Annotated in this window: 53 protein-coding genes and 1 pseudogene (1 of these 54 running past the window's edge); 31 read left to right on the top strand and 23 right to left on the bottom strand. The window is 69.6% G+C overall.

The features are described 5' to 3' along the window. A protein-coding gene (locus tag ACIBK0_RS44045; protein ID WP_399093556.1) for a hypothetical protein crosses the window boundary here: on the top strand, positions 1 to 168 show its 3' portion. The gene continues 48 nt to the left of window position 1, outside the view; 168 of the gene's 216 nt are visible here — the last part of the coding sequence; its start codon lies off the left edge, out of view; the stop codon is at positions 166 to 168. A 13-nt stretch (positions 169 to 181) separates the two neighbouring features. Next, the gene (locus tag ACIBK0_RS44040; protein ID WP_399093553.1) at positions 182 to 946 is read left to right on the top strand and encodes a helix-turn-helix domain-containing protein; all 765 of its coding nucleotides are present in this window, start codon (positions 182 to 184) and stop codon (positions 944 to 946) included. A 268-nt stretch (positions 947 to 1,214) separates the two neighbouring features. On the opposite strand, the gene ACIBK0_RS44035 is transcribed toward ACIBK0_RS44040, so the two are convergent. After that, a complete protein-coding gene (locus ACIBK0_RS44035; protein ID WP_399093550.1) occupies positions 1,215 to 1,652 on the bottom strand; it encodes an ATP-binding protein in 438 nt (145 codons plus the stop codon). Further along, complete coding sequence (locus tag ACIBK0_RS44030) at positions 1,649 to 2,083, bottom strand: DUF6415 family natural product biosynthesis protein (protein ID WP_399093547.1); 435 nt, start codon at positions 2,081 to 2,083, stop codon at positions 1,649 to 1,651. The genes ACIBK0_RS44035 and ACIBK0_RS44030 overlap by 4 nt, the downstream gene beginning before the upstream one ends. Before the next feature lie 194 nt (positions 2,084 to 2,277). Here ACIBK0_RS44030 and ACIBK0_RS44025 point away from each other — a divergent pair, with 194 nt between their 5' ends. Continuing rightward, positions 2,278 to 3,591 carry a hypothetical protein gene (locus ACIBK0_RS44025; RefSeq protein WP_399093544.1) on the top strand — a complete coding sequence of 438 codons (1,314 nt, stop codon included), beginning with the start codon at positions 2,278 to 2,280 and terminating at the stop codon, positions 3,589 to 3,591. 9 nt (positions 3,592 to 3,600) lie between these two features. Further along, entirely contained in the window at positions 3,601 to 4,176 is a 576-nt protein-coding gene (locus ACIBK0_RS44020; protein WP_399093541.1) for a GNAT family N-acetyltransferase, read from the top strand. Positions 4,177 to 4,709: 533 nt separating this feature from the next. On the opposite strand, the gene ACIBK0_RS44015 is transcribed toward ACIBK0_RS44020, so the two are convergent. From ACIBK0_RS44015 to ACIBK0_RS43975, 9 genes are all read right to left on the bottom strand, one after another. Next, positions 4,710 to 5,159: a DUF6336 family protein gene (locus ACIBK0_RS44015; protein ID WP_399093538.1), complete on the bottom strand. Its 450-nt coding sequence runs from the start codon at positions 5,157 to 5,159 to the stop codon at positions 4,710 to 4,712. Positions 5,160 to 5,207: 48 nt separating this feature from the next. Further along, positions 5,208 to 5,435 (bottom strand): hypothetical protein, encoded by a 228-nt coding sequence (locus tag ACIBK0_RS44010; protein WP_399093535.1) that lies wholly within the window; start codon positions 5,433 to 5,435, stop codon positions 5,208 to 5,210. Then, entirely contained in the window at positions 5,432 to 5,698 is a 267-nt protein-coding gene (locus tag ACIBK0_RS44005; RefSeq protein WP_399093532.1) for a hypothetical protein, read from the bottom strand. The genes ACIBK0_RS44010 and ACIBK0_RS44005 overlap by 4 nt, the downstream gene beginning before the upstream one ends. Further along, entirely contained in the window at positions 5,695 to 5,898 is a 204-nt protein-coding gene (locus ACIBK0_RS44000) for a hypothetical protein (RefSeq protein WP_399093529.1), read from the bottom strand. The genes ACIBK0_RS44005 and ACIBK0_RS44000 overlap by 4 nt, the downstream gene beginning before the upstream one ends. A gap of 93 nt (positions 5,899 to 5,991) precedes the next feature. Next, positions 5,992 to 6,837 carry a helix-turn-helix domain-containing protein gene (locus ACIBK0_RS43995; RefSeq protein ID WP_399093526.1) on the bottom strand — a complete coding sequence of 282 codons (846 nt, stop codon included), beginning with the start codon at positions 6,835 to 6,837 and terminating at the stop codon, positions 5,992 to 5,994. Between the two features lie 14 nt (positions 6,838 to 6,851). Continuing rightward, positions 6,852 to 7,295: a DUF6879 family protein gene (locus ACIBK0_RS43990; RefSeq protein WP_399093523.1), complete on the bottom strand. Its 444-nt coding sequence runs from the start codon at positions 7,293 to 7,295 to the stop codon at positions 6,852 to 6,854. 43 nt (positions 7,296 to 7,338) lie between these two features. Next, the gene (locus ACIBK0_RS43985) at positions 7,339 to 7,566 is read right to left on the bottom strand and encodes a hypothetical protein (protein WP_399093520.1); all 228 of its coding nucleotides are present in this window, start codon (positions 7,564 to 7,566) and stop codon (positions 7,339 to 7,341) included. A gap of 243 nt (positions 7,567 to 7,809) precedes the next feature. Next, on the bottom strand, positions 7,810 to 9,264 hold the full coding sequence (locus ACIBK0_RS43980; RefSeq protein WP_399093517.1) for a hypothetical protein: 1,455 nt from the start codon (positions 9,262 to 9,264) through the stop codon (positions 7,810 to 7,812). After that, on the bottom strand, positions 9,261 to 10,694 hold the full coding sequence (locus ACIBK0_RS43975) for a hypothetical protein (protein WP_399093514.1): 1,434 nt from the start codon (positions 10,692 to 10,694) through the stop codon (positions 9,261 to 9,263). Before ACIBK0_RS43975 ends, ACIBK0_RS43980 begins: the two co-directional genes overlap by 4 nt. 681 nt (positions 10,695 to 11,375) lie before the next feature. Between ACIBK0_RS43975 and ACIBK0_RS43970 the strand changes: the two genes are divergently transcribed. The 23 genes from ACIBK0_RS43970 (at position 11,376) to ACIBK0_RS43860 (ending at position 37,614) form a co-directional block, all read left to right on the top strand. Beyond that, positions 11,376 to 12,308, top strand: coding sequence for a conjugal transfer protein (locus tag ACIBK0_RS43970; protein ID WP_399093511.1), 933 nt, complete (start codon positions 11,376 to 11,378; stop codon positions 12,306 to 12,308). Next, the gene (locus ACIBK0_RS43965; RefSeq protein WP_399093508.1) at positions 12,305 to 12,646 is read left to right on the top strand and encodes a hypothetical protein; all 342 of its coding nucleotides are present in this window, start codon (positions 12,305 to 12,307) and stop codon (positions 12,644 to 12,646) included. The genes ACIBK0_RS43970 and ACIBK0_RS43965 overlap by 4 nt, the downstream gene beginning before the upstream one ends. Continuing rightward, positions 12,643 to 13,212: a hypothetical protein gene (locus ACIBK0_RS43960; RefSeq protein ID WP_399093505.1), complete on the top strand. Its 570-nt coding sequence runs from the start codon at positions 12,643 to 12,645 to the stop codon at positions 13,210 to 13,212. Before ACIBK0_RS43965 ends, ACIBK0_RS43960 begins: the two co-directional genes overlap by 4 nt. After that, a complete protein-coding gene (locus ACIBK0_RS43955) occupies positions 13,209 to 15,902 on the top strand; it encodes an ATP-binding protein (protein ID WP_399093502.1) in 2,694 nt (897 codons plus the stop codon). The genes ACIBK0_RS43960 and ACIBK0_RS43955 overlap by 4 nt, the downstream gene beginning before the upstream one ends. Continuing rightward, entirely contained in the window at positions 15,902 to 16,258 is a 357-nt protein-coding gene (locus tag ACIBK0_RS43950) for a hypothetical protein (protein WP_399093499.1), read from the top strand. The genes ACIBK0_RS43955 and ACIBK0_RS43950 overlap by 1 nt, the downstream gene beginning before the upstream one ends. Beyond that, the gene (locus ACIBK0_RS43945; RefSeq protein WP_399093497.1) at positions 16,259 to 18,988 is read left to right on the top strand and encodes a hypothetical protein; all 2,730 of its coding nucleotides are present in this window, start codon (positions 16,259 to 16,261) and stop codon (positions 18,986 to 18,988) included. Further along, positions 18,985 to 20,133: an NlpC/P60 family protein gene (locus ACIBK0_RS43940; protein WP_399093494.1), complete on the top strand. Its 1,149-nt coding sequence runs from the start codon at positions 18,985 to 18,987 to the stop codon at positions 20,131 to 20,133. Before ACIBK0_RS43945 ends, ACIBK0_RS43940 begins: the two co-directional genes overlap by 4 nt. Further along, positions 20,130 to 20,768 carry a hypothetical protein gene (locus ACIBK0_RS43935; protein ID WP_399093491.1) on the top strand — a complete coding sequence of 213 codons (639 nt, stop codon included), beginning with the start codon at positions 20,130 to 20,132 and terminating at the stop codon, positions 20,766 to 20,768. The genes ACIBK0_RS43940 and ACIBK0_RS43935 overlap by 4 nt, the downstream gene beginning before the upstream one ends. After that, positions 20,744 to 23,356, top strand: a complete 2,613-nt coding sequence (locus ACIBK0_RS43930; RefSeq protein WP_399093488.1) for an ATP/GTP-binding protein — start codon at positions 20,744 to 20,746, stop codon at positions 23,354 to 23,356. Before ACIBK0_RS43935 ends, ACIBK0_RS43930 begins: the two co-directional genes overlap by 25 nt. Continuing rightward, positions 23,353 to 24,264: a replication-relaxation family protein gene (locus tag ACIBK0_RS43925; protein WP_399093485.1), complete on the top strand. Its 912-nt coding sequence runs from the start codon at positions 23,353 to 23,355 to the stop codon at positions 24,262 to 24,264. The genes ACIBK0_RS43930 and ACIBK0_RS43925 overlap by 4 nt, the downstream gene beginning before the upstream one ends. 769 nt (positions 24,265 to 25,033) lie before the next feature. Further along, the gene (locus ACIBK0_RS43920; RefSeq protein WP_399093482.1) at positions 25,034 to 25,561 is read left to right on the top strand and encodes a hypothetical protein; all 528 of its coding nucleotides are present in this window, start codon (positions 25,034 to 25,036) and stop codon (positions 25,559 to 25,561) included. Next, positions 25,555 to 26,448, top strand: coding sequence for an ATP/GTP-binding protein (locus ACIBK0_RS43915; RefSeq protein WP_399093479.1), 894 nt, complete (start codon positions 25,555 to 25,557; stop codon positions 26,446 to 26,448). The genes ACIBK0_RS43920 and ACIBK0_RS43915 overlap by 7 nt, the downstream gene beginning before the upstream one ends. A 21-nt stretch (positions 26,449 to 26,469) precedes the next feature. Beyond that, positions 26,470 to 27,171 carry an SAF domain-containing protein gene (locus ACIBK0_RS43910; protein ID WP_399093476.1) on the top strand — a complete coding sequence of 234 codons (702 nt, stop codon included), beginning with the start codon at positions 26,470 to 26,472 and terminating at the stop codon, positions 27,169 to 27,171. Then, positions 27,171 to 28,013, top strand: a complete 843-nt coding sequence (locus ACIBK0_RS43905; RefSeq protein WP_399093473.1) for a hypothetical protein — start codon at positions 27,171 to 27,173, stop codon at positions 28,011 to 28,013. Before ACIBK0_RS43910 ends, ACIBK0_RS43905 begins: the two co-directional genes overlap by 1 nt. Further along, a complete protein-coding gene (locus ACIBK0_RS43900; RefSeq protein ID WP_399093470.1) occupies positions 28,003 to 29,523 on the top strand; it encodes a CpaF family protein in 1,521 nt (506 codons plus the stop codon). The genes ACIBK0_RS43905 and ACIBK0_RS43900 overlap by 11 nt, the downstream gene beginning before the upstream one ends. Further along, on the top strand, positions 29,520 to 30,467 hold the full coding sequence (locus tag ACIBK0_RS43895; protein ID WP_399093467.1) for a type II secretion system F family protein: 948 nt from the start codon (positions 29,520 to 29,522) through the stop codon (positions 30,465 to 30,467). Before ACIBK0_RS43900 ends, ACIBK0_RS43895 begins: the two co-directional genes overlap by 4 nt. Further along, positions 30,467 to 31,351, top strand: coding sequence for a type II secretion system F family protein (locus ACIBK0_RS43890; RefSeq protein WP_399093464.1), 885 nt, complete (start codon positions 30,467 to 30,469; stop codon positions 31,349 to 31,351). Before ACIBK0_RS43895 ends, ACIBK0_RS43890 begins: the two co-directional genes overlap by 1 nt. A gap of 39 nt (positions 31,352 to 31,390) precedes the next feature. Beyond that, positions 31,391 to 31,606: a hypothetical protein gene (locus ACIBK0_RS43885; RefSeq protein ID WP_399093461.1), complete on the top strand. Its 216-nt coding sequence runs from the start codon at positions 31,391 to 31,393 to the stop codon at positions 31,604 to 31,606. Continuing rightward, complete coding sequence (locus tag ACIBK0_RS43880; protein ID WP_399093458.1) at positions 31,606 to 32,037, top strand: TadE family protein; 432 nt, start codon at positions 31,606 to 31,608, stop codon at positions 32,035 to 32,037. The genes ACIBK0_RS43885 and ACIBK0_RS43880 overlap by 1 nt, the downstream gene beginning before the upstream one ends. Continuing rightward, positions 32,034 to 32,486: a TadE family protein gene (locus tag ACIBK0_RS43875; RefSeq protein WP_399093456.1), complete on the top strand. Its 453-nt coding sequence runs from the start codon at positions 32,034 to 32,036 to the stop codon at positions 32,484 to 32,486. The genes ACIBK0_RS43880 and ACIBK0_RS43875 overlap by 4 nt, the downstream gene beginning before the upstream one ends. Beyond that, positions 32,486 to 32,932 (top strand): pilus assembly protein TadG-related protein, encoded by a 447-nt coding sequence (locus tag ACIBK0_RS43870; protein ID WP_399093453.1) that lies wholly within the window; start codon positions 32,486 to 32,488, stop codon positions 32,930 to 32,932. The genes ACIBK0_RS43875 and ACIBK0_RS43870 overlap by 1 nt, the downstream gene beginning before the upstream one ends. A gap of 2 nt (positions 32,933 to 32,934) precedes the next feature. Then, positions 32,935 to 36,357, top strand: a complete 3,423-nt coding sequence (locus tag ACIBK0_RS43865; protein WP_399093450.1) for a hypothetical protein — start codon at positions 32,935 to 32,937, stop codon at positions 36,355 to 36,357. 234 nt (positions 36,358 to 36,591) lie between these two features. Then, the gene (locus tag ACIBK0_RS43860) at positions 36,592 to 37,614 is read left to right on the top strand and encodes a hypothetical protein (RefSeq protein ID WP_399093447.1); all 1,023 of its coding nucleotides are present in this window, start codon (positions 36,592 to 36,594) and stop codon (positions 37,612 to 37,614) included. A 325-nt stretch (positions 37,615 to 37,939) separates the two neighbouring features. On the opposite strand, the gene ACIBK0_RS43855 is transcribed toward ACIBK0_RS43860, so the two are convergent. Next, positions 37,940 to 39,841 carry a DUF2637 domain-containing protein gene (locus ACIBK0_RS43855; RefSeq protein ID WP_399093444.1) on the bottom strand — a complete coding sequence of 634 codons (1,902 nt, stop codon included), beginning with the start codon at positions 39,839 to 39,841 and terminating at the stop codon, positions 37,940 to 37,942. A gap of 139 nt (positions 39,842 to 39,980) precedes the next feature. After that, positions 39,981 to 40,895, bottom strand: a complete 915-nt coding sequence (locus tag ACIBK0_RS43850; RefSeq protein ID WP_399093441.1) for a ParA family protein — start codon at positions 40,893 to 40,895, stop codon at positions 39,981 to 39,983. On the opposite strand from ACIBK0_RS43850, the gene ACIBK0_RS43845 reads away from it, so the two are divergent. Next, on the top strand, positions 40,777 to 41,034 hold the full coding sequence (locus ACIBK0_RS43845; protein ID WP_399093438.1) for a DUF6207 family protein: 258 nt from the start codon (positions 40,777 to 40,779) through the stop codon (positions 41,032 to 41,034). The two genes, ACIBK0_RS43850 and ACIBK0_RS43845, sit on opposite strands and share 119 nt — an antisense overlap. 168 nt (positions 41,035 to 41,202) lie before the next feature. Here ACIBK0_RS43845 and ACIBK0_RS43840 read toward each other — a convergent pair whose 3' ends face one another. The 3 genes from ACIBK0_RS43840 to ACIBK0_RS43830 all read right to left on the bottom strand — a co-directional run bounded on the left by ACIBK0_RS43840 (position 41,203) and on the right by ACIBK0_RS43830 (position 43,066). After that, positions 41,203 to 41,967 (bottom strand): hypothetical protein, encoded by a 765-nt coding sequence (locus ACIBK0_RS43840; protein WP_399093435.1) that lies wholly within the window; start codon positions 41,965 to 41,967, stop codon positions 41,203 to 41,205. A gap of 198 nt (positions 41,968 to 42,165) precedes the next feature. Further along, positions 42,166 to 42,507 carry a hypothetical protein gene (locus ACIBK0_RS43835; RefSeq protein WP_399093432.1) on the bottom strand — a complete coding sequence of 114 codons (342 nt, stop codon included), beginning with the start codon at positions 42,505 to 42,507 and terminating at the stop codon, positions 42,166 to 42,168. Continuing rightward, entirely contained in the window at positions 42,500 to 43,066 is a 567-nt protein-coding gene (locus ACIBK0_RS43830; RefSeq protein WP_399093429.1) for an RNA polymerase sigma factor, read from the bottom strand. The genes ACIBK0_RS43835 and ACIBK0_RS43830 overlap by 8 nt, the downstream gene beginning before the upstream one ends. 816 nt (positions 43,067 to 43,882) lie before the next feature. Here ACIBK0_RS43830 and ACIBK0_RS43825 point away from each other — a divergent pair. The 3 genes from ACIBK0_RS43825 (at position 43,883) to ACIBK0_RS43815 (ending at position 45,679) form a co-directional block, all read left to right on the top strand. Beyond that, complete coding sequence (locus ACIBK0_RS43825; RefSeq protein WP_399093426.1) at positions 43,883 to 44,509, top strand: hypothetical protein; 627 nt, start codon at positions 43,883 to 43,885, stop codon at positions 44,507 to 44,509. Further along, entirely contained in the window at positions 44,510 to 45,100 is a 591-nt protein-coding gene (locus ACIBK0_RS43820) for a hypothetical protein (RefSeq protein ID WP_399093423.1), read from the top strand. 93 nt (positions 45,101 to 45,193) lie between these two features. Beyond that, positions 45,194 to 45,679, top strand: coding sequence for a hypothetical protein (locus tag ACIBK0_RS43815; RefSeq protein WP_399093420.1), 486 nt, complete (start codon positions 45,194 to 45,196; stop codon positions 45,677 to 45,679). 232 nt (positions 45,680 to 45,911) lie between these two features. Here ACIBK0_RS43815 and tpg read toward each other — a convergent pair whose 3' ends face one another. The 7 genes and pseudogenes from tpg to ACIBK0_RS43780 form a co-directional block, all read right to left on the bottom strand. After that, on the bottom strand, positions 45,912 to 46,469 hold the full coding sequence (gene tpg, locus ACIBK0_RS43810) for a telomere-protecting terminal protein Tpg (protein WP_399093417.1): 558 nt from the start codon (positions 46,467 to 46,469) through the stop codon (positions 45,912 to 45,914). 3 nt (positions 46,470 to 46,472) lie between these two features. Continuing rightward, complete coding sequence (tap, locus tag ACIBK0_RS43805; RefSeq protein ID WP_399093414.1) at positions 46,473 to 48,749, bottom strand: telomere-associated protein Tap; 2,277 nt, start codon at positions 48,747 to 48,749, stop codon at positions 46,473 to 46,475. Positions 48,750 to 48,894: 145 nt separating this feature from the next. Beyond that, positions 48,895 to 51,903 (bottom strand): AAA family ATPase, encoded by a 3,009-nt coding sequence (locus tag ACIBK0_RS43800; RefSeq protein ID WP_399093411.1) that lies wholly within the window; start codon positions 51,901 to 51,903, stop codon positions 48,895 to 48,897. Between the two features lies 1 nt (position 51,904). Continuing rightward, positions 51,905 to 53,104 carry an exonuclease SbcCD subunit D gene (locus ACIBK0_RS43795; RefSeq protein ID WP_399093408.1) on the bottom strand — a complete coding sequence of 400 codons (1,200 nt, stop codon included), beginning with the start codon at positions 53,102 to 53,104 and terminating at the stop codon, positions 51,905 to 51,907. Positions 53,105 to 53,527: 423 nt separating this feature from the next. Then, positions 53,528 to 54,124, bottom strand: coding sequence for a hypothetical protein (locus tag ACIBK0_RS43790; RefSeq protein ID WP_399093405.1), 597 nt, complete (start codon positions 54,122 to 54,124; stop codon positions 53,528 to 53,530). A 138-nt stretch (positions 54,125 to 54,262) separates the two neighbouring features. Next, positions 54,263 to 55,279 (bottom strand): hypothetical protein, encoded by a 1,017-nt coding sequence (locus ACIBK0_RS43785; RefSeq protein ID WP_399093402.1) that lies wholly within the window; start codon positions 55,277 to 55,279, stop codon positions 54,263 to 54,265. 579 nt (positions 55,280 to 55,858) lie between these two features. After that, positions 55,859 to 56,339, bottom strand: a pseudogene (locus ACIBK0_RS43780) (ISL3 family transposase); the annotation flags it as partial.

The raw sequence follows: 56,339 nt of genomic DNA, 5'->3' as shown, positions 1-56,339 counted from the left end.
GAACGGCTCAATGGGCCGGAGGCCGCCGTCGTCATCATCGTGATAACCCTGTGTGCGGTACTCGTGTATGCGGGGATGCCCGTCACCGCGATCATGGAAATCCTGGCCAGCGGTGGTCTGATCGGGATTCACGTGGCCCGCCGCGCTCCCCTTGCCCCCGGTATGTGAGGGGGCGGCGCTTGTGGGACGCCCGGAGAAGCCGATCACTACCCCTAACCGGAGCCTGGGGCGACTCGCCGTCTGGCTGCGGATCCATCACAGCAAGGCGGGTCTGTCGTACCGGCAGCTGGCCGAGCGGACGGTCTACAGCTCGACGACCTTGTCCCGCGCGACAACCGGGGAGAAGATCCCCAGACTGCCCGTGGTGGAGGCTTTCACGCGCGCGTGCGGGGGCAACGTCGCCCACGCGCGGCAGCTATGGCGGGAAGCCCGGTGGGAGGAGCACCGTACGAGCGAGGTGGTCCGCACCATTCCGCCGAAGCCGAGCGCGGTCAAAGATCCTGCAGACATGATCGCGGCACTGCAATACCTGTACTACAGAAGTGGCGCCATGCCGATCGAGGAAATCGAGCGGCGAGCCGGAGGGGACGGCCTACTTCCCCACACCACCCTGCACCGCATGGTTCTCGGGGAGACCATGCTGCAGCTCGAACAGCTCGTAGCTTTCCTCAACGTCTGCGACGTGCCCGAGGGTGACCGTGGTGCATGGCTCAAGGCGTGGACACGAGCGTGGAGGCGCCGGGAGTCGGAGAAGGAGATGCGGGTTCCCGCCCATCGCGCCGCTCCCGACGACTTGCCCATCTACGATCCCCGTCGCATTGAGGAAGCCCTCAACCCTCCCCTCCTTGAGCAACTCCTTGAGCCGGTTCGTTCCCTCAAGAAGGAGGTGTCTGGGCTGTGGCGCGGGAGGGATCGCGGCGAAATCGAATTCGAGGCGGCCAGCTGAGCGTCCTATCGACCCGTCTGGACTCCGGATATCGAGCTTATCCGGAGTCCAGTCCGGGAGCCCCGGTGTGGCTGCGGGTGGAGGTGCAGCCACCGGGGGCTCCGCGTCGCTCGCGCCCACGAGGGAGAGCGTCGAGCGAGTCTGTGCGTGCCATCCCAACGGCACTGCCGGGACGAGGCCTACGTCATCGCGAGCACCAGCACGGAGACGAGCGAGCCGGCGACGAGTACCAGGACCACGGTCTCGACGACCTCGGTCCTGCAGAATCTCACGGGGTCACCGTCAACTCGGCCCATACGCGCTTGCCCCATGGCTGCGAGCCGGCGCCCATGAAGTCGTAGCCCCACCGGTCGGCAACCGCGTCCACGAGGAATAGGCCCCGGCCCTGCACGGCGTCATGGTCGGTCGCACGCATCTGTGGCAGTTGGTGGGGCGCGCGGTCGACCACGGCCAGGTAGATCCGGTTGTCCGCCGGGCGGTTCACCGTGACGCGGATCTTGGGGCCGCGCGCGTGGCGGGCCGCGTTCGCGACGAGTTCGGACATGATCAGTGCCGCCGTCTCCGCGTCGTCGTCCAGGCCCCACGCAGCCAGTGCCACGCGGGTCAGACGCCGGGCTTCCTCCGCTGCCTCCAGGACACGGTTTTGCGTCAGCGTGTAGCCGGGGTGCCCGGTGCTGCGGGGTTGCGCTGCGGACGTGCGGGTCATGATCGACGCTCGTCGAGGTCCCCGACGGCCCGTTCGTTCAGCGGGCCGGGATGCAGGTAGAGGGTGAGCAGTGCTCGGCACTGCGTCGCGAGATTCCAGATGCGGGACGTCTCTTCCTGCGGCGAGGCGCCGGGCCCGTCCTCAAGCAGGTGACGTGTGCGGGTGATGACGTGCAGGGCGGTGCTCTGTTGCGCGCCTCGCATGCGGGGCACGTACTCGGAGACCTCCGGCAATAGGAGCTGGACGTGCCCGACTAAGAGGTCCCCGAGCTGTTCCTGTTCATCGCCCGGGGCGCCCGTCCATAGGACGGCCTCGTACGTCTGGCGGATCGTATCGGCGTCGACTTCAGCCGGACCGTCGGAGCACGCCGCTCTGCAGGGTGCTGTGCTCGCACGGATCATCGCCGTACCGCTGCTCGAAGCGTTCGCCACGGCGGCCTCCCTGATCAGGTGTTACGTCACGGTCCACGCAATCAGCAGCGGTGCAGCAGGCGCGACGCCAGCGCGATGCAAGAACGATGTAAGTCGGCCCCGGCGGGGTGAACTGTGGCCAAGACCAGGGCAGGAGAAGAGTGGGGGCGGTACGGTCGCCGCACCCGTCATCGTGGATGCCGCCCGGAGCCGGAATGGCTGACCGCCGCCCGAACCCCAACGCCCCGCTACGTGCCGTACGCGAGGGCGAGTTCCAGATGTCGCGGCACGAGTTCGCGCGGTTCATCATCGCGACCGGCGAGGAGATGGGCGAGTCGGTCGGCTGCACCGCGCGCCTGATCGCCGCATGGGAGGACGGGGAGGTCCAGCTGCCCCGCGGGGTCTATCGGCGCATCCTCACCAAGCTGACCGGACGCACCATGGCCCAACTCGGCTTCCGGACCAGCCTCCCGACAGCATCGGCTGCACCGGCCGCCGCGGTGAGCGGGCCGGAACCGCGGGAGGAACCGGTGGACCGTCGCGCCTTCCTGGTCGACGGCGCGGGCGCCGCCGTGACCCTGCTCCCCCGCCGGTCCTCACGGGACCAGGCCCCGGGCCGGATCGGCGCCACCAACGTGCGCGCCGTCCACCGGGCCGTCAGCACGATCTACGCGCACGACCACGACCACGGCTCCGCTGCACTGCGCCAGAGGGCGTCCGAGGCCCTCCACACCGCGTACGGCTGGCTGCAGGAGGGACGCCTTACCGACCGGACGGAGCGCCAGCTGCGCTCAGCCACCGGGCACCTGGGCATCGCGGCCGGGTGGCTCTCGTACGACTCCGGCCGCGCCGCCGACGCCCGGTCCCTGTACAACGAAGCCCTTGCCGCCGCCAGGGTGGCCGATGACCGCGGACTCGAAGCACACGCGTTCGGTTGCCTGTCCTTACTGGCCAAGGCATCCGGCCGCCCCCGCGAGGCGATCGCCGCAGCCCAGGGTGCACAGAGCGCGGTCCGCACCTACGGCTCGCCAAGGATGCTCTCCCTCTTCGCGATGCGCGAGGCCGGCGGCTGGGCCCTGATGGGCGATGCCGGCGCCACCGACCAGGCGATCGTCCGCGCCCACCACCTCTACGTCAAGGGCCCGGCGGAGGCGGACCCGGACTGGCTGGAGTTCTTCAGCCCCGGCGAACTCGCCGGACTCGAAGCCCTCGCTCGCGCCGACCTTGCCCAGCACGAACGCGCCGCCGCAGGCGCCGAGCAGGCCGTCCTGCTCCACGGCGATCAGTTCGCCCGCAACCGTGCCTTGTACCAGGCCGACGTTGCCGTCCAACATGCGGTGAGGGAACGCCCGGAGCCGGAAGCCGCGGCCGAGGCCGCCGGGCGCGCCCTCACGTACCTACCCGAGGTGCGCTCCGACCGTCTGCTGCAGCAGCTGCACAACGTCGGGAGCGCGCTCCAGCGGCACGCCGCGGTCCCCGCGGTCGCCGACTGGCTGGAGGAGTACCGCACCATCGCCGGCGTCAGCTAGGAGGAGACGGTGACCACCCCGAGCACCCGCACCGATGTGGCAGTCCGCGCCTACGGGCCAGGCGAGGTCCCACCGCTGATGGACGTCGTCGCCGACATCTGGGCAGACTCCCACCCCGAGTTGGTTGCCAACCCCGGTGCCGAGGCGATGGGCCTGTCCGTGCCCGCGCTCCACCGCCAGATCAACGGCCACCTCAAGTACCCCGGGTTCACCCTGGTCGTCGCCTACGCCGACGGCAACGCCGTGGGCTTCGGCTACGCCTTCCCCTGCTCCTCGAAGTATTGGTTCGGCCCGGGGCTGGTCGACCAGGTCCCCGAAGCGGCCCGGACCGAGCGCCTGATGGGGCTGTGCGAGCTGGCGGTCCGCCCACCGTGGCAGTCACGGGGCATTGGCTCCCGACTTCACGCCGAACTGATCAAGGCCATTGCCCCACAGTGGTCATCGCTGCTCGCACTTCCTTCCAACCGACACGGCCAGGACCTCTACGCCCGACTCGGCTACGAGTACGCCGGTCCGTATCGCAACGAGCCCGGTGGGCCGGAGTTCGACCTGCTGCTCCTTCGTGTCGTCGAAAGCGCAGCCTGACGCTGCCCTGCCTGCCGACGGAACGCCGAGTCGGCTCCTGGGCCGGCATGTGGGACCGGGCTCCGAGTTGCGAGGACTCGTGTCCCCCGCAGGTGCAATGATTTTGGGGCCGATCCGTCATCCCCATCCTGCCGCTGCCGTTCGGAACCCCGTCCATCGCCACCAATCCGAACGCCGCTGTGCGGGAGGTGGGAGCCGGCCCGGACCGAGGAGGAACTCCTGGACACGGGGCGAGCCCTCGGCCTCGCACCTCCCCGCCTGGACGAGCTCGGCTTCGCGCACACCAAGTGGAGGAACCTGCGTTCGAGCCGGGCAACGCCAGTGGAAGCACCTCCTGGAGACCCTGCCCGAGCGGTACGCGTACGCCGAAGCCCAGGAGGAGCAGCTGCGCGAGATGCTCGGCGACGTCAGCATCCTCCGTGACCGCCGCGGCGGCGGCAGCCGGCCGTTCCCGCTGAGCCGTCCTGCGCGCAGGGTAGGCGGCAACCACCAGGACGCCCCGGGCAGTTGTCCGGGGCGTCCCGCGTTCTGGCTCAACTCCCGTACAGCCAGCTGTCGTAGGCGGCGTTGTCGACCAGGTGGTAGAGCCCGAGGGCACCGGGGAAGAACACCAGGGCGAGGACGCCCGACCGTACGAGTACCGGCGCCATGATCATGACGCCGCCTGTCTGGCCGGTGATCGTGCGCCAGTCGCGCCAGCGCCTGATGTCACCCGCGCAGGCCGTCCAGAAGAAGCCCCCGATCACGATCCCCGTCCCCGCGAGCACCGCGGCGAACCCTGCCACCACGGCGAGGAAGGTTTCGCGGTCCTGATGGCCGGCGACGAACGGCGTGCCGGCACAGAGCAGGGCGACGGCGGCAATCCCCTGGACCGCACCTCGCACCACCACGTCCTTCAAGCGCAGCCGCGGCAGACGTACACCGTCCTCGTCCGTGGCCCCTGGAGAGGCAGGCTCTGCTTCGGTGCGCCTCGTGCCCGTCATGCAGGGCACGCTATCCGAGCGCAGGGCGTCCTCACCGGGCCGGAGTCCCTACTCCTCGCGGGTCACGCGGGCATGGTCAGTGACGACACGACGGAAGAGATCATGACCGGTGCGCCCGGTATGGCGCAGACACCAGTCCTGAGCCGCTTCCTGCTCTTCCAGAGGGCCGGATCCCTCGCCACAGTCCGCCGTGACGCAGGACGCTTCGAACGTGGCTCCGCTGCCGGGCTCATGCCGGATGCTGTGGCGCACGTAGCGCAGGACCGCGCGGCTCATCCGAACGCCTCAGCGGGCAGCATGGGGCTATCGTCGGTGCCGCCCTGGGGCAGGGCCAAGGGCAGCGCGTTGAGCAGCTTCACCGCTGAGTCGAGCGGGAGCGCTCCGACTTCCACATACGCGCGGCCCTTGCCGGTTACCAGGGCCCGAACGCGTCCGGCTGCCTCTTCGGGGATTCCGGCGCGTGTGAGGGCTGCACGCAAGAGAGCTGCGGTGTGCTCGGCCTCAGCGCGAGAGCTCTTGTACTGCTCCATGGGGATCACGAGCGGCGCCCCTTGTGCGGGTGGCTGCCGATCTCCACATTGCAGTCAGAGACCTTGGACCCGTCGCCCTTGACCCGTGCCGCGCTGCGCTCTCTGTCCAGCGCAGCGCACACATCGCAGTCGGCAACCGGAGGAGGATCGGCGTCGAGCGTCAGCGGCAGTTCAACAGGCGGACTGGGATAGGTCGTTGGGTGAGTCATGGGGCCGTCCCCTCGCGGGCGTCGTCCTGATGACGACAAAGCTAGGAATGGCGGAGAGCCGGCCTCAATGAACTTGCACGAGCTTGCGCACCGTCACCCGAGAGAGTCGATTGCCGACGTGATCAGGGCGCGTGCGGCGCCCCCGTAGACAGCCAGGTCGGCCAAGTCGGCGAAGGTTTGGGCGTACATGCCGACCTCGTGCGGCTGAGTGATCGTCAGAAAGGCAGACACCAACTCGACATTGACATGGGCGTCATCGAAGATCCAGAAATCTTCAACAGGCCACAGCGCCGTGCGGTCCGCGCTGAGGGGGATCACGCCAAGGCTGACGTTCGGCAACGTGGCCAGCGAGAGCAGATGGCCGAGCTGACCGGCCATGGTCGCAGCGCCGCCGATCCGGTGCCGTAGCGCGCTCTCCTCCAGGATCACAGCGAAACGGCGGGGCCCCTCGTGCAAGATCCGCTGCTTGTCCACGCGGACCTGAACGGCTTCCTCCAGGTCGTCAGGCAGCGCGCGCCTGTCGCGAATCGCTGTGAGTAGAGCCTCGATGTAGGCATGGGTCTGGAGCGGCCCGGGGATGAGCCACGACGAGTAGGCACGGAAATGCCTCGTTCGCTCCCACAGCGGGATGACCGACTCTTGCGCACGGCGCAGCCCGGACCGCTCCATGCGCCGCCACTCGACGTAGGCGCCCTCGATGTTGCGCGCCGTGGCGATCAGGTCGGCCGTCTGGTCCGCCATGCCGCAGTGCAGCGTGTACACGCGTAGGTCGTCGTCCGACGGCGCTGTACGGCCGTTCTCGATGCGGCTGCACTTGCTTTCATGCCAGCCGGCCCGGGAGGCGAGCTCCCGCGCTGTCAGTCCGGAGTCCTTCCGGATCTCACGCAGGCGCTTACCGAGAGCCTCTCGGGCTTGCTGGACGCTGGACGATGAAGTCACGTTCGACTGCTCTGTCAGACCGGCCGGTACTCCTCGTGGGGAGTCGCGCGCTCCCACACGGCAGCGAACGCGGACGCGCACAGCTCCACCACCGCGGGGTCAGTGACCAGCTCCTCGCCGGTCATCGTCCCGTCACCAGCGAAGTGGTTGAACAGGACCGACGTGCCGTCGAACAGCCAGAAATCATTACCAGGCAACGCCAGCCCCGAGGCTTGCCGACGAGGCAGCCAGCGCACGAGCTCACCGGCCTTGACGTTGTGCCCGCTGGTCAGCTCGTACTCATACCGCACGTACGGCGAGACCGGCTCGGAGACGACGCGCGCACGGCGCACGGCCACGCCACGGGCCACCGAGGCGGAGACGAGCTCGATCCACCAGGGCCAGCGCTCCGCAGGATCAAAGCGGCTGCCCGCAGCCCACTCCCGGTAGTCGTCATCGAGCCCGTATGCGTCCCTCATCTCCAGGTGATACGCGCTGTGTTGAACGGAGCGGAACAGATCCTCAAACGTCGGCTCCGTCGCCACCGCTCACCTCCGGGAAGAACTGCACCATGCGCCTCGGGAACTCGATCACCGTTTCATGATCCGGGACGTCCATCTGCGCCAGGCGCTCAGCGTCCGTGACGCGCCATCCTTGCAGGATGTAGTTCCCGGTCTTGTCGTCCAGGTACACAGTCGGAGAGCCGTTGTTCGGGCTCTCCGGGTCCTTGCCCAGCCGGTGCAACGCCATGGTGTCCTCCGGTGCCCTCGGTGACGATCGACATGACCGAGCTTGCGCCGGGTCACCCCCGCGCGCCAGCAACTTGCACGAACTTGCACGCACTCCAGAGCGACGAAAGCCTCCATTTGTCACGCCAGTTGGGGGGGTGAGGCGGGGGCTTGCATCAGGTTGTGGAGCGGCAGGCTCGGCACGTCGAGCGACGACCACCAGGACGACGACGATCGCGCACGAACCCTGAGCGAGGACGGGTGATTATGGGTGGCGGGTGAACGGGGGCAGCAGGCCGTCGCCTGGCCAGAGGGCCTGCTCGGCCACGAGACAGGCGAGGAACATGTCGATCTCGGCCAGGACGGCGGCGCGCTCCGTCGGCCCGTAAGCGATGAACTGGTCGGCCGCCGCGTCGTAGGAGCGCACGTGGCTGTGCGGGCCGCTACAGATGAGGGCCCGCGCGATCTCGGGCAGGCCGAGGCTCAGGGCATCGCACTCTCCTTCGCGGACGAGCTGCAGCAGGTCGGCGGTGACGCCTTCCCAGTCGCCGACCGTCGGCCAGGCGGCGCCGCCGTCCAGTTCGTGGGTGAGGGTGGCCAGCGGGATGATCTCTCCCGGCTGGCGCCCTTGGGTGAGGCGGTCGTGGATCTGGGCGCCGTCGGGCTGCCGTACCCGCGGGTGGAGCAGAGAGGCAGCGGCCACCAGGGTGGTATTGAACTCCTGGGCTCCGGGGCCGGGGTAGTAGGGCTCGTGAGCGTAGAGCAGGTATACGTCCGCGGTGCGAACGTGGTCGGGTTCGGGCTGGGCCATGGGGTGGTGTCCCTTCATCGGTGAAGTGCGGCGCGTGTGCTGAGGCGTTGGCCGTCTCGTCTGCTCGGAGCCGGGTGGGTACGGGCCCAACGGCCGCTCTCGCCTGCGGGGCTGGCTCGTATCGGCTGGGCTGTCCTCGGTGTGGGTGCGCTTCAGGGTCTGGGCGACCTGGTCGGCGAGCTGGACCATCAGCCGCTCGCGGGCGATGAGTTCGGCCGAGGCCGAGCGGGTGTTCTGGGTCTGGAGCAGGCCGGCGGCGTCCCACAGCATGTGCCGGCTCATTTCGGCCGAGCGGCGCAGCTCGTAGCGGTCGCTGCCAGCGGCGGCCTGGACGAGGTAGGTGTGCAGGGCGGCGAGGCGCTGCATGTACCGGCAGGCGCCGCTGCCTTCGACGCTGCGGACGTGCTCGCGGGCCCGGGCATCCAGTCGAGCCGGCAGCTGCTCGGCGAGCAGCGGCGCGAGCACCATCGCCGGCAACGCGACGTCAATGGGGACGCCACGCCCCATGGCGAACAGGCCGGCGACCAGGGCGATGAGCGCGACGGCAGCGGCGGAGACTTTCAGGGATCCGGGAATCGTGGGAGCCAGGGCGATGCGCTGGGCTGGACGCCTGGTCAGCCAGCGAAGGGCCAGGCGCTGCATACACGTCGCGTCAGGTGTGAGCACTCCAATCTGATGAGGGGTTTCAGGGAGAGTGCCGTCACTGGGGACGGTCCAGGCGAGCCAGCCCCACCGGGTGCGTTCGTACACCAGCACGGGCTGGCACTCGGCTGAGCACGCGGTGTCGCGGACGTGGCCGGTCCGCAGGGCACGTGATCGTTCCGCCTCCCACCGGCGCGGATCGAGGGTGAAGGGACGTTGGTGCTGCGAGGGTGCGGTCGGCGGTGCTGCGTGGAGCGTGTCGGTCATGAGCTGCTTCCTTCCAGTTGGGTCAGGGCGGAGGCGCACGTCGTGCAGCGGCCGTCGCTGTCGGGGTGGGCGCGCCGGGGGGTCGGCCCCGGGCAGGTGCGGCACAGCGGCCAGCCGAGGCAGGCCGGGCAGAGGTCTTCGCCGGGGGCGGTTGCGGGAACGCCGCAGCCGGCGCATTCGACGAGGGCCCGGTAGGTCAGGGCCTCGCTCACGGTGCGGGCGGCAGCCATCGTCGACCGCTCGAGGAGCTCATCCGCCGGCGGGGCGTCGTGATGGCCCGCCGCGATGGAAGGGGGCGGGTAGGCCTGGGCAGCTCGCAGACGGGCGGCGATGATCGCCCCGACCGAGGTACGCACTGGGTGCGGCAAGGGGCGGTCGGTGATGATGTGCCGGAGCTGCTCGCTGCTGAAGCCGGCGTCCATCATCACGGTCACTACTCGGCCCTGATCGGTCAGCGGCTTCCCGGTCAGCAGCAGTTCAGGACGGCTCGCCCCGATCTCGAGCAGCAGACGGATACCCGGATGCAGCTCGTCTGCCGGTGACGGGGCCATTGAGGGCGCTGTCGGTTCCGGCTGGTCCGTCGTTCCAGGCGTCCGCGCGGCTGTGCCGCGGTCGCACGGACGGAGGGGTCTGGTCTTCTGTTTGTTGGTCTTCTTTCTGTTCGTGTTCTTAGTGGGCCGATGAGCCGACGTCGGGTTATCCACCGGTGGAAAACCCGACTCTGGTTGCGACCTGTGGTTTTGCAGGCTGGGCAGGTCGGTGATGCAGTACGCGGTCGCGCCGAGGGTGCCGCCGGGATCGCGCTCGCGCTCCTGGGCCAGGAAGCCGTGCTTCTCCAGTTCCTTCAGCCCGCTCTTCACGGCTGCCTCGCCGTCGCGGCCTCGGCGGGCGATATCAGCGACGGTCATCCGCCAGCCGTCCCGGTGAGTGCTGAGCAGTCCGAACAGGCCCTTGGCTTTGAAGGACAACCTGGTGTCGCGGAACAGGCCGTTGGCGATCTGAGTGAACTGATCGGCCGCCATCGCGCCACGGCGGATCCCCGCCCCGAAGCCGCTGTCGTGCCCGGCCTCGGGGGCCGTGATCACCGGGTCGGCTTCGATCAGCGCGAAGTCCAGGGTGGCCGGGCGGTCGGTGATGCAATAGACGATCTCGCCGAGGGTGCCGTCCGGGCGGCGCAGGCGTTCACGGATCAGGTAACCGTCCGTTTCCAGCTCCTTCAGGCCGGCGCGCACCGCTTCGCGTCCGTCGGGGCCCAAGCGGACCAGGTCGGCGATCGTCACCTGCCAGCCGTCCCGGTGCGTACTGATGTGCCCGAAGATCCCCTTCGCCTTGTAGGACAAGTTGGTGTCGCGGAACAGGCCGTTGGCGATCTGGGTGAACTGATCGGCCGCCATCGCGCCACGGCGGATCCCCGCTCCGAAGCCGCTCATCGCGCTGCCTTCGACGCAGGCCGCGCCCGGTAGCCAAGGCAGCGCGCCGCGCCCACCGGGGTGGGGCGTCCGGTGGGCCCGGGTGCGGGGGCGTGCGTGTGTGCCATGCCGTCAGCTCACCCGCCGGCCCCGACCAGGCTGACGGCCACCAGCCCCGACCATCGGTCACAGTCCGGCAACGTGCCCGTCTAGCTGCCGTGGTTGGGCTCATGGTCGGGCCCACCACGTGTCTCAGCCCTGGCGTGCATGTGGTGCGCAGCCCGCTGCGCAGCCTCGGACGGGCGGTGCGCAATCGGGCTGCGCAACCGGTCGAGGTTCGTGCGCAGTCGGGTTGCGGGGAGCGGATGCGCATCCAGTCCGTGGATCCTCGTGTCCCCATGCGCAGGACCGGCTGTCTCGATGCGCAGGCTCCGGCCCGCGGCCGGAGCCGCGTGCGTCTGCGCAACGGTGTGCGGACTGATCGCCGTGAGGCACGCGGGTCCCGCGCCGGTCTTCGGCCTGGAACGTGTAGCCGAGCAGGTGGCCTGTCGCAGGCCCATGGTCGGGTCTGTGGTCGGGCCCGACCATGGGCTTCGTATCCCCATCGTGACCGTGGTCGGGGTCTCGTGGTCGGTGGTCGGGTCGGGGTCGGCGGGTTTTCTCAAGGTCGGCAATCAAACGTTCTGACCTGGGAGTTTGACCATGTCTCCTGGCAAGCAGGCCTCCAAGAGCGAGGCCGCTGCTCCGATGGCCGCGGGCGCTCGGCTGGAGCAGATGCGGCGCCGCGTACGCGTTTCGCGCCTGGTGGTCGTGACCGCCATCGCGGCCGGCCCCATCGCCCTGGGCGTCGCTGTCACCTCCACGCCGGCCGTCGTCGAGGCGGCCACGCCGACCAAGCCCGCCGCCGTGCGCACCGCGGCGGCCACCGCCGACCCCGGCGGCTATGCGCAACTGTTCCTCGGCGCGTGGCTGCGCAGCAGCGCCGGCGCCGCCACGAGTGCGCAGGCGCGGCTTGCGCAGTCGATGGCGCCGGACGTCGATCTGCCCGACCCGGTCTCCGGTGCGCAGTCGACGCCGGAGTCGGTGACGACGGTGCGCAGTGCGCAGGGCGAGGGCGGCACGTGGTCGGTGACGGTGGCTGCGCAGTACGCCGACGGCCGGGTGCGCTACTACGCCGTCCCCGTGGCCGCCAACCACGCGGGCAGCTCGTTCGCCGTGATGGGCGCCCCCGCCGTGGTGGCCGGGCCGGCGCGCGCTGCGACACCGAAGTCGGCGTACGGAGTGACCGTGCCGTCCGGTGATCTGTCCTCCGCCGTCGGGGAGTTCCTCGCCGCGTATCTGACCGGGGCCGGTGAGGTCGACCGCTATCTGGCGCCCGGCGTGAAGCTGTCGGCCGTCACCCCCGGGCCGTACGCCGCGGTCACGGTGGCGCAGGTGTTCGCCGTCGACAAGGTGGCGGCTGCCGAGCAGGTGCCGGCCGACGGTAGCGAGGTCCGCATCCTCGCTGAGGTGGAGGCCCGGGACGAGGACGGGCGGTGGCCGCTGGCGTACGAGCTCGCCCTCAAGGCCCGCTCGGGCCGGTGGGAAGTCGCGGCGCTTGATTCCGGGACCGTCCAGGACGGGGGTGCCCGATGAACGCGGTGCACAGCGTGGTGCTCGCCGGGCAGTTGAGCGATCTCGGTGACTCGTGGATCACGATGTTCAAGGACTGGGCGACCAAGGGTCTGCAGGCCGGTCTGGTCTGCCTCGTGGTCGTCATCATGATCCAGAAGTTCTCCTTGAAAGCCGGGATCGGCGCGCTGCTGCTGATGATCATCGCGCTGGGTCTGTACAACGCGCGCAACGACCTGGCGAATATGTTCACCGACGAGGTGAAGAACCCTGCCAAGGGTGCGCCTGCCATCCCCGGCCTTGTGCGCGGTACCGATCCCCTCGTGCGTGACCACTTTGCCAGCGCGGGAGGCTGGCTGTGAGCGCCGCGGCCGCCGGGCGGGTGGGGCGCTTTTATACCTCCGCCCGCCGCCATCCCTGGGTGCTGGGCAAGGTCGCGGACTGGCGTATCCCGCTCGGGCCTTACACGCCCGCGCAGATCGCGGTCGCCGTCGGCGGCGGCTTCCTTCTGGTCAAGACCATCAGCTGGTGGTCGTGGATGGGACCTGTCCCGATCGCGGCGTGGGTGCTGGCGATCTGGGCGGTGCGCCGAGCAACGATCAAGGGCCGCGCTCCGATGCAGGCGGCCCTGGGCTGGGCGCTGCTCGGATGGCAGCCGCGCGGCGGACGGATCGGCGGCCGGGCCGCCCGCGACCGCGCTCCCCGCGCACTGCTTGGTGGCTTCAGCATTGAGGAGGCGCTCGCCCCCGCCGCAGGGGCCGCACCGGCCCGTGCGCCGCGGCGGCCTGCCGGCCGGACACCGGGCCCAGCAGCACAGCGCCCGTCTGCTCGTCGGCGCCCGGCGCCGGCGGCTCCCGCGACTGCGGTGCGGCCGGTGTCGGGTGTGCAGCAGCTGCTCGCGCTGGCCGAGCAGGGGGGTGTGCGGTGAGGGTGCCGATCCGTCACATCGCCGGGCATCTGGTGTGGTCGACGCACGGCAGCGTGTGGGCCGTCTACCGGCTGCACCCCGGCCCGGATGCGCAGGGTCGCCGCGAGGAGAGCGTCCGGGGCACGTACGTGCCGGCCGCGGTCCGCGATGAACAGTTCGCCAAGATCACACACTTGATCCGCTCTCTGTCCGGGGCGCCGCGTCTGTTCGGCATGTGTGCGCAGGTTGATCCGGGTGAGATCGCCCTGCGCATGATCGAGGGCATCGAGCCGGCCGACCAGGTTCCGGGCGAAGTGCATCCGTGGGTGGAAAACGTCGAAGCGACGCTGGATCTGCTGGACAGCCAGGAGATGCACCGCCGCACCCTGTGGCTGGCGGTGCCGCTGCAGAGCGAGACAGCCGGCCTGCGGGTGTCTGCGTCGCTCGGCGCGGCGTGGGCGGAGCTGGCCCCGACGCTGGGCATGCGGGCCGCGCCCGTGGCGCGCCGCGACGTGAGCGCCTACCGCGAGCAGGCCTTGCGGGCGGAGGCCGCCCTCGCCGGCGGCGTCGCCTTCCGCCCGGCCCGCCCGGCGGAGATCGTATGGATGATCCAGCACGCCCTGCACCGCGGTCTGACCGAGCCGCTGCTGGCCGAGGCCGAGAGCAGCGATCTGTACGGCGGGCAGATCCGCAAGGGCGTGCTGCACTCCCCCAGCTACGCCGACCTCGGTCAAGTCCGCCTCCAGGAAGGCGGCATCGACCCCGCCCTCGACGACGTCGAGGACCTGGGGCGCGCGGATCAGATAACGCGGTCGGGCCGCACGGCCTGGTGGCGGATCAAGACGGCCTCCCCGCTGCGGCGGCGCTGGCTGCAGGTCGAGTCCGACGCCGGCGTGGGCTATCAGGCGCAGCTGGCGCTGGCCGAATGCCCGCCCGCGGTCAGCCAGGACGCCGCCGACCTGTTCGCGCAGTTGGAACTCCTGGACTTCCCCGTCGACTACACCGTCGACCTCACCCTCGTACCCGCGGAGAAGGCACGGGACCAGGTGCGGCGCAAGAAGAACGAGCTCATCGACCAGGCCGACCAGTACGACGCCCGCCCCACCGGCATGCCCGCCTCGCTGACCGAGGCCGCCCATGATCTCGGCGAGCTGGACGCCCGGCTCTCGCGTACCTCGGTCGAGGTCGAGGTGCAGTCGGTGACCGTGCTGACCGTGTGGGGGCCGACCGCCGCGATCTGCGACGCCCGCGCCCGTGCGTTGGCGGCGCTGCTCGGCGGCGCGGACTACCGGGCCGTGCGCCCGGCCGGCCTGCAGGAGGCCCTGTTCACGCTCGGCCTGCCCGGCACGGTGCGGCCCGGTGTCATACGGGAGTTCACGCAGCATCAGGTCTCCGAGGACTGGGCGCTGTCCGGTGCCTTCACCGTGGGCGAGGTCGGCGACCCGAACGGCATGTTCCTCGGCATCGACCTGGACTGCGGCACCACCCGCCCCGTGATGATCAACGTGGCCGATGCGCCGAAGCAGGACGCGAGCGCTTCGATGGGGATCGTCGGGGATCTGGGCGCGGGCAAGAGCGTCCTTCAGAAGCTGATCGCGGAAGCGGTGTGGGCGCGCGGCGGCTGCGCGATCTGCATCGACCGCACCCCGGTCCGTGAGTGGGCCACCTTCGCGCGCAGGGCCGCGAAGGGCCGCTGTCAGATCATCGACGCCGCCCAGGCCGAGGTGTCGATCGACCCGTTGCGCATGTTCGACGGCCCCGAAGGCCGCCACTACGCCCTGTCCTACCTCACCCTGCAGCTCGGCATCGGCCCGATGAGTACAGGCGGTGAAGTCCTGCACCACGCCGTCGAGCAGGCCGCCGCCAGCGACGCCCCCTCCATGCACCGCGTCCTTGAGGTCCTCGAGGAGATGGCCACGCGCGAGGCGGGCAAGCGGCAGGACGCGGCCGCCACCCTCGCCGGCCTCATCCGCGTGGTGGCCGGCAACTCGCTCGCGGCGATGGTGTTCGACCCGACGCTGCCACCGGTCCGGCTGGACGCCTCCAGCGCCTCCGACATGATCGTCATCACGACCACGGGGCTGAAGCTGCCCCCCAAGGCCGCGTTCGACAAGCCCGAGGTTCTGCACCAGCAGCCCCTGGAGGCGCTGATCGGGCGTGCAGTGCTCTACCTGATCGCCGCGATCGCCCGGCAGACCGCGTTCGAGGACCCCGAGCGGTTCACCGCGGTGGTCCTCGACGAGCTGTACTGGCTGACCAGCTCGGCGGAAGGCACCGCCCTGGTCCACGAAATCCTCCACGACGGCCGCAAGCACGGCGCCGGCCTGCTCGCCGGCTCCCACGACGCCGAGGAACTCGGCCCCGATCGCGGGCTGATGGCCTACCGGGCACTCGCCCGCACCGCGGACCGCGAACGCGCCCGCCGCGGACTGGAGTTCGTCGGGCTGGATCCCCACGACGGCGAGTTGCTGCGGCTGGTGACCACCGGCCTGTCCCCGGTCGGCCAGAAGGGCCGCGAGGGCGAGTTCCTGCTGACCTGCCCCCGGCAGAACACCGGCCGGGTCAAGGCCGTCATCCCCCGCATCGCGCGCATCGCCACGTCCATCACCACCACACCGGGACGCCGCACGAGCCCTGCCTCGCACCCGGGTTCAGCGTCCTCGCCGCTCGCCGGTGAGGCCGTCGATGCCCGTCCAAAGGAACGCCTCTGATGACTTCCTCTTCCTGGGACCGCTCCCGGCGCGTCGCCTCGGCCGCGAGCGTCCTCACCGTGATCGCCATCGCCGTCGGCGTGCTCGTCCTGGCCCTCGGGATGAGCGTGCCGGAGCCGTGGTGGCCGCACACCGGGCAGGCCTTCGCCACCGACGCCCACTCCGCGCACCAGAACCCGTGCGGCCTGATCGTGGGACCTGCCAAGGCCTACTGCGAGCGCGGCACCATGAACTCCGCCTCCACCGAGCACCACGGTGCCACCGGGGCGGCGTGGAGGCTGGTGCCGGCCAGCGCAGGCCTGGCCGCCCTCGTTGTGTGGCGGCGCCGGAGCGCACCTGGGCAAAGGCGGCGCTGAATGTTCCGTCCAGACCGCGGCACCCTCCGCTCGGCCGGCTTCGTGGCGCTGCTCACCGGCGTGTTCGTCATGGTGAACAGCCAGGTCGTGTACGCGGCGAGCAGCAACAGTGAGACCGGAGACCTCCTTGCCCCGCTGAACATCACCTCCTCCGAGGGGGTGCCGATCAACGGGTACGAGCTGAACGCCGAGGGTGGCTCCATCGTCGCCTTCAAGTCCCAAGCCCTGTCCTTCGCCCTGTCCGGTCTGTTCACGCTGATCCGGCTGCTGGTCGGACTTGCCGGGTGGGCGATCGAACTGGCCTTCCGGTTCCCGCTGCTGAAGATCCTGATCCGTCCGGCTCAGAAGGTCGCCGACACCTACAACAGCGTCGTCGTCGACACGCTCGGGCTGAAGGGTGTACTGCTGGCCTGGGCGTTCGTGTTCGCCGGATTCATGATTGTGCGCGGCAAGGTCGGCCGCGGTCTGGGCGAGATCTTCCTGACCCTGCTCATCGGGGCGTTCGCTGCGTCCGCGTTCGTCCGCCCCGACTACCTGCTCGCCCAGGACGGCCCGCTGGGCCAGGGCCAGCAGGTGGCCGCGGAGGTGGCCCAGCAATCCGTCAACTCCTACGACTGGGGCGGCAAGCTCGCCAGCAAGGGCCCCTGCGACGGTATGGCGGGCAACGCCGAGATCAAGTGCCTTCAGCGGGAGGGCGAAGGCCCCGTCTCTTCCGAAGAGGTGGCCCGCCCGATTCAGGACTCGATCACCAACGCGTTGATCGTCAAGCCGTACATGCTGCTGCAGTACGGCCGCATCCTCGACCCCGCCAAGGGCTCCGACCGCAAGGCCTACGCCATTCACCTGAAGTGGATCACCGGCGGCTACAAGCCGAAGTCGACCTCCTCGGAGAAGGCGAAGGACGCCTGCGGCCTGTTGCGCGGACCGGCCAAGAAGTACTGCGAGCGCGGCGTCGACGGCGAGTCGAGCAGCAGCGACGCGAGCAACCGTCTTCCGGAGCTCACCCCCGGAGGCGAACTCCTCGACGCCTCCAATGCGATCGTCACCAACGAGGACCGCTCGTTCCATGCCTTCCTGCAGGACATGAAGAAGGCGGGACCGGTCGGCAAGTCGTGCGCCGCGTACGCCGAGGAGCCCACCTGGTGGCGGGTCGGTGGCGCCGCCCTCCTGCTCATCGCCGCGCTATTCATCTGCGGCATGCTGCTCTCCAGCGCCATCGTGTTGCTGGGCACGCAGGGGATCTGCGCCGCGGCCGCAGCCGCCGGCGGCGTCACCTTCATCGCCGGCATGCTGCCCGGCCCCGCGCGCCAGTCGGTGTGGAAGTGGCTCTCCCTGTGGGGGATCGCGATCCTCGCGCTGGTCGGGATCTGCGCGTTCGTGCCGTTCTTCGGCATCGCCGTGGACGCCACCATCACCCACGGTCCCGACCTGATGGTGGAGCGGATCCTGCTGATCGACGTGCTGGCCATCGCTGGCGCGGCGGGGCACCGCAGACTGCTGACCGGGATCACGTCCTTCGGCCGGCGCATGGCCATGCGGATGCGCTACGCCAAGGTCGGCGGCACCCACATGCCGGGCGACACCTCAGAGCTCGGCGCGGCGCTCGCCATGAACTCCCCCGCCGCTCTGGGCGGCTTGGGCGGTGGGCTGCGCTCCTTCACCGGCGGCGGCCGGTTCGGGATGCTCGGCACCCGCCAGCGGCTGATGGGCGCCCTCACCTCCCTGTTCGACGGCGCGGGCATGCCGGTCGACACCGGCGGAATACTCGCCGACGCCACCGCGGAAGCGAGGCGCGGTCTCGCACCACTCACCGCAGCGGCAGCAGGTGCCGGGCTCGGCGCGCGGCTTGGCGCGAAGGGCGCCCACTGGCTGCTGATCGGCAGGCGACCGGACAGGGAACAGCTGGCCAAGTGGCGCAAGCCCACCGCCGACGGCGACCCGCACGCCGGCGGCCCGTCGGGCACTGGACCGGGCGGTCCGGGCAGCGGCGGGCCACGCAGGCCCAGCGGCCCGCCCGACCGGTACCGCAACGAGCAGGGCCAAGTCGTCGACCGCAACTCTGGTCAGACGCTGCACGACCAGAACAGTGACCGCACCCTGCTGTCGACCCGCGCGCACAACCGGCTTGTCCGCTTCCGCGGATACCGCATCCTCAACCGGGGTGGCCGCCTCGCCTACGGAGCGACGGTCGGGCTGCCGGCCAACGTGCGGCGGGCCCGGCGGGGCGGGGCGCGGTACCGCCAAGACGCCGGTCAGCAGCGGCGTGTGTGGGGCAACACCATCCGCGAAGACGTCCGGGCCTGGGCAGGCGGGGCCGGACAGGCCGCCCCCACGCCCGTGCCCACACGCCCGACCACCCCCTCCAGCAGCCTGCGCCTGTCCACACCCCCGCGAAACAACCCGCCCCGTCCCTCCCCCACAACACCGCCTCCTGCTCGGCGCCCCTCGCCCACTTCACCCCCCACCCCGCCCCCTGCCCCGGCGACCCCGCCGCGGCCGTTCGCGCCGCCCCGGCCCACCCCACCACCCAGGCCCGTCGTGCCGCCGCGGCCGACGACGCCGCCCCGGCAGACACACGATCCTGCGGACCTGCGGCGCCGCGTCATCGAACGCCTGGGGGGCGGCGACCCCGAGGTGCGCCGCCGGCTCCTGGACGACCTCAACCGCTCTCACGCCGACGGTTCGCAGCCCCGGCCACTGGAAGGCGACGAGGGGGGTGAGGGCTCGTGAGCCGCAGCAGCCGGAAGGCTAAGTTGGGCTGCCTGGGCGTGATGCTGCTGTTTGCCGCCGTGTGCTGCGCCGCCCCCGTCTCGAGCGCCATCGGCGCGGTCGTCGCGCTGCAGAGCGGCGCTCAGGACGAGGGCGGGATTGCCGAGGGCGGGACAGCGGCGGACATCCCGCCGCGCATGCTCACCGCCTACAAGACGGCCGTCCAACAGGTCGGCCGGCACGTGCCCAAGTGCCAGGGCATGCGCTGGCCGATCCTCGCCGGGATCGCCAAGGTCGAGTCCAACCACGCCGTCGGCCGGAACATCGCCGCAGGCGGTGACATCCGCCCGAAGATCTACGGGGTACTCCTCAACGGCTCCGGCGCGGGCGGCAACACCACCGTCTTCCCGGACACCGACAACGGCCGCTGGGACGGAACCGCTAGCGGTGAGCGGGCCGTCGGCCCGTTCCAATTCCTGCCCTCCACATGGGAGGGGATCGGCAAGGACGCGAACGGCGACAAGAGTGCCGACCCGCACAACGCCGACGACGCAGCCCTCGGCGCCGCCATCTACCTGTGCGGAGGCGGCCGTGATCTGACCCGGCGCTCCCAGCTCAAGTCGGCGATCCTGCAGTACAACCACTCAGGCGAATACCTCTCGAATGTGCTGGGCTGGATCGACCAGTACACGGCGGCCGCCAAGGACCCGGACCTGAAGAACGTGTCCGGGAAGGTCCGCGCCGTGATCGAGGCGGCGCTCTCCCAGCGAGGTGTGCCCTACTCCTGGGGCGGCGGCAACGCCAAGGGCAAGTCCTACGGCTTCTGCTGCTCGCCCGCCGGCAAGAGCGGCGCGAACATCAAGGGCTTCGACTGCTCGGGGCTGACCGTGTACGCGTACGCGAAGGCAGGCATCAGCCTGCCGCGCACCGCGGCCGCCCAAGCCTCCTCCGGCCAGCGGATACCAGCCAGCCTCGGCAAGAGCGCCCTCAAACCCGGTGACCTCGTCTTCTACGCCTATGCCCCGGGCCGCGATTCCACGATCTACCACGTCGGCATCTACGTCGGGAACGGCCAGATGGTCAACGCCGCCCGCCCCGGCACCGTCGTCCGCCTGGACGCGGTCGACGCGATGTCCGGCTACGCGGGAGGGGCCCGACTGCTATGACCACATCCTCGCCGCGCTCACCGCGCCTGCTGCTGACCGCCACTGTTGTCCTGGCCGTGGCCGGCCTGGTCCTCCTGGCCCTGCCGCACGAGCCGAGCGCACCACCTTCCTCGACTCCACCGCCCGCGGCCGCCCCGGCATCGCGACGCTCAGCAGCCTCCCCCACCGAAGGCCCTGTGGAGAGCGGCGCGCCCGCGGCCGCCACGCCGACGGAGCCTGCCGGCGCGTCGGCGCTGCCGCCGCACGGAGAGGGCATTGCCGGTGATCGGGCCATCCAGCAGGCGCTGGAGGCCGCCTGGCCCGCCGACCTTGCCGCCCAGGACGAGCGGCAACTGCTCGCGGCCGGCCGTGACCTGCTGGGGGCGGACGCCACCGGGATCGGCCGCGCCAAGTGGCCAGCGGTCTTCGGTGATCCGGACCAAGCGGTCGCGCCAGCGTTCGCGTCATCCCGCTTCCGGATCCAGGCCGCCATCGCCCGCCGCGACGACCGCGATGACCGGGCGGTGGTGCACCTCGTATGGGCGGGCGCCGACCGCGGCGGCACCTACACCGACGGCCGCATCACCGACCTCCACTTCACCCGCACGACCTCGAAGAAGGGAGCCTCCACGTGGACACCGCAGCCCCGTACGTGATCGGCCAGGCCGATGAGACGGCGGCCGGACAAGTACTCGGCCTGCTCACCCACCTGGCCAACGCCGCCGACTGGCTCTACGACCACTGGTATCTGCTCGCCCTGGCCATCGCTGTGACCTGGGGCGTGGGGGAAGCCGTGGTGCGCCGTCTCGCGGCGCGGGCCTCGGCCGACCGGATGGCCCTCGAGCTCGTACCCAACCGGCACTTCGCCCCGGGCCTGGAAGAGATCTTCCGCCGCGGAGTACAGCTCACCCGCGCGTCCACGGCCATGCCCTGGTGGGCGCCGCGAAGGGCGAAGACGGTGCAGATCCGGTTGCGTGCGGACGGCTCCAGCCCGCTGCGCTACCGAGTCGAAGGCCCGGCCGGCGGTGAACGGCTGCTGTTCATCACCCCGTTCGGGCCGAACGTCACCGTCAACCGGGCGAGGCCGATAGCCGATGAGCCGCGCAAGCACACCGTGCGGGCCGAGTTCATCCTGCGCGGCAAGCTCACCTCCCCGCTGCGCGAAGTCCCGCTGGACCCCGACCCGCTCCAGCCGCTCGTCGACGCCGTGTCCGATCTGCGCGCGGAACTCGGCGACCTCGCCGAGATTCGACTCGACATCCAGCGCGCCCCCAAGTGGGCGCTGCAGGCACGCCGCCTGCAGCTGATGGGCACCGCGCGCCGCACCGAGCGGCGGGAAGCCCGACGCGCCGCCCGCTGGCTGCGGCAGGACGCGAGCGGCTCCCTGGGCTGGCAGCTGCAGCAGCTGCTCAGCGACAAGCCCGCAGGAAGCGTCGGGCGGCGGCTGGTCATGCCGACCGTGCCGCGCCGGATAGAGCCGACCAAGGCGCTGGGCAAGCTCGCGGAAGACGACCACCTCGTGCGGGTCCAACTGCTCGTGATGTGCGCGTCGAACACCGAAGGCCGCGCGCAGGCGCGGCTCGCCCAACTCCAGGCCGCCTTCGACGTGTTCGGCGGCAGCTCCCGGTGGGCCATGCGCGGGTGGCGCCTGGGGCCGTGGCGGGTGGGCGCTGACCACTGGCCCACGCGGCGTGGTTTCGAGCGCCGCTGGCAGCTGGGACACTGCCGGCCGCCGCGCGCGAACTGGGTCCGGCTGGAGGAGCTGACCGGCCTGCTCAAGCCCCCCACCACGCACTGCCGGCTGCCGCTGCTCGCCAAAGACCTGCCGACCTTCGCCTTCGGCGAGCCGACGTTGCTGCTGCAGGGCATCCACCGGGGCCCCAACGGCCGGGAGCGCCTGGTCGCCACCTACGCCGAGGAGACGCTGTTCGAGGTCGGGGTGGGTAAAGCAGGCGGCGGCAAGACGGAGCGGGCCCTGGCGCAGGCAATCGGCTGGGCACACGCCGGCGGGGGGCTGATGTTCCTCGACCCGCACCGCGACTCCTGGCCGCGCGCCACCACCTTCCTGGCGCACGAGACCCTCATGCAGCGGATCGCGCTCATCGACCTGAACGGCCTGGGCCCCTGCCCGCGGGTGAGTTCGTGGAATCCGCTCGGCATGCACCAGGGCCAGGCGGCGCACGAGGTCGTCGAGGCGGTCACCGACGCCTACGCCTCCGCGCTCGGCTGGGACGACGCGAACGCCCCGCGCGCGATCACCATCCTGACCGCCGCACTGACCGTCCTGGTGGCCATCAACGAGGCCGCCTGCCAGGCCGGCCGGCCCGAGGACCAGGCCACGATCTTCCACGTGCGGGCCATGCTCACGGACGCCGCCTTCCGGAAGGCGGCGCTCGCCGCGACGGCGGGCCGCGTGGAGGAGATCCGCTCTTGGTGGCAGGTGGTGTTTCCCACCTTGCAGGCCGACGCGATCGCTGTGGTCCTCAACCCGATCGCCCGGCTGTCCGCCAACCCGGTCACCCGTGCGTTCCTCGGCCAGCCAGTCGGCGTCTACAACATCCGTGCGGCGATGGACCACCGGATGATCGTGTGGGTGTGCCCGGGCGGCAATGGCCCCACCGACCGGCTGCTGACCGCGCTGCTCGCCCGCGATCTGCTGCGCGCCGTGCGCTCCCGGCGCGATACCCCTGAGGACCAGCGGGTGCCCTTCCGCCCGTACTTCGACGAGTTGATCACGCTGACGGGTGCGGCCCCGGAGACCATCGCCGCCATGTTCGAGGACTTCCGCAAGTACAGGTGCCAGGTCCACGGCATGACCCAGCTGCTGGCCCGCCTTCCCACTGCGGTGCGGCTGTCCTTGGTGCAGAACGCCTCCACTCTGGCCACCACCGCCGGGTCGAAGTCGGCGATCGCGCCGATCACCGCGGAGTGGGGCGACAACCCCAGCCCCGACGAAGTCGCCACCGTGGAGCGCTTCGAGCACTACGTCTCCATGACCGTGCACGGGCGCCGGGTCGGGCCGGTGCAGCTGCGCGGACCGCACCTCGACGCCGTCTTCGCCGCTCAGGCCCGACCGCAGAAGGTCGACGCACTGGAGCAGGCCGCCCACGCGAACGCCGGGGCACTCCCCTTGGACCAGCTCACCGCTCGCGCCGCCCGCCAGGAGGGCCGCGTCGCCGCCTTTCTCGCCGAGCACGCCCCTGCCGGCACTACCTCCGTACATCTGTCGAAGGGATACCAATGACCACCGCCCAGCGTCCGAAGGCCCGTGCTGCAGCTGGTTTCACGCCCAGCCCTGTCGAGCCGCTCGCGCACCAGCTCCTGACCGCGCTTGCTCAGCACCGGATGGCCACCACGAACCAGCTGCACGTCCTGTTGCGGCCCGACCGCTCCCGCCAGTCGGTCTCGGAGCGGCTGAACGAGCTGCGCCGCGAGCGCCTGGTCGAGTTCGTCGTGCTGCCCCAGGCCCATCGCACCCGGGTCTGGTACCTCACGCCGAAGGGTGCCCGCCTCACCAGGGACTGGCCTGCCCTGCGCGGCCGCCCTCCGTATCCGATCACCTCGGCCACGGCCGCCTCACTGAAGACCCCCCACACCCTCACGGTTGTCAGAACCCACTTGGCATTCGTCGCCGACGCCCGTCGTCGCGGCGACGAACACGGTCACCTGGACTGGACGCCCGAGGTCTCCCACGCGATCGGCGACGGTGAGAGGGTCGTCGCGGACGCGGTCATGCACTACACCCTCATCGATGACCAACAACGCCGGAAGCTGAGGGCGTTCGTCGAGGTGGACCGCGCCACGATGGGCGCCGAACGCCTCGCGTCGAAGCTGATCGAGTACGCCCGGTTCTGGTCCTACGAGCCGCAGCCCGTCGGTCGCCGGCGGCAAGCCGCCGGTGCCGTCTGGCTGCGGTGGTATCCGTTGTTCCCACGGGTGTTGTTCGTGCTGACCGGCGCCTCTCGGCAGACGCTGGACAACCGAATCAGCGACCTGCAGGCCATGGCCGCCCAGCACCCGCTCGTTGCCGCCCTCGCCCGTGAAGTACCGCTCGGCGCCGTCGTTCTCGACGACCTCGAAGAACACGGGCCCACCAGAGACGTGTGGGTGCCGCTGGGCGGCGGCGAGCCACGCCCGTGGACCGAACTGTGATTCCGCGCATCCGGCCCGGCCGGATGCTGCGCCACTGCGGACCTCCGGAAACCCCTTGCCATTTGCTCACGCGAACAATAAATTTACCGTCGCACAGACGAACATGCGCTTCAAGCAGCCCTGTGGGCACCGAACTTAGGGATGTCAGATGACACACGCTACCAGCGAGATTCGCAGCACCAAAGTGTTCCTTGACGACGCATGGCCCATCCGGACGCAGGCCGTCTCGTACGTCGGGAACGCCTGCGTGGTCGAGGGGGTCGATGATTTCGATCTGGACGACCTCAAGAGGGTGCGCCACCACTACCCGGACCGGCGGGTCACCCTCGACGGCCACGTGATCACCGTGTGGCCGACCTCCCCCACCCGACCGGCGAGAGTCACCTCCGCCGGCTCCCATCGGCGGGATCACGGTACCTGGCGTGCGTGCCACCGAAGGTTGAACGGGATAGCAAATGCACAGAGCTACTTATCGACTTCCGGTTTCGAATGTGACCAGAAACATCACGAGTTGTACGAGTCAACTCGACTTACACGCTGGGAAGTTGACTGGCATATGCGTAATCTTGCGGCTACGGAAACGCATCACCGCAGGCTGGATCAGGTCGCGGAAGTGAGCTGTCGTGCGTCACCAGCCGAGGCAGCGGTCATGGCGCACCGCGTTGTACGGGGAGAGAGCATGACTCGAGAACCACGCCGACTGGCAACAGGACGCACTACTCTTCGCATTCGAAAGCGCGTAACCGTCGTGCTGATCACCGGCGGCTTGATGGCGCTGACCGCATGCGGTAGCAGCGACGATAGCGGTTCCTCCTCCAAGAGTTCGCCGCCGGCCAGCACGTCGGCCCCTGCGGCCACGTCGGCGAGCCCGGATCCGCAGGCCCAGGCCAAGGACGAGGTGCTCAAGGCGTACGACGCCTTCTGGGACGAGCAGGTCAAGGCGTACGCGCAGGCCGACATCAAAGGCACAGACCTGAAGAAGTACGCCACGAAAGCGGCCCTCGGCGGCGCGATGGGCGACGTGTTGGTCATGAAGAAGGCCGGCACGGCTACCACGGGTGCCCCCACGCATCGAGTAGAGGTCACGTCGCTGACGCACTCCGGCGAGACCCCCGAGGCCAGCATTCAGGACTGCCTGGACATTTCGAACTGGAAGACCATCAGGAAGAAGTCGGGGAAGGTGCAGCCCTTCCCGTCGAATCAGCCGTTGCGTTACATCACCACGGCGAAGGCGGAGAAGTGGGGGAAGCAGTGGATGATCACGGAGCTGACTCCGGAGGGGGACCGCACATGCTGAGACGATTAAGGCTCACGGTTCTGCTGTCCACGGCCGTGATCTCTGCTGCTGCGGCAACACCAGCAGCAGCCGACGACGATCCCGTCATCGGCGGAGCCTGCCCAGGCACAAGCAAGTTCGTGACGGTCTGTCGCCAAGAGCCTGGCTCCCCGGGAACTTCCGGCAAGCAAGACGGCTCCTCCGACAAGGACTCGGGCAAGGGAAACGGCAAGCCGTCACCCCAGACATGCGCCGTTGAACGCCTGGACCCGCAGCCGCCCGCCAGCGACCCAGTGTGGGGCGGACACAAGCCGGGCGACGGAGCGATCTACGAACGGGTCTGCTTCAGTGACGCCCTGGGGGCTGCAGCGGGCGCGAACGTGGTCCCGCAGGTCTTCTGGGCCGCCCAGGCCCCCGCAGTCAACGTCGATCCGGAGCAGCTGGCCCGGGAGGCGGTCGACAAGATGCTGTTGACCGGCCCGTCCATCGCTAGTCCGCGCGCGGCAGGCAAGTACATCGTCGGCGTGCCCCTGTGGATGTGGGTCAACCAGACTCCCACGACGTACGGGCCGAACACCGCTTCCGCAGGCCTGGCCGGGGTGACCGTCACTGCCACCGCCAAGGTCAGCAAGATCGTGTGGAAGCTGGGCGACGGCGAGTCGGTGGCGTGCAACGGGCCGGGCACGCCGTACGAGGCATCGTTCGGGAAGCAGGAGTCGCCGACCTGCGGCCACACCTACACCCGCACGTCGGCCTCCCAGTCCGGCGGCAAGTACGCGGTGACCGCGACGGCAACGTGGACGGTCGATTGGCAGGTGGCCGGAGGCGGTGGCCAGACCGGCCAGTTCACCGAAGTCCGGCAGTCCCAGATGCAGGTGGCGATCGGCGAAGTGCAGGTTGTCGGGTAACACCCCGAAGGGAAACGAGCGTTGAGCAAGACGAAGGAACGCACACCGAACGCCGCTCCGGGCGGGATACCACCGCAGGGCCTCGGAGCCGGACCGGTCGCGCCTCCCCGCGTTTCGGCTCGCAGGCGCAGGCCCGGCATGATCGCCCTGTCGCTTGCGCTGATCGCCGCGGGCGGCGCCGGTGTTGCCGTGCTGCTGCTCCAAGTCGGCCACCGTACGCAGGTCGTCACCGTGGTGCGCGACGTGCAGGTCGGCCAGGTCCTCACGGAACAGGACCTGGGCCAGGCGTCCATCTCCCTGGACCCGGCCGTAAAGACGGTGAAAGCCGATGACCTTTCCTCGGTGGTGGGCAAGCGGGCCGCGGTCGAGCTCAAGCCCGGCTCCCTGCTCACCCCCTCGCAGGTGACGAAGGACTCCCTGGTCAAAGCAGGCGAGCAGTTGGTGCCGATCGGGCTCAAGCCCGAACAGGTGCCGGCCACCGCGCTGGTACCGGGCCAGAAGGTGCAGCTCGTCCATGTACCGGCGCAAGGCGAGACGGCGAAGGAGTCCGGCACTGCGCCGGAGTCGATCGCGGGACGGGTGGTGAAGGCGTCCAAGGCCGCTCCCGGCACGGGGATCGTGGTCGTCGACGTCGCCACCTCCGCCAACGACGGCCCGACCGTCGCCTCGTGGGTGTCTTCCAGCACCCTCCGCCTGGTCCTTGATGCGCAGGACGGCAGCTGATGAGTGTGATTGCGCTGGCTGGCTGCAGCGGCGCGCCCGGAGTGACCACCAGCGCGCTCGCCTTGCTGCTGACCTGGCCGCTGGAGCCGGGCCGGAAGATGATCCTGGCGGAGTGCGACCCGGACGGCGGCGCGGTGCTGCACGGGCTGCTGCAGGGCACCCTCGGAGACCGGTATGGGCTGCGGAACCTGTCGGTGGCTGCCCGCAAGGGCGAACTGCAGGAGGCATTCTGGCGCCAGCTGATCGACCTGAGCACCGAGGAGGGCAGTAAGAAGGAGTCGCCTCGCGACCGGCTGCTGCTGCCGGGCGTGACCGACCCTGCCCAGGCGGCCGGGCTCGGCCCGGTGTGGGAGCCGCTGGCGGACATGCTCACCGGCATCGACGCCCTGCCCGTGCACGGCCATGACGTGCTGATCGACCTGGGGCGCAGCGGAGCCTTCGGACCGTCTTCCGTGGTCCTGGCGCAGCGTGCGGACGCGGTGATCGTGGTGGTGCGCAACACGCTGCGCTGTCTGCAGGCCGCCCAGGCCCGCGTGGAGGCGTTGGAGGAGCGTACGGGCAACGTCGGGCTGATCGTGATCGACGAGGGCCCCTACCCGGCTGGTGAGGTGCAGCGGGTGCTGCGGGTTCCGGTGGTGGCGACGCTTCCGTACGCGCCCAAGGAGGCCAGGGTGCTGTCCGACGGCGCCGAACAGCCCCGCCACTTCACGAAGTCGGCGCTGATGAAGGCGGCCCGGACGACGAGTGCGCTGCTGGTGCAGCGGGCCGCGGCGCGCAAGGCCCGGCTCGCTCCCCGCAACGCGGGTCCTGCCGGAGACGGGCGGGTGAGTCATGCGCGGTAAGCCGATCCACTCCGATCCCTCCGTGCAGCCGCTCCGGGTCAACGGCCATCCGCTGCAGGACGGTTGGCCGGCGCAGGCCGCCACTGCGCCCGCTGAGGGGGCCGCATCAAGCCCACAGAGGCTCGGCAACGCCGTGCCACAAGTCACCGTCGACTACACGGTCGCCGGGCACATCAAGTCGCAGGTCGCCAAGCAGCGTGAAGAGCTCCTCAAGACCAATCCGATGATGGACCGGGCGACCGAGGAGCAGCTCTGTCTGCGCTGGATCAACGACGCGGTGGCACTGTGGTCGGATGCCCAGGCCCTCGAGCGGGGCGTCAACCCGACGCCGGCCGAGGACGATGCGCTGCGTCGCGCCGTGTACGACCTGCTGTTCCGCGCTGGCCGGTTGCAGCCGTACCTGGACGACCCGGATGTGGAGGACATCTTCATCCAGGGGCACGACGAGGTGTGGCTCGACTACGGCAACGGACAGCGCAAGTTCGTGGGGGCGATCGCCGACTCGGAGGAAGAACTCCTGGAACTGCTGAGGGAGTTGGCCCGGGAGTCGGGGCACAGCGAGCGGACGATCTCCACGGCGAACCCGCTGCTGGCGCTGGCGCTGCCGGACGGCTCTCGGCTGCAGGCGATCACCGATGTGAGCCCGGTGACCTATGCGGTCATCCGCCGCCACCGGGTCGAGCACGCCGATCTGAACGACATGATGCGGCTGGGCACGATCGACCCGGTTCTCAAGGAGTTCCTGGCCGCCTGCGTGCGCGCCGAGAAGAACGTGATGATCGCGGGTAAGCAGAAGGTCGGCAAGACCAGCCTGTTGCGGGCGATGCTGAAGGAGTTCGACCCGGAGACCCGGTTCGCGACCATCCAGACCGAGGACGAGCTGCACGCGCACACCAACGGTTACCACCGTCAGGTCGTCTCGCTGGTGGCGCGCGAAAGCAATGGTGAGAAGGATGTCACCGGGCGCGGGGCCGGGGAGATCTCGCTGCTGGACCTGATGCATCCGGCGCTGCGGATGTCGCTGGAGCGGATCGTGGTGGGGGAGGTCCGTGGGCCGGAAGTCGTCGCGATGATGCAGGCGTTGACGAACGGTGCGGGCGGCAACCTGTGCACCATCCACGCGCGTCGCCCCGACATCGTCTTCGACCGGATCGCGGAGCTGTACGCGCTCGCGCAGGGCAACTTGTCCGAGCAGCTCGCGTACCGGCAGATCGCCAACGGCCTCGATTTCATCGTCTACGTGTCGATGGTCGACGAGACGCAGATCGGTGGACGCAGGCACCGGTTCGTCTCGCACATTGTGGAGGTCACCGGCATCGGCGAGTCCGGGCGCCCCGCCACCAACGAGATCTTCGCGCCGCGCCTGGACATCGGGGAGGTGCGGGCGGTGCCGCACATGGATCCGGCCTGTATCGACGATCTTCGCCGGGTCGGCTTCGACTCCCAGCTGCTGCAGCACGTCTACGGAGCCTGGAGCGGGCCGCTGCCGCTGAAGGTGAGGAGCGCATGACGCTGCTGTGGGCGCTGCTCAGCGGCATGGCCGTGGTGGGCGGCGTGATCGGCGTGGTGGCCGGACTGGCCGGGACCACCGCGCCCCGTAAAGCCCCGCTCGTGCAGCGGTGGCGCGCTGCACGGGCCGAGCAGGTGCGCTCCAAGGACGCCCGCATGCGGCGCCGCACCCTGGCGGCGGCCGCGGCCGGGCTGTGCCTGACGGTGTGGCTGATCTCGGGAAACTTCGTGGCCAGTGCCCTGCTGGGCGCGGCCGTGCTCGGGGTGCCCTGGCTGGTCGCCCCCGCCCAGGTGGCGCAGGTCCGCATCGGGCAGTTGGAGGCGTTGAGCGAGTGGACGCAGCGGCTGGCCGGGCTGCTCCGCCTGGGCATGGGCCTGGAACAGGCGATGATCAACAGTCGGAAGGGGGCCCCGGAGGAGCTCACCGAGCAGATCATCAATCTTTCCGACCGGCTGCGGCTGGGTTGGCGGCCCGAGGAGGCGCTGCGGGCCTTCGGCGACGAGCTGGACGACATCACCGCCGACAAGGTGGCGGCTGCGCTCATCCTGTCGGTTAGCGACCGCGGCCCGGGCCTCGCCCAGGCGCTGGAGGACCTCGCCGCCACGGTGCGCGACGAGGTCGCGGGCAAGCGGAACGTGGAGGCAGACAGGGCCAAGTCGCGGACCACGGTGCGGTGGATGACGTTCATCACGCTGGGGATCATCGTCGCCGGGTTCTTCGTGCCCTCCTACACCGCCCCGTACTCGACGCTGCTCGGGCAGTTGGTGCTGGCGTTCCTGACGGCCGGGTTCATCGCCACGCTCGCCCTCATGCGGTCGCTGGGCACGTTCCGGCGGGTGGCGCGCTTCCTGATTCCCGATCCGCGCAGCACGGTCCGCTTGCCGGCCCTTCCTGCTGTCCTCGACTCCACTGCTGAGCGCGAGGCGGAAGGGGTACCCGTCTGATGAACCTTCTTCCCACGGTGCTCGCCGGGGGCGCGGTCGGGGCCGGTGTGGCGCTGCTGGTGCGTGAACTGCTGCGCCCGCAGCCCGCCTTGGCGGCCGCTCTGGAACGCAGCGCGCCGGGCCGGCTCACCCTGCCCGAACCGGAGCTGGACCGCGACGAGGTGTGGGGCCGGTGGCTGCTCGCGCGGCTGGGTCGCCTGCCCGGTGTGCGCATCCCCACCAAGAACCTCGCCCTGCTCGGGCAGGGCCCGGGCCGGTTCATGCTGATCAAGACGTCGCTGGCCGCGCTCGGTCTGCTGTGCCCGGTGCTGGTGACCATCCCGTGGATCATCGCCGGGATCTCCCTGCCCTTCTACGTGCCCGCCGTGGTCGGCCTGGCCGCGGCCGGACTGCTGTTCATCACCCCCGACCTGGCGGTGCGCGACCAGGCCAAGCGGGCGCGGGAGGAGTTCGCCCACGCCCTCGCCGCCTACCTCGACCTCGTCGCGTTGAAGCGGGCCGCGGACGCAGGACCTGCCGAGGCGCTGGAGAAGGCGGCCGCGGTCGGCCGCGGCTGGCCCTTCCTGTATCTGCAGGGGGCGCTGCGGCGGGCCCGGCTGGAGAAGATCCCGCCGTGGCAGGCCCTGAGCGATCTGAAGGACGAGTACGACCTGCCGGTCCTGGACGACGTCGCCGACATCATGCGCGGCTCGGCGACCGACGGCGCCGCCGTCTACCAGGCCCTCAAGGCCCGCACCAAAGCCTTGAACACTGAGCTGCTCGCCGCGCAGGCCGCCGAGGCGAACGCCGCCAGCGAGAAGATGACCGCCCCCGGTGCCCTGCTCGCGGTGCTGGTCATGCTCCTGATGGCGTTTCCCGCGGTGATCCGCATGCTCACCGTCTGACCGGATCTGGATTCCCAACTCTGTGGAGGAGCACCCCTCATGAAGTACACCGCCGCCCGTTCCTACCGCGCCGTGCGCCGGCTGACCACGCGCCTGGAAGACGGGCTGAAGGAAGCTGCCAGGCGCCCGGACCGGGGCGACATCAGCATCACCACGGTCATCATCTGGGTGGCCGCCGTCACCGGCGCCCTGGTGATCGCCGGGACGATCGCCGTGGTCATCGCCAAGTACAACGGCAACCTGGCCGGCATCTGATGCAGCGCACGGCCCGGCTCAAGGCTTGGTGGAAGGGGCGCCGGTGGCACGACGACCGGGGGGATGCGTCGATCCAGATGGCGATCGTCTACCCGTTCGTGCTGCTCGCCACGATCGCCGTGATCCAGGCCTCCATGTGGTACTACGCGCGGCAGATCGCGCTGACCGCCGCACGTGAGGGCCTGGCCGCCGCCCGCTCCTACCAGGCCTCCCCCGCCGACGGAGCGGCCCGCGCGCAGGAAGTGCTGGGCCGCACGGCGGGCGACAGCCTGCGCGGCGCGGGCGTCTCCACGGCCGGGAGCAACGGCCAGCGGGTGCGGATCCAGGTGTCGGGGATCGCGCAGTCGATGCTGCCCGGTGTTCCGGGCCTGAGGGTCACGCAGTCGGCTTCTGGCGCTGTGGAGCGCTGGACCGTCCCAGGAGAGCAGTGAAGTCCGTGCTGAGCAGGGTGCGTTCGGGGCCGCGCGATCGTGGGAGTGCCGCGATCGAGGCCGCCATCATTGTCCCGTGCCTGCTGATGTTCCTGTGCCTGGCCATCGCCGGCGGCCGGCTCGCCACGTCCGGCGCGAAGATCGACGCTGCAGCCGAGGACGCGGCCCGCGAGGCATCCATCCACCGCACCGCGGCCGCCGCCCAGGACGCCGCGTCCACTGCGGCCGCGGAATCCCTCGACGACCAGGGCCTCAAGTGCGCCAGCCGCAACGTGAACATCAACGCGAGCGGGCTGAACGTACCGGTCGGCCAGGTCGCCACCGTGACGGTCACCGTCACCTGCACGGTCAACCTCTCCGACCTGCTGCTTCCCGGCGCTCCAGGAGCCCGCACATTGGAATCGACGGCCACCTCGGTCGTGGACCAGTACCGGCAGCGAGACAACTGATGCGCACACCCCGGCCCTTCGCCGGCCATGTGGACGACCGCGGCGGCGTCACCGTCTTCGTCGCCATCTGCGTCGTCGCGCTGCTCGGCATCATCGGCGTGGCCGTCGACGGCGGCGGCAAGATGCGCGCCACCGAACGCGCCGACTTCATCGCCACCGAAGCCGCCCGCGCCGGCGGACAGGCCATCGACCCCGCCCAGGCCGTGCCCGGCAACGCCATCACCGTCGATTCGCAGGCCGCCCAGGCCGCCGCGCAGGCCTACCTGCGCTCCGCCCACATGGCGGGCACGGTGGCGGTGTCCGCGGACGGCAAGACGCTGACCGTCACCACCACGGGCTCCTACGACACGAAATTCCTGTCCGTGGCCGGGATCGGCTCCCTGTCGGTGACCGGCCACGGCACGGCCACCCTCCTGCACGGCGTCACCGTCCCCGAAGGGCCCTGAAGATGCGCACCAAACAAGCCCCAGCCGCGGCCGGCCGCACTCTTCGCAACCTGTCGCGGGCCGTGTTGAGCCTGCTCGTCCTGGCCGGCGCGGTCGCCGGGCTGCCTGTGCTGCTTGCCTGGGCCACCCCCGTGGTGTGGGCCGCCGGCCACGACGACCTGCTGCATCTGCTGGACCGGCAGGACACCGGAGCCTCTTTCCTGGTGCTGCTCATCGCCGTCGGCTGGATCGGCTGGGCCCAGTTCGCCTTCTGCTCCCTGCGCGAGTTGGTGGCGCAGCTGCGCGGACGGACGTGGCACGCGCCGCACGGACTGGGCGCTTCCCAGCGCGCGGCGGCCGCGCTGATCGGCAGCATCCTGGTGCTGCTGCCCACGAGCTCCGCCCTGGCCTCCCCCGCCCAGGCCGCACCGGCCGCCAGCGCGACCCGCCTGCCCTCACAGGCTCAAGCTCCGCAGACCACCGAGACCCATCAGGCCGCGTCCTCCACCGCCGGCGCACCGAAGTCCACTTACACGGTGCGGGAGATGAGGCCGGCGGAGAGTCTGTGGAGCATCGCCGAGCGGCAGTTGGGCGACGGTGAGCGGTGGCGGGAGATCGCGACACTGAACGAGGGCCGCACCATGGCCGACGGGCAGACCTTTCGGGCCAACAGCTTTCTGCAGCCGGGCTGGCAGCTGGAGATGCCGGCCACCGTCGTGTCGGCGGGAGGCGTGCGTACACAACTGAGTGACGGCGCCCCTGCCGCCGCCGACGTGAGCAAGCACGTCGTCACGGTGCATTCGGGCGACTACCTGTCAAAGATCGCCGAGGAGGAGTTCGGTGACGGCAATCAGTGGCCCGAGCTGTTCAAAGCCAGCCAGGGCCAGCCACAGCCGGACGGCCTGCCGACAATCACCAACCCTGATGTGATCTACGCCGGGCAGCAGGTCACCGTGCCCGACGCGCAGCCAGAGCGGCACGATCGGCCGCAGGACGACAGCCACGACGACGAGTCGAGCAGCAAGCCGCACACCCCGCCGAGTACCGGCGATCCAGACGGCAGGCAGAAGCCGGGCGAGGACCACGCAGACACGCAGGCTCCCACGCCAAGTCAGTCCACCGTGCCCGCACCGGAGACCTCCGCGCCCAGCACATCGACCAGACGCCCCACCCAACAGCCCGGCCAGGAAAGGGGGGTCGGAACCGCGACGCCGCGCCCCAGCGCGAGCGCCTCCGCATCGGCGTCCGCCGAGCCGTCCGCGTCCGATGCCCCCTCCCCCACCGCTACGGTCACCCAGGAGCCCGCCTCGCCTGCGGCGGGCAGCACACTGCAGCTGCGTACCGTCCTCGGCGCCGGCGCGCTCCTGGCCGCCGCGATCACCGGAGCGCTCGCGCTGCGCCGGCTGCTGCAGCGCCGTCGCCGCAAGCCGGGCGAGAAGATCGCGATTGCGTCGGAGACGTCCGCAGCGGAGGCGCAGTTGGCGGCGGCCGCCGAGCCGGGCGGCGCGGCCCGCCTGGACGCGGCGTTGCGGACCCTGGGCCATGAGGTGGCTCAGGAGGGCGAGGGGGACTTGCCTCAGCTGCGGGCCGCGCGGATCGGTGCCCGCGCGCTCGAGGTGCTGCCCGAGGACCTCGCCCAGGAGCCGCAGGCACCCTTCGTGTCCGGGCAGGCCGGATGGTGGATCCTGCCCGCCGACGCCGCTGTCTTGGACCAGGAGGCCGCCCGCGAGATACCGGCGCCGTATCCGGGGCTGGTCACGATCGGCAGCACCGAAGCGGGTGACCTCCTGCTGCTCAACCTCGCCCAGGTGCCTGCCGTGCTGCTGGACGGCAACCCGGTCCACATCACCGAGGTGTGCACCTCGCTCGCTCTGGAGCTCGGGATGAGCCCGTGGGCGAGCGAAGTCGAGGTCGTCACGATCGGGTTCGGCGAGGACCTGCCGCAGCTGCTGCCCACCTCCCGGATCGCCCACATGCGGCAGGCCACGCACGCGCTGCGCGATCTGAGCGAGCGGCTGCTGGAAGCACACCAGATGCCCGAGACCAGTCACCAGCCCTACCTGTTGCTGTGCGCGTCTTCTCTGGACGCGGACACGGCCTGGGAGTTCGCCGACGTCATCGACAAGGCCGGGACGGTTCCCGTCACGCTCATCGCCCCGGCGAGTACGGCGGCCGCGCACTTCCCCGAGGCGCAGATCCTCAACGCCTCACTCAGCGAGCCGCAGCACCTCGACTACGCCGGCGCCGACATCACGGTGCAGCGCCTGGAGCACGCCGCTTACCTTCAGATCACCACGGCCCTGAAGGTGTCCGGGCAGCCGCCCCACCCGGCCGAGGGCCCCTGGGAGGACGTCCCGGACGAGCCCGACAGCGTGCAGCAACCCGAGCAGACCGCGCCGGAAGAGACCGCCGCGCCCACGACCGACGCAGCCACGAGCCTCTCGTTGACGCCGTCAGCGAGCGGTGAGGTCTTCCCGGCCCTGCTCGCCGCCACCACCGATCCGGCCGGACTGCGCCCGCTGCCCGCCGCCATGGCATCGACTCAGGCCGAGGCAGAACACGACCCGGACACCGAAACGACGCTGCCCCCAGCCCCGGAAGTTGCGTCAGCCCCGGCGGCTGCCGAGGCTGACGACGAGAGCACCGTCGAGGAAGGCAAGGTGGCGGAGGCGGATGAGTGCGAGGCTCATGACCTGCACGCGCCGGAGATCCGGGTCCTGGGCCCGGTAGAGGTGACCGGCGTGGCCAGCACCGGCCACGGCCCGCGGATGGCGCAGCTCGCCGCGTTGTTGTATTTCCGGCCCGGGCGAAGCGCGGACGTCCTGTGCTCCGACATGGATCCCGTCAGCCCGTGGTCGTCGAGCACCCTCAACGCCCGGCTGCAGGGCCTGCGTCGCTCCCTGGGCAGCGATCCCGCCGGCAGCCCCTACGTGCCTCGCCGCAGCTCCGGCGAGGACCCCTACAAGCTCTCCCCCGGCGTGCGCTGCGACTGGACCCGCTTCCTTCAGCTCGTCGAGCGCGCCCTGCCGCTGGGCCCGGCCGGCCTGACGGATCTGGAGAAGGCGCTCGCTCTGGTGCAGGGCCGCCCGTTCGGAGGCAAGCCGCTGCCCTGGGCCGAGCCCCACCAGCAGGAGATGAACACGCGCATCATCGACGTGGCGCACACCGTGAGCACCTACCGCACCCCCGCGGGCCCGCACCACGACCTCAACGCGGCCCGCCAGGCCGTCGCGACCGGTCTCGACGTGGACGACACGGCGGAGCTGTTGTACCGGGACTGGATGCGCATCGAACACGCGGCAGGGAACCGGCAGGGGCTGCACACCGCGATCACGCGCGTCCAGCAAATCAACCGGGCGTTGGACTGCGACGTGGAGCTGGAGACCCAGCAGCTGATCACTGACCTGCTCAACGGCTCAGGTTCGGCGCTCCGCAGGGCGCTCTAAGAAGCTGCGGCAGAAACGACATGACAGGCCTTAGGAGCTTCGGCGGCAGTCGGCCACGGCCGCCGGTGATCAACGACAGGATCGGCCGCGGCGAGAGAGAAGCGAACACCAAAACTCCTGCACCTCCATCTCCGCCACGGTCGCCGTCGACACCCCGCGGTGCATCTCGCGCGCCACCCAGACCATCCCATCCCCCCACAACACACCGTTTTCACAAGGGAGTGACACCACCGCATGACCCAATCCATAACCCCGGCCCACCGCCTGCGCCGGCTCACCGTGCTCGCCATCGGGGTGACCACGGCGATCACCCTCACCGCGTGCGGCACAGGCTCGGACACAGGCGCGGCCGGCACCCCCACCCCGAGCGTGAGCCGCACCCCGCAGGGCGTGGTGACAAAGGAGACCGCCACGAAGGTGGTCGACAACTACGAGAAGATCAACAACGAGGCCAACAAGACCCGGGATGAGAAGCTGCTGGCCACAGTCGAGGCCGGGCAGGTCCACGAGGGTTCCAAGGCGGATTACACGCTGTTCACGACCTGGTCGGCCAAGGATCGCAAGGCGTATGGAGCGCCGTTCCACTACAAGAAGCGCTCCTACTACCGTCCCGCAGCCGGCACTGCCACCTGGTTCGCCGTCAAGGCCACGGCGTCCTTCAACAGCAAGCAGGACGTCCTCATGATCTTCGACAAGGTCGCCGGAACGTACAAGATGGTGTTCGCTCTCTGGGCCGACGAAGCGCCGATACCCGCGATCGCCGTCGACCGGTACGGGCTCGCCTCGGTTGCCAACCCGTCCCAGCACGTCGGAACGCTCGCCCCGAACAAGCTCAGCACCGCCTACGAGGACTTGTTCGAGACCGGCGGCAAGAAAGAAGGAAAGCAGCTGACCCCGACGAAGACCTCCAAGGGCTCACTGAGCCTCTACGACAACCGCGGCAAGGGAGCCGAGGCCCGCTGGTCCACCAAGAACTTCTTCGCCGCCAAACCCGCGTATCCGAAGGTCTATGGGTTGGAGCTGGCCGACGGCGGCGTGCTCGCTGCTTTCCCGACCGCGCACACCCAGGAGTCGATGCTCAAGCCGGCGTACATGGGCTCCTACCAGATGGGCCCCAACAAGGAAGAAGCGGTCTACAACCCGGCGAAGAGGACCGTGATCACGGATACCTTTCAAGGCCAGGGCCTGGCCGAGCTCTCCCCGAAGGGCAAGCCCAAGGTGACCGTCATGGACTACAAGATGGTGGACTCGCGCTGAGATACAGCCGATCCGAGGCGGTCTCAGCCATTCCCGCATCGGCCGCCTGAAGTGGCCTCCGCTGCCGTTCGGGTGCTCGTCCATCGACGCCACCCGAACGGCCAGCTCGAGTTCCGTGACGGTGGTGTCGGGTTCGATGCGCCGTGCTCGCATGGCTCCTCCTGGTTCGTGCGCGGGCTGGGATACACAATGCGCAGGAGCGCTGTACGCACGGCTGCGCACTGATCAAGCCGACTGCGCGTTCGTCTGATCAGGGGATTTGCTGACTACGCAGACTGTTGGGGCTGATGGGATCCCCGATGCACGATGGGCTTGGGGCGCCGTCTCACTGCTGCGCGTCCGCGTGGTAGCGGATGAGGGCCAGCCGGCGCCGCTCGAAGTCGTCGGCCTGCTCGGTGATGTAGTCGGTGGTGATGGGCTTGTTGTATTGGGCGGTGATCCCGCGGGCAGCGCACTCCTGCGCGATGGCGTCCGGTGACGGTTCGTCGCTGCGCATCCGGTGCTCGGCCCAGATGTTGTAGACACGGGAGGGCAGGAAGTAGCGGCGCAGGGTGGACGGGCTGACCGGCTTTCCACCGCGGCCATGCATACCCTTCTGCGCGAGGTAGGCGGACAGTTGCTCGGCGGTGGGTTCGTCGCCGTGCTGTGTCTGGTAGTCCATCCACGCGAGGTAGTACCGGTCGACGACGGTGAGGCCGCCGCCCTCAGCAGGACTCTGCGGCGGCTGTTGCTCTTCGATGGCAGCGTTCACCCGGCGGGCTCGCTTCTCCTTGGCTGCGTGCGCTCCTGCGTCGGCGGGCACCGATTGAGGACCCCCCTTTGTCGCAAGAGGCTCATCAGCCCTCTGCTCGCGGGGACCTGCAGTCGCTTCGTCGAGGGGAGGTTCAGCGTCGCCGAACTCGCGCTCCTGGAAGCTCGCGACGAAGGCCGCCAGCTCCTCGCCCGTGAAGGGCTGGCCGTCAGCGCCCGCGACGCCGTCCCGCTCGTACACATACGCAGCGAGGGCGTCAGCGTCGGGGTAGGCACCGTACTGCTGCGCGTAGGTGAGCCAGGCGTTGTAGAAGTAGTCGTCCCACGACAGTTCATCGACCGCCTGCTGCGGATCATCGGAGGCTGTCTCGGATCCGATCGGCAGGCCGTAGCGCTGCTTCAGGACCCGCAGGAGGGGCTCCAACTGCGCGTCGGTCAGGGGGCCGCCGGCTGCGGTGGAGATGCCGTACTCGTCCCGGAGCCAGAAGGCGAACTGAGCGGGCGTGGGCTCGGACTCGAAGTTGGCGAGCCAGCCGTGGTAGGCGTCGGTGAGACGCCCGGCGCTCTGCTCGTCCGCCCCCTGCGGGCCGCGAGACTGGTCCAGTTCTGCGAGCGGGTCCTGCCGCACGGGGTGCGGCTCGGCGCTCCCGGGCTGGGCCCGTTCCCTCTCCTGGTCCGCGGTGGACAGTACGGGGCTCTGTCTCTGGGCCGGAACCGGGGGCCGCTCGACGGTGAACTGGATCGGTGGCTCGTCGATGCCGGCGGCGGCCAGGCCGGCGGGCGCTGTCTCGGCGAGGGGGACGCCGTACCGGGCCAGACGCAGCGGTATCATGGCCTCGACCGGGGCCTTGCGCCGCCACGCGCGGCCGAAGCGGGAGCGCAGCCGGGCCTGGTAGACCAGGCGCTCCTGCTCCAGCTTGATCACCTGCTCGTAGGAGCGCAGTTCCCACAGCTTCATGCGGCGCCACAGAAGGAAGGTGGGGACCGGGGAGAGTAGCCAGCGGGTGAGGCGGACGCCCTCCATGTGCTTGTCGGCGGTGATGTCCGCGATCCGGCCGATCGCGTGCCGGGCCGCCTCGACCGAGACGACGAACAGCACCGGGATCACGGCGTGCATGCCGACACCCAGCGGATCCGGCCAGGCAGCCGCGCCGTTGAACGCGATCGTCGCCGCCGTCAGCAGCCATGCCGTCTGACGCAGGAGCGGGAAGGGAATCCTGATCCAGGTCAGGAGCAGGTCCAGGGCGAGCAGGACGCAGATGCCCGCGTCGATGCCGATCGGGAAGACGTACGCGAAGTTCCCGAAGCCCTTCTTGACGGCAAGTTCGCGGACGGCGGCGTACGAGCCCGCGAAGCCGATACCGGCGATGATGACCGCACCGGCGACGACCACGCCGATGAGAATCCGGTGTGTCCGAGTCAGCAGGATCCGGTTTCCCCGGGCCGGGCGGGGTATTTCGCCGCTCCCCGTACTCACGTCCCACTCCCCCATCTGAGCCGCACAACTGAGCAGATCTCACACTCCCACGATGCGCCGCAGGTTGTGACTCTTCGGGTCCGCTTGTCGCGGATCGTCCGCGAAAAGTGATCACTTGCGTGCTTGATACGCACCAGTGTCAGCTGCGGGAGCTCACCCTCTTTACGCCGTAAAGAGGGGACCCCAAAACGAGAGGGCTCCGGGGGTAGTCGATGAGGTCTTTACGACGTAAAGCCCTCATCGGTAGGGCTTCATCTGTCGGCCGATCTTCGCGTAGGCCACGGCGGCCTGAGTCTTCGAGCTGTAGAGAGTCACGGGCTGACCCGCCGTGTAGACCTCGGGTACCCGCACATCGTCGCGGGCTGTCTCCAAGACGATGTCGCCGTACGCCTACCGGAGTTGGTCTTCCATGTCGATGTAGACCTTGCCTTGGGGGCTTGTTCTTGACGCCTTCGCCGATTACCACCCAGTCGATGCCTGTAGGCATGCCTGTGTGGCCGTACACGTCCGCGACTTCGGCGATCTTGTCTTCGAGTTCAGTGAGGCCGCGGGCTTCCTTCTCCTGGGACTTGGTACAGCCGACGACCTCGTCCCCGGCGATGATTGCTCCTATCGCGGCAAACTTCACGTCACCCGGGCAGTCGATGATGATGACGTCGAAGTGCCCCCGCAGTTCGGCGATCATTCGGTACAGCCAGAGCTCCCGTGCGGTTTCACCGGCGAGCTTGAACTCCAGGGTGTCGAGCTTCTTCGACTCGAGCACGACCCACAGGTTCGGGATCGGCTCCTTCGTTCTGCTGTCCCGGGCGGGTGCGACCGCCTCCGCCAACGTGACGAGCTTGTCCACCACGTAGTACAGAGTGGGCAGATCCTCGTCTCCGTCGGGGTCGTCGTACCCGAGCAGGCGGGACACGTCGCGCTGCTTGTCCATGCCGATGACGCAGGCCTCGCAGCCGAGCGCGTACAGACAGATGTGGAACCGATCCAAGAAATGCATGTGGCCGAACCCGTCCTGCTCATCATCGGTGTGGCGGGCCTGGGACGACGAGACCATGTTTGCCTTCCAGAACTGGGGCGCCCAGATGTGCCCGACCGCCGACCGCGCCATGGGGGACCCGGGCCAGCCCGGTGTACGGATCCGCCTGTATGCCGACCTCCGGCAGGCTCTCCCCCTCGGCCCGCCACGGCCTTAACTGAGTCCTCCAGCACGCAGTGAGGCCTGGTCCACCACCACGGGGGGAGTGACGGACCAGGCCTGCGTCCACGGTGCCACACCCACCTTTAACGCGCTCGCCCTCTGGGGTAAGTCAGCGCAGGATGGTGCGGCTCGTGACGGGGACGGGGACGGGGTCGGTGCGGGGCTACACGCGGGCCCGCAGCAGGGCGAGCACGGCGGCCGCGTACGCGCGGGATCGTTCCCAGACGGCAAAGTAGTCGGTATGCAGCTGGTCGAACTCCTCGTCTCGGCCGGGCTGGACGCGGATGCCGCGGCCGCGGCCGAACATGAGGTTGATCTGTCGGTTCTGCCCGTGGCTCAGGCCTCGCAGGGGTGGCACCGGCTGGGCTTGGTCGGGTTGCTCGCCTGGGACGTATGCCTCGTACAGGGCGTCACGCTTGCGGTAGCCCACGCGACTGGCCTGCAGCAGCCGCGCCTGCTTGGCGACCTCCTGAACCAGCGGGTCATCCGCACTGCCGAGCCGGAGCTCCGGCCCGGGGGACGGGATCGCCCACCAGATGCCCGCGTACGAGGCGTTGATGCCGCTCATCCACCACTCGGGCACGTAACCACCCGGCAGTACCCGCGCCTGCGGCAACCGGCGGGGCGGCCGCCGGCCGTCCGCGCGCCGGACAAGCAGCCTGCGAGCCGAACACAGCAGGACAGCATCCTGCGCCTTCATCACAGCCACCGCGACCCTGATGGCATGGTCCGCCGCCTTGTACTCGCGGGTCTGTACGTAGGCGCGCAGTTGGCGCTGATACTCGGCGGGTTCAAGGCCGGCGCGGCTCGGACTCCGGCGGCTCGCGGCCGTCTTCGCCTCTATCTCGCGCCGGTCAGCCGCCTGGGCTTCGTCGAGTTGCTGCGCAAGTCGTTCGACGGCTCCCGGCCACTGACCCCCCACGATCACGATCTCCCTCCCCCACTGACGCCAGCCGCTCCTCTGCCCAGACATCTCACGGACCTTGGCGTCAAGCTGCCTCCGCAAAAAGTGAGAGGAACGCGGTTTATTCGTCGAACAGTTCCCCTCACTGCAGGCAATGGTAGAGCTGCCCAACTATGCGGTTGAACCTGGCGTCGGATGGTGTCCCGCCGAGTGGTGTCACAATCAGTTCTTGCCCTTGTCTTGCGAAGACGGCGGCGGAGCACTCTGAGCAGCCTCTCGCCTCCACAGATCACGGAGCCCTTCCTCGGGGTCGCAGTTCTCTGCCCACTCGCGGATCTTCCTGACTTCCTGGAGCTCGCGGATCCTCTCGGCCACCGATCCGGTCACCTTGTCCGACAGGCCACAGGAGGATTCCTTGGACAGCCTCTGCGTCTTCTCCTGAAAGACGTAACTGATCTGGTTGCTCTCCCGGAGGTGCCGCGTCAGCTCGGTGGCCTGTTCGGGCTTGCCAGTTCGCTCCGGATTCCCCGACCCAGACTCCAGGCGCCCGTTGTGCTCACGCATCGTGGCCTCCCTCACTCATTTGCTTGCGCAGCTTCCTCCCGGCCATCTTCCTGAGGTCTCCGACCCTGAGCACGCTGATCGCGAGTTGCTCAGCGATCTCCGGGTTGGTCGAACCGTCATACTGCAGTGCCATGACCGCACGCTGATCACGTGGTAGCGCCCGGATTCGGGCTCGCAGCTCTGCGAGTTCAGCGGCTTTGCAGACGGCGTCGGCAACCGGGTCCGGCTCGCCCGGCTGGCCCTCTGCGTCAAGTTCCACCGGTTTCGGGCGCCTGGGGCTGTCGCGGTACTTGTTCCTGAGCAGATTCCTCATGATTCCCCAGAAGTACTTCCGGGCTTCCTCCGGGGGTGAGGGGATCGCTGCCACGCCCAGCATGGTGGCCCGCTTGAAGAGAGCGAGGAACGCCTCTTGAACAAGATCGTCTGCGTCGTCCAGATCGCGGAGCTGACTGCCCACATACTTCCTTGCGTCAATCAGCCACTGGCGATAACACCCTTCCACAAGCTGCTTCGCAGCCCGCCGGCGCTCTTCGCCGGGCGGGTCGGTGGGATCGGTCATCGTGAGACGTCCCCTTTGCGGATCTTCCAGGTCGAGTGGCCGAACCGGGAACGTCGGAGCTCTGCCTGCCAGGTCTCAGCACCGCTGAGGGATCGAATGATGCTGCGTGGCCCGTATTCCGCGCTGTGCTGGCGGATACGTCCGGCCACCGCGTGAGCCAAGACAGTGAGCGGACCGCCCACTACAGCAAAGATGATCCATATGTTCTGAGTCATCACACCTCCTCCTGCCTCTTCGGTTTCAGGCCGATCCCCCGCTGTCCTCTCACCCATCCATCGTCCGGTCGGCCTTGATCGGTCTCCCGGGTTCGAGGAAGCCTGGGGCGCAGGGGCGGGTCGCCGGCTGCACGCTCGGACCGGCACCAACTTGAGCAACGCCTCTTTGTCTGCGGTCTGTCCGGCGCTGCCGGCGCCGCGCGGTCAAGGAGGAGCACCCGGCCCGGGCATCGTCCGAGCCGGGTGCGCAGGCGGCGGCCACTGCGCCATGCGGTCGTGTGCGAGGTGCGCAAATGCTGTGCTGCGCCGGAATGAAACGGCTCCGGACACAGCGGGCTAGCCTGATGAAGTCTCAGGAATGACCGTGGGGCAAGATCGGTCAAGAGTGATCACATAGCCCAAGTGGCTTGATGTCACGTTAACTTGACAGATTGTTGATTTGAAACACCTCTTCGGAACGTGCTCCACCCTGAGTGGCAGCTGGAGCAACTCGGCTCCTGCACCGAGGCGCTGAACCGCGCCCAGCACGTTCGCCGAGAGGGCCTCGATGATCAACAACCGCGTACCGTCGCCACTCGGCGACGACGAATCAGGCTCGTCCATGGGCAGGGACGAGACCGACTCGCGCGCGGATATGGCGGTCGAGGAACCGGGGCCGGCCCCCGACCCCGGGGAATCCGAATCGACGAAGTATCGCGACTACCTGGCGGTGAACTACCTCCATGTAGTGGTCCAGGACACCTTCCGTGCCCTTCCGCGTCCCCGCGCCGATTACACCACGATCGCTCAGGAGGCACTCAAGCTGGGGCTGCCCGAGATCGAGGCGGATGCCGACGGCAGGGACGACGGGGTCGCCCTCGACAAGCTCGTGGACATCGCGACGAACCTGGTGGGACAGATCGACCCGACCCTCCCCACGGACGTCGACTGGGTGTCCCTTCAGGAGATCTTCTTCACCGAGGACGCTGAACTCAGGTCCTGGTCGAAGCAGGTCGACGAGCTGCCGTGGCGGTACCGGCGGGCGTTTCTGTGCATGACCGTGTGCCGGATGACCAGTTCGGAGAGCGCACGAGTCCTGACGAAGTTCAAGGACTTCGGCAAGGTCTGCGCCAACACGATCCGCACGAGGAACAACCGCGCGATCAAGAGGCTGGAAGGTGGCGGCGTCTCGGTGGAGGAGCTGATGTTCAGCCTCCACGGAAATGAACCGGAAGATGGGATGCACTGAATGGAATCGATCTACGCGCTGCTTCGCGCGCTCGTGCGGGTGTTCCTCCGCACCGGCGGCGCCAGGCAGATCGTGTACCCGGCCGGTCCGACCACGCTCGAGGAACGGCGTTCCGCCAACATGGCGCTCTACCTGGAGATCCGCCAGGAAGTGGAGGAGCGGGCTGCCCACCGGGCCGCCCGCGAGCACTCGGCCGACGAACACCTAGGACGGAGGCTGAGCTCCATCGCTCAGGAGCCGTATACGGTCGGCCAGTTCAGCCCCTGCTTGGCCAGGAGCGGACCGTATCCGACTCCCACAGGCCCCGGCCCCTACACCCCGTCTCCCGTGGACGATGTCCCTTCGCGGGAGACCTGGGCACACCCCTCAACCACACCTGATCAATTCGCCTATCCGACACACGTCCCCCAGTTCGGGGGCGGCAGCCGGCTCGTCATCACGTGGCTTGTGGCGCTCAGTGTCGCAGCAGCCCTGTGCATGGCATCGGTGAGCTTCGCCGTCTTCGTCCTGCTGCTGACCGCCGTCGCCTGCGCCCGGTACATGTCTGGCCGGCGCGGCAATGCAGCCAGCCGCGGCCCACTGAGGGCATGAGAAGAGGGCCGCCGGGCTCGGTTTCTGAGGCCAGAAGTCCGGCGGCCCTCCGTCCGGTACCACTCCCCCGAATCGCTTCGAAGGGCAGCACCCATGTCCAAGCGTTGCACGCGGTGTCAGCAACGGGCAGGTTCAGCAGGGAAATCGTGCACGTCCAAGGCCTGCGTCCGCCGCGCGCAGACGTCCGCGCCGGCGTACAGGAAGAAGAAGGCGGCACAGCCGGAGCACCCGGCCACTTACGCCTGCGGGCACGCCGCGGCGATCAAGTCCGGCATGGACATCGAGATCCCGGCGGCCGGTGAGAAGGACGACACCGCAGAAAAGTCTGCTTCACCCGGCACGGAGCTGGATGCCGCGGTGGAGAAGGCGCTCACTGCACGGCGCGCGAAGTACCGGCGCCGCATCGCGGACACCGTCGCGGCGCTCCTGGGGCTGCTGGGGGCGTTCTTCCTCACCAGGGGAACCTTCCGGCTCTTCACGGGGCCGGCCGTCGACGCCGTCCCGTGGGCCGTGTTCACCGGCGTGGCCATCGCCGCCGCGGGGGCCTGCCACAAGCTGCGCAAGAAGTCGGACGACTGAGACGGGCCCGCCCATGGACAAGAGGCGACGGATCCCACGATGAACCACCCGGCTCTACGGTCGCCGTCTTCGGTCGCCGCGGTTACCGCGAATCCGGGCGGGCGCGGGCGCAGGCTGTGCTCTTGCCGCCTCCTGCCGGCGAATCCGTCGCCTCACGGTACGCCGTCGGTTCGTCCGGACCGCGGGGCTACAGGCGCTCTTCGGTTAAGCCTTCGGGCATTTCCACTCCTCGTCAGAACGAGACGTCGATGTAGTCGATTTCGGTGAGCTCGACTGCGAGATGGTCGGCGCGGCGGCCGTTGTCCTTGAAATAGATTTCCTGCAGGCCTTCGGCGACGATTTCGCGAAGTTGAGCGTCGTCGGCGCCTTGTTGCTGGGCCTCGAAGAGGCGGCCCGCGTACGCGGCGGGGAGGTGGACCGTCAGGCGCCGCATCCGGGGGTCGTCGGTCGTGCCGACGGGAGCGGTGTAGCCGAACCGGGCCCGGGTCTCGATGGTGATGCCGGTGCTGGTGGCGGCCTTCTTGCGGGCCTGCTGCCGCACGCGGGGCTGCCACACCTTGGCAATCTCGCGGGCGAGCGCGTCCCGCAGGGCCGGGCGGGGGTGCTTCGCCTTTCCGGCGAGGTAGCGCTCCACCTGGCGCTGGGAGACGCCCAGGCGCTGGGCCACCGCCTTGGTGGAGCCCTTCTCCGCCTTGACGAGCAGCCGCATCCGCGCGGCCGGCGTCTTGGGCGGCTGCTTGGTGACCCTCTCGTAGCCGGCGCGCTCCAAAGCGTCGTCGATGTCGCCCACCGCTCACTCCCCCTCGTCCATGACGGCGTCGCCGCCCTTGATGTGGCGGGCCGGGTTGTAGCCCTGCTCCATCAGGTCGACCGCCCACACCATCTCCTGGACGCCCTCCACCTTCGCCAGGCCCGGGGTGGCGCCCAGGCGAAAGGTGCCGAACACGGGCTTGCCGTCAGCATCGGGCGGGAGGAAGTCGAGCGGGGAGGGGCCTGGGCTGGCGTAGACGACGCAGTCGGACAGCACCGCGAGCGGGTAACGGCCGGTGAGCGTCGCGAGCTTGGCCATCTTGCGGTGCATGTTCACCCGCGCCTTGGCGATGACCGCGGCCCGGATGTCCGGCCGCCAGGTCGGGCGCTGAAGCGCGGGCCAGCGCTCACCTTCGGTGTAGTGGCGGCCCTGCGGACGCTCGCGGAGCTTGCCGATACCGCCCTTGACGGTCGACTTGATGGCCGAGAGGACCATCGCGCCCTGCCGGTGCCGGCGGATCGCCGCCCGCAGGTCCTCCTCGCCCGCCTCGGCCAGATACGCCATGTCGGCACGTTCGGCGGCGAGTTCACGCAGCGCGCTGCGCAGCGCTGCGAGGTCGCTGTCGTGGGCGGCGGCGTACGTCTTGTGTAGCGCCATCGCGGTCAGGAACACCGTCTCGTCGACGTCCCTCTCCACAGGGATACCCATGTCGGCGGTCGTCGCCAGATAGGCGTCCTTGAGCCGGTCGTGCCACGGGTCCAGGAAGGCGCCGCTCTCACGGCGCACAAAGGCCTCGATCGGGCGGACCTCGCAGCCGAGTTCGACGGCGTACGCGAGGGTCGGGGTGGCGTACCAGGCCGGCCCCTCGGGGCGCTGCCCGGACGGGGTGAACGGCGAGGGCAGGCGCGGGTCCAGCTCGAGGTGGGAGAGGTCCACGAGCCAGCTGCCGGGAATCTTCCTGTCAAAGACCGGGGTCGTGACGTGGACCGGCTCGCTCAAGCCGACCGCCAACCGGGCGGCGGCGGCCAGGAAGGCGGTGTTGATGTCGAGGCCGACCGCGTAGCGCAGCGCGCATTCCTCACCGGTGAGCAAGTCGGGGTCGCGCACCCACTGGTAGGCCTCTTCGTCCAGGAAACCGCCCTCCCAGCCCTGGGCGGCGGGGTGCTCGAGCGGGGCCTCGGGCGGGGCCGGGTCGACCGGCTCGGTGAGCGCCCCCGGCATCGGGCCAGACACCCACTCCCCCGTCGCGGCGTCCTTCACCGCACGGGTCGGCGGCCGCGTCGCGGCCATCAACTCCAGCCCGGACACGGCTGTTGAGCCGCGCGGGGTGATGACCCGGGACGCATACACGCCCAACACCCGGGCCACATCAGCGGGGTGCAGGGTAGCGGCGTCACCCCAGGCTCGGCTGTCCAGGGCATCCCAGGGCAGGATCGCCAACTGCACACACTGCCGGCGGCCGTCCTTGGCGGGGCGGTAGATCCGCGGCCACGGGCCGAAGCCGCGCTGGGTGAGCTGCCACTTAGCCTTCATGATCTGCTTGACGACCGGGTGATCCGGCGGCAGCCGCAGGCTGCGGCGGGCTTCCGGGCCCTCCAGCCGTGCGGGCAACCCGAATTTCACGGCCGCCGTCTCGGTGAGCACGATCAGCGGATCGGAGTCCTTGCCGTTCTTGTTCAGCCGTGGCGCGCCGATCCCGGACTCCCCCAGCACCCAGTCCACCAGCTGCGGGATCGTCGTCGCCGGGCACTCCAGCAGCACCCCGCCCAAGCAGTACGCCGTACCATCCCCGTCCAACACCGCCAACGGCCCGCTGACGAACCGCGGATCGCCAGGGGCCGCCGCCTTCGTTGCCGGGCGCCGCAACGACGTCCGCGCCGCGCCCCTGGCCGTGGCCGCGGGCCCGGGGGGTGCACCGGCCCCAGCCTGATCCGCGGCCTCAACCGAGGGCGCGGTCGGCATCTGGGCCCTACGGTCCGGCACGGCCGCAGCCGCAGCCGCAGCCGCAGCGAACGCTTCCGGGACCGCGGCCGCCATAACCGCGGAAGGGCCGGCCTCGTTCCCGCCGGGGGCCGGGTACTTCTCCGCCCAGCCCTCCAACAGCCGCAGATACGCCTGTAGGCGCGGCGGGCGCGGCTCGGACCGTCCGTTCTCCCAGTTCTTCACCGTCTGCGTCGACGATTTCAACGCCTGCGCAAGACGGGCCTGCGTCACACCGGCCGCCTCACGCAACCGGGCCCGCTCCTCGGGGGGCGGCAGCTGCGGCTCGCCCTCCAACAGTGCGTCTACCGCCTCAAACAGCTCTTCCTCGGTCGGCATACCCACGACCCTAACAGGAATTAACTGCCGAATTTAGCCCTCCACTTAACCCTTCACGCTGTGGCGCACCGCCCACTCACAGGTGGGGCCGGTCGGGCCTGTCGGCGGGACGGGGCGGGATGCGCCCCGTCCCGCCAGGGTCCGGCTATTCGGCGGCTTCGCTCAGGTGGGCGAGGGTGGAGCCGGTGGGTTCTTTGCGGACGTGGAGGCGGTGGGTGATGCGGCGGCGCAGTTCAGGGACATGGCTGATGACGCCGACGGTGCGGTCGTGGGCGCGCAAGGAGTCCAGGACGTCGAGGACCTTGTGAAGGGTGTCCTCGTCGAGGGTGCCGAAGCCTTCGTCGATGAAGAGGGTGTCCAGGGGGTTGCCGCCGGCTTCGTGGGTGACGACGTCGGCCAGCCCGAGGGCGAGGGACAGGGAGGCGAAGAAGGACTCTCCGCCGGAGAGGGTGTCGGTCTTGCGGGGCCGGCCGGTCCAGGCGTCGGTGATCTGAAGGCCGAGGCCGGAGCGGGCGCCGCGGGCGGCCTGGTGGTCGGAGTGGGAGAGGGTGTAGCGGCCCTCGGACATGAGGTGCTGGCGCGTGTTGGCGGCGATGACGACTTCTTCCAGACGGGCCGCCAGGACGTAGGACTCCAGCTGCATGCGCACCCGGGCGCTGGTTGAGTTGCCGGTGACGAGCTCGGCCAGGTGCCGGGCGGTGAGGTGAGCCTGCTCGAGCGGTTCCAGGCGGTCGATGGCGGCCTCGAGGTCGGTTGCCAGGGCGGTGAGGTCCTGGCTGCGGGTGTGAGCGGCGCTGGCGGCGGCGGCTGCCTCAACATGCTGGTCATCCGCGGCAGCCCGTGCGGCCGTGGCGGCGTCGAGGTCGGCGGGAGGCTGTGCGGCGGCCTGCTTAAGTTCGGGATTGTCGAGGACTGCGGTGTGCGCGGCGCAGGCCTCGCGCCACTGGGTGATCTCTTCTTCGATGGCGCGCAGGTCTTCCTCGCCGATCAGGGCCTGCTGGGCAAGGTCGAGGCTGTCGAAGCCCTGGTTCTTGGCGGCGAGGGTGGCCTGTTCGGTGCGCTGGGTGAGGGTCTGGACGGCGGCGGCGAGACTGCGGGAGGCCTCGGCGGCTTGTTTGAGGCGGTCGGCGGTGTGGGTGAGTGCGTCGGCGTGGGCGGCGACGGTGGGATGGGTACCGCGGGCTACGGTGAGCTTGGCCGTCAGCTCGGTGAGCTGCTGGGTGAGGGTGTCGTAGTGGGCGTTGCGGGCGGACAGGCCGGCCGTGGCGCTGCTGTGTTGGCGGGTCTGGGCGGTGTGCTCGCCGTCCAGCGCCAGGAGTTCTTCTTGGACGGTGCCCTGGTCGGCGGCGCGGTCCAGGGCATCGGTCAACTCGGCGGTGAGCGTGGTGTGCTGGGCCTTGAGGTCGGCCAGTGGGGTGTCACCGGCTTCACCGGTGGCGGCGGCAGCCTGTTCGCGAAGGCCGTGCAGCACGGCTGCGGCTGCTTCCTGTGCGGTCTTGGCCTGTTCGTGGAGGGCTTCCGCGTCCTGTTCGTCCTGGCGTGTGGGCTGCCCGTCCTGGGCGGCGGCGGGCGCCGGGTGGGTGCAGGATCCGCAGACCGGGCAGGGGGTGCCGTCGGTCAGGGTGGCGGCGAGTTCGGCGGCCATACCGTCGGTGCGCCGGCGGCGGATGGTGAGGTAGGCCTGGCCACTCTGGCCGACGAGGGTTTGTGCATCGGTCAGCTGCTGTTCCGCCGCGGCGACCTTGGCCAGATGGGTGTCGCGGCGACCGGCGGCTTCCAGGCGGGTCTGGAGGCTGTCCAGGGCGCTGTGGTGGCGGCGGCCTTCCTCCTCGGCCTGACGGGCGGCCTCCCGCCGGGTTTCCAGGGCGCTGCGACAGGTGGGTTCTGCTTCGAGCCACTCCTGGGCGGTGTGCTGCTGGGCGGCGAAATCCTGCCGTTCGGCGTCGGTGCGCTCCAGCTCGGTGGTCAGCCGACGGACGGTGTCTTCTTCGGGGACCAGGGCGCTCAGAGCGCCCGCGTCGGCGCGAAGACGCTGCTCGGCGGATTCCAGCCGGCCGGCGTCCAGGTCCTTGTGTTCGGGCAACAGGTGCTCGCGGGCGGTGCGTTCAGCACTCTGGGCACGGGCGTGGTCGTCTGCAGCAGTGCCTGCAGCGTGCAGCAACGGTGCGGCCTGCTGCGCACGGCGGGCCCGGTCGCGGCGCTGAACCAGCGCGTCCTGGTGCGGGGCCTGTTCCTGCAGCAGGTCGAACTGCTGCCGGGCGCTGGTGTAGGTGGCTTGCTGCTGGTGGAGTTCGCGGGCCGCGGCTTCGAGGCTCTGCTGTCCGGCCAGATTCTCCCTGGCCGTTGTGGCTGCCTGGATTGCCTGGGCGTGGTCGGTGTGGCCGGCGCGGATCAGGTCCTGGGCCCAGGCGCGGGCGGGCTCGGTGAGGGTGTGCGGGTCCTCGGGCGTGGGCGGCGTGTACTGGGTTGTCAGGTCGGGTCCGGCGGCCTGGTGGATGCGTTCGGCCAGGCGCAGCACGTCGGCGCGGGCGGCCTCGCGGTTCTTCTCGGTGGTGCGGCTGTGGTCGTTGAGCCAGCGCTCGATGAAGGAGAAGCGGCCGGTGCGGAAGAGTTTGCCGAGGAGTTCCCTGCGGCCGTGGGCGTCGGCGTGGAGGAATTTGGTGAAGTCGTTCTGCGGCAACAGGACGACCTGGCAGAACTGGTCCCGGCTCATGCCCAGCAGGTCGGTGACCTCGAGGGCGGCCTCTTGGTGGGACTTGCTGGAAGGTTCCCAGTGGCCTTTGCCATCGGCGTCGACGGCCCATTCGCTGAGGCGGGTTTCTGCCTTCTGGGAGGTCTCTCCTTCACCGGATCGCTTGGGACGCATCTGGGCGGGGATCCGGTCGATGCGCAGGCGGCGGCCTGCGAGGGTGACCTCGAGGGTGACTTCGGTCAGGAGACTGGCGGGAGCGTGGTGGCTGCGCAGCAGCAGGTCGCGGTCGCCCGGTGGTTTGCCGTAGAGGGCGAAGCAGATCGCGGCGAAGACGGTGCTCTTGCCCGCTCCGGTGTCGCCGTGCAGGAGGAACAGACCGTCGGCGGACAGGGAGTCGAAGTCGATGGTGTGGGTGCCGGCGAAGGGTCCGAAAGCCTGCAGGGTCAGGCTGTGCAGGCGCATGTCAGACGGTTTCCTTCTGCTGCTCGTTCAGGCGGGATGCTTCGACGGCCTGCTGGAGCAGGTGGTGTTCGTCTGGGGTGGGGGCGGTGCCGCGCATGCTGTTGATGAAGTCGCTGGTGATGTCCAGGTCGCCGCGGCCGCGGATGCGTTCGCTGTAGGTCGGGATGTTCGTGGCCTGGGCGGGGATGAGGACGGGCTCGTGCTTGAGGCTGGCGGTGTGGGGGAAGCGGCGGCGCAGGCGGGCCATGGCCTCGAAGGGCAGGGCGGTGTCGGTGAGGGTGACCTCGAGCCAGGCGTCCTTCAGCGGTTCGTGGTCGGGGTTGGTCAGGAGGTCTTCCATGAAGCCGGTCACGCGCTCCAGACGCAGGGGCACAGGGCAGGCCCGCCGAGTGAGGGCGGGAACGGCGTCGGCGGCGAGGTCGACCAGGGTGATCGACTTGGTGTGGCGGGCTTCGGAGAAGGAGTAGGCCAGCGGGGAGCCGCTGTAGTGGATGCGGTCACTGACGCGCTGGGGGCCGTGGAGGTGGCCCAGGGCCACGTAGTCGATCCCGTCAAATACGTCGGCGCCCACGTGGGCGACACCGCCCACGGCGATTTCGCGTTCGCTGGTGGACTCCTCGCTCTCATCGCGTTCTTCGGGCTGCCCGGTGCCGGGAGTGACGAAGGCGTGTGCGAGGACCACGGACCGGGTGCCGGCCGGCTGATGGTTGGTGAGGTCGGCGTGGATACGGTCCAGGGCTGCGGTCAGTACCGCGCGGTGGGAGACGGCTTCGGCATCCAGGCGGTCGCGGACCATCGACGGCTCGAGGTAGGGGATGCCGTACACGGCCACCGGGCCGTCGGCGTCTTCGAGGAGGACCGGAACGTCGCAGGTGCCGGGGTCGGTCCTCAAGTGGATGCCGGCACGGGCGAGAAGGCCGGATCCGACACCGAGACGGTGCGCGGAGTCGTGGTTCCCACTGATCATGATGATCGGCACATCGAGGTCGGCAAGCTGGTGCAGAGCGCGGTTGAACAGGCGCACCGCATCCAGACTGGGAATGGCCCGGTCGTAGACGTCTCCTGCGACAAGGATCGCGTCGACGTCCTCGGTCCGGGCAGTGTCGACCAGTTGATCGAGGAAGGCAGCCTGGGCGGGGATCAGGTCTTCTGAATGGAACCGGCGGCCCAGATGCCAGTCCGAAGTGTGCAGAAACCGCATGAGCACAGACCGTAACCACAGAGACGGTAGCTGCGGGCGGTTTTCCTGATAAACACGATCATTGATGGAAGTCTGAAAAGCGTGCGCCCTCTGTGCCGTTCGACGGCAGAGGTATGGCCGGTTCCGGGTGAACGCCGTTTTGCGGGAGTCAGCGACCTCATGGGTGGCTCCCCACCGCCTGGTCGGAGACTTCCACCGGGACTTCTTCAGCATGGCGCCGTCCACGACGTACGCCCGGAACGGGGCGGACCGAAAGGGAGGTGCATGGAGTCAAGCGTGACCAGCGTGCTCGACCTGCGGCAGTGCCGCTACGGAGGACTTCCGGCCGGCGGAACCGTGCTTGCTGCCGGACAGGCGCAGCGCTTCGGCTACTGCAGGATCTGCTCCTCGAGCTCGGTCGGGTGCGCGGGACAGTCGTTCGTGTCAACCTTGCGGAGGATTCCACGACAAGTGGGACGGGCCGTGCTTCGTCATGGCCTTGCACAGAGCTTTGACCATCACCTGCGGGTTCGCTGCCGAAGCGGCTCTGTACTCGGTGACCTCCAGCGCGAAGACGAACAGGTCCCGCGCGTGCAGGGCCCCGATGCTGTCGCCCACCGCCGCGGTGAACAGTGCGTCGAACGAGGTTGCGTCGTTGGACGACCAGGCCGACATCAGGCGCAGCGTGAGAGCGCGATCGGGCGGCACCCGCTCGTCCAGGCTTTCCGTCTCGCCGCTCTCCCCAGGCTTTCCGGTGGCGAACTCGCTGCCGGTGACCATGGTGACCGAGTCCACGTAGGCGGCGACTGTATGAGCCATGGCCAGCAGGTCCTCGAGCGGCAGAGCCAGGATCGCGCCCAGACGATGTCCGGCTTCGTCGAGCTCTCCCAGCGCGGCCTGAGCCACCGCTGCCTGAAGGTAGACCTGCGCCAACTGGTGGTCCTTGGCAACATGCTTCACGTACCAATCCCCTCTGATCGCATCGATGAAGCAGAGCTGAGTCTGTGCCTTTTGGAAGTGCGGAGGGGCATCGTCAGTCACGGAAGCTGACTTCGGCGAGGGACAGCAGGTCACTGCACCTGGGCGGTGTGTTGCGCCACGACCGTCCCGTACCGGGTTCCGGGTGGTCAAGGAACGCTCCCCACGGACGTCTGCCGAGTCGTCGCTGCCGCGATGACGTCAGCCGCCGAACTCTGGTGCCGCGTCGGCAGCCGGCCCCACCGCACCGATCTTCATCAGGCGGCTCGCGATCGCTCCCTCGTTGCGGCCGAACTCCCGTGCCAGCTGCGCCAGCGACGCCCCCTGGGCGCAGCGGGCGGCCAGGTACTGCTCGTCCTGGTCGGTCCAGGGCATGTAGGCATTCGGATGGGCCTTGCGTTTGTCCTCCACCGTGTACGCCTTGGGCGGCTCGGGTGCTGTCGCGGTGTGCCGGGAGGGCACCAGGTCGGCGGGGTGTGGGGCGAGTTTGAGTCCGTGGAGCTTCCAGCGGATGGAGTTCTCGCTTCGCCCGAGCTCGAGAGCCATGTGCTGCAGGCTCGTTCCCGCGCGGTGGGCGTCGATCAGGTACTGCTCGGCCTCGGGCGTCCACGGTGCCCCCGCACGGGTCGCCTTCACCTGCGTCGCGGCAGGAGTGGTCGGGGGTGGCGGGCCGGGTGGTTCGGGAGTGGGGCACAGGGTTGCTGCGGCGGTGACGATGCGGCCGATGTCGCCGAGGTCGCGCGGGTCCACCTCGCCGGTGAGTTCGCCGTGGATGACGCCGTCGGTCGAGCAGATGAGGACGGTCAGCTCCAGTCGTCCGTCTTCGGTGGGATCCGCCGAAAGGCTGTAGCGCCGGTGGGTGTCGCCGAGCTCCAGTCTCACCGCCTGCGGCGCAGGGCGCATGGCGGGCCGGGCCGGGAACGGGGTCCGGGCGGTGCTGGCGTCGCCCGGCCGGTAGGCGGGAGCCAGCAGTTCGTGTACGCGCCAGGACGCCAGCACACTGTCACCGCCGTCGAGCCGGTAAGAAGTCTGGCTCGGTTCCAGGTCGCAGGACGCATACAGGACGTGAAGCGCCTGGCCGGCGAACACACTCCCCTGCCCCTGCGCCTGCGCCGGGATGGTCAAGGTGCCTTCGCCGGGAACGAGATCGAGGACGGCGGCGTCCACGTCGCCGTGCCACACACCGTCTTCGTCACGGAAGGCGTAGATGAGAGTCAATCGGAATCCTTACGTCTCAGAAGCTTGGGCGCCGTTGTTCCCGGGGCCAGCGGACTACCCCATACCGACGGAGCGGCAGGGCGGGACAGGGCGGGCGATGCGGGAGGCCCGCAGCCCCCGGTCCGGGCGGTCGACCGGTCCGGCACGGACGGGAGCGACAAGGCGCGCAGGACGGGCAAGGAGCGTTCCCGATGTCCGCCGGTCGGTCGAGGAACCACGGCCCTCCCCCCTTGCCCGTTCGCCCTGCAGGCACCGGCCGGCAGGAGTTCGCATCACAGCGCCTCCGACGCTAGCCCCCACCACCGACAACCACACCGAACTCCAGTGCACCCACAGGCAGTTGAGGATCCCACAGCTGTCTCGATGACATGCCTTCCCCCGCACGTGCAGGGAGCAGCCGTTCCGCTCGCGGTACCTTCGCAGGACCATCCCCGCGCGTGCAGGGAGCAGTGCTTGCCCGGGGCGCCGCAGATGTTCAGGGTGGGACCATCCCCGCGCGTGCGGGGAGCAGGATGATTGCGTTTGTCGCGTCTCAGCAACGGGTGAAACGAGGCTCTTCCAAGATTTCCGTGAAGCCGGTCAGTGAGTTGCCTGGGTTGTGACTCTGTGTTGCCGACGGTCGGCGGCGACGAGCAGGACGCGCTTGCGGAGTAGCGGGAGTCCGGCTCTGCCGCCCATCTGGCGCTTGAGGAACTTGATGTCCGTGACTCTGCCCTCGACGCAGCCCGAACTCCATTCCGTGCTCAGGCCGAGGACGACGGCGTCGAGGTCGGTGAGCAGGCCGTCGGCGAAGCCGCGGAGGCCGATGGCGGTGTCCGCTCGGGCGGCAGCGATCCATTCGGGCAGGCGGCTCGCGCTGCGGATGGCCATCATCGCGGCGAAGGAGCGGACGTGTCCGGTGGCGGCTTCGAGTTCGGGGCAGCGTGCCAGAATGGCCTTGAGTTTTTGCTGGTCGTCGTTCATGCGGTCGGGATTGCGGGTGATCCAGCCGGTCACCTTGCGCACCCCCGGCGGGCGTGGTGGCGGTGTGGTGTCGGCCGGCAGACGGCGGAAGCGTTGG

The sequence above is a fragment of the Streptomyces sp. NPDC050564 genome, from assembly GCF_044457265.1.
Taxonomy (GTDB): domain Bacteria; phylum Actinomycetota; class Actinomycetes; order Streptomycetales; family Streptomycetaceae; genus Streptomyces.
Note: the sequence above shows the minus strand (reverse complement) of the source record. Positions and strands in the feature narration are given on the sequence as shown.

Bases quoted from the DNA above. Each gene is read 5' to 3' on its own strand.
- ACIBK0_RS43850 (WP_399093441.1), bottom strand. From the start codon at position 40,895: ATGGTCTCGTCGTCCCAGGCCCGCCACACCGATGATGAGCAGGACGGG.
- ACIBK0_RS43920 (WP_399093482.1), top strand. From the start codon at position 25,034: ATGGCGCTGACCGCATGCGGTAGCAGCGACGATAGCGGTTCCTCCTCC.
- ACIBK0_RS43905 (WP_399093473.1), top strand. From the start codon at position 27,171: ATGAGTGTGATTGCGCTGGCTGGCTGCAGCGGCGCGCCCGGAGTGACC.
- tap (WP_399093414.1), bottom strand. From the start codon at position 48,749: ATGCCGACCGAGGAAGAGCTGTTTGAGGCGGTAGACGCACTGTTGGAG.
- ACIBK0_RS43845 (WP_399093438.1), top strand. From the start codon at position 40,777: ATGACGCAGGCCTCGCAGCCGAGCGCGTACAGACAGATGTGGAACCGA.
- ACIBK0_RS43835 (WP_399093432.1), bottom strand. From the start codon at position 42,507: ATGCGTGAGCACAACGGGCGCCTGGAGTCTGGGTCGGGGAATCCGGAG.
- ACIBK0_RS43980 (WP_399093517.1), bottom strand. From the start codon at position 9,264: ATGACCGACACGCTCCACGCAGCACCGCCGACCGCACCCTCGCAGCAC.
- ACIBK0_RS43900 (WP_399093470.1), top strand. From the start codon at position 28,003: ATGCGCGGTAAGCCGATCCACTCCGATCCCTCCGTGCAGCCGCTCCGG.
- ACIBK0_RS44015 (WP_399093538.1), bottom strand. From the start codon at position 5,159: ATGACGGGCACGAGGCGCACCGAAGCAGAGCCTGCCTCTCCAGGGGCC.
- ACIBK0_RS43915 (WP_399093479.1), top strand. From the start codon at position 25,555: ATGCTGAGACGATTAAGGCTCACGGTTCTGCTGTCCACGGCCGTGATC.
- ACIBK0_RS43965 (WP_399093508.1), top strand. From the start codon at position 12,305: ATGAACGCGGTGCACAGCGTGGTGCTCGCCGGGCAGTTGAGCGATCTC.
- ACIBK0_RS43985 (WP_399093520.1), bottom strand. From the start codon at position 7,566: ATGGCGTTGCACCGGCTGGGCAAGGACCCGGAGAGCCCGAACAACGGC.
- ACIBK0_RS43795 (WP_399093408.1), bottom strand. From the start codon at position 53,104: ATGCGGTTTCTGCACACTTCGGACTGGCATCTGGGCCGCCGGTTCCAT.
- ACIBK0_RS43860 (WP_399093447.1), top strand. From the start codon at position 36,592: ATGACCCAATCCATAACCCCGGCCCACCGCCTGCGCCGGCTCACCGTG.
- ACIBK0_RS43820 (WP_399093423.1), top strand. From the start codon at position 44,510: ATGGAATCGATCTACGCGCTGCTTCGCGCGCTCGTGCGGGTGTTCCTC.
- ACIBK0_RS43945 (WP_399093497.1), top strand. From the start codon at position 16,259: ATGTTCCGTCCAGACCGCGGCACCCTCCGCTCGGCCGGCTTCGTGGCG.
- ACIBK0_RS43825 (WP_399093426.1), top strand. From the start codon at position 43,883: ATGGGCAGGGACGAGACCGACTCGCGCGCGGATATGGCGGTCGAGGAA.
- ACIBK0_RS43815 (WP_399093420.1), top strand. From the start codon at position 45,194: ATGTCCAAGCGTTGCACGCGGTGTCAGCAACGGGCAGGTTCAGCAGGG.
- ACIBK0_RS43800 (WP_399093411.1), bottom strand. From the start codon at position 51,903: ATGCGCCTGCACAGCCTGACCCTGCAGGCTTTCGGACCCTTCGCCGGC.
- ACIBK0_RS44035 (WP_399093550.1), bottom strand. From the start codon at position 1,652: ATGACCCGCACGTCCGCAGCGCAACCCCGCAGCACCGGGCACCCCGGC.
- ACIBK0_RS43895 (WP_399093467.1), top strand. From the start codon at position 29,520: ATGACGCTGCTGTGGGCGCTGCTCAGCGGCATGGCCGTGGTGGGCGGC.
- ACIBK0_RS43990 (WP_399093523.1), bottom strand. From the start codon at position 7,295: ATGAGGGACGCATACGGGCTCGATGACGACTACCGGGAGTGGGCTGCG.
- ACIBK0_RS43950 (WP_399093499.1), top strand. From the start codon at position 15,902: ATGACTTCCTCTTCCTGGGACCGCTCCCGGCGCGTCGCCTCGGCCGCG.
- ACIBK0_RS43975 (WP_399093514.1), bottom strand. From the start codon at position 10,694: ATGAGCGGCTTCGGAGCGGGGATCCGCCGTGGCGCGATGGCGGCCGAT.
- ACIBK0_RS43870 (WP_399093453.1), top strand. From the start codon at position 32,486: ATGCGCACACCCCGGCCCTTCGCCGGCCATGTGGACGACCGCGGCGGC.
- ACIBK0_RS43865 (WP_399093450.1), top strand. From the start codon at position 32,935: ATGCGCACCAAACAAGCCCCAGCCGCGGCCGGCCGCACTCTTCGCAAC.
- ACIBK0_RS44010 (WP_399093535.1), bottom strand. From the start codon at position 5,435: ATGAGCCGCGCGGTCCTGCGCTACGTGCGCCACAGCATCCGGCATGAG.
- ACIBK0_RS43830 (WP_399093429.1), bottom strand. From the start codon at position 43,066: ATGACCGATCCCACCGACCCGCCCGGCGAAGAGCGCCGGCGGGCTGCG.
- ACIBK0_RS43925 (WP_399093485.1), top strand. From the start codon at position 23,353: ATGACCACCGCCCAGCGTCCGAAGGCCCGTGCTGCAGCTGGTTTCACG.
- ACIBK0_RS43885 (WP_399093461.1), top strand. From the start codon at position 31,391: ATGAAGTACACCGCCGCCCGTTCCTACCGCGCCGTGCGCCGGCTGACC.
- ACIBK0_RS43880 (WP_399093458.1), top strand. From the start codon at position 31,606: ATGCAGCGCACGGCCCGGCTCAAGGCTTGGTGGAAGGGGCGCCGGTGG.
- ACIBK0_RS44000 (WP_399093529.1), bottom strand. From the start codon at position 5,898: ATGACTCACCCAACGACCTATCCCAGTCCGCCTGTTGAACTGCCGCTG.
- ACIBK0_RS44025 (WP_399093544.1), top strand. From the start codon at position 2,278: ATGGCTGACCGCCGCCCGAACCCCAACGCCCCGCTACGTGCCGTACGC.
- ACIBK0_RS43935 (WP_399093491.1), top strand. From the start codon at position 20,130: ATGACCACATCCTCGCCGCGCTCACCGCGCCTGCTGCTGACCGCCACT.
- ACIBK0_RS43890 (WP_399093464.1), top strand. From the start codon at position 30,467: ATGAACCTTCTTCCCACGGTGCTCGCCGGGGGCGCGGTCGGGGCCGGT.
- ACIBK0_RS43970 (WP_399093511.1), top strand. From the start codon at position 11,376: ATGTCTCCTGGCAAGCAGGCCTCCAAGAGCGAGGCCGCTGCTCCGATG.